Genomic DNA, 57,671 nt, shown 5'->3' with positions numbered 1-57,671 from the left:
TTTTCTGGTGGCCAATCATTAATACGCTGAAGGGACAGCCGAAGCTTCATGGCTTGAAAAAAATAGGTTATATTATTTTAAGTGCAATATTGATCACACCTGCATGTTCCCTTATCATTTTCGTAGATGTACCTGTTTATGAAACATATAAATCTGGCGAATCTTGGTTACGGGCAATGGCGCTTTGTGTGCCCGCAAGTACACTTTCAGGATTAGCGGGCTTAGGCATTTCAGGTCCTGAATTATTTACCAATATGCCTACATTAGTTGATCAGCAACTTGGTGGAATTATTATGAAAGTGTTCCAAGAAATCATTTATGTTGGTGTCCTAGGTAGTATTTTTATTAAATGGCATAGAGAAGAGCAGGACAATGCAGAAGAAATTACTGCCAACGCGTTATTGGAACGTCAAAAAATGACGTTATATAGATAATAGGCTATAAGTTGAAAATCTTAATACTTATATAAACAGCGAAGGCACCTTTTAAGGGGAGCCTTCTGTCGCCAACAGATTCAATGGGATTATTTAATTCAACATATACAGATATAGGGAAACTTTACAAATCGGGGGAATAATGAATGAATCTGCCCTTTCTACCTACAATAAGTACGTTTTTTATTGTTTTATCAGCAGTACTAGTTGCAATAGGATGGAACTTAATTCGTAAAAGGAAAATTGAAGCGCATAAGAAAACGATGCTGGCAGCCGCGGTATCAGCAATTCTTTTTTTAATCATTTACGTTTCGAGAACTATATTGGTTGGTAATACGTCGTTTGGCGGTCCGGAGAATTTGAAAATCTATTATACGATTTTCCTTATTTTCCACATAATACTTGCGACAACAGGAGCAGTATTTGGTGTGGTGACGATTAATGCAGGATTGAAGAATAATTTGGTCAGACATCGGAAGCTTGGTCCAATCACGAGTGTTATTTGGTTCTTCACAGCAATAACAGGTGTTGCTGTTTATTTACTTCTTTATGTTTTTTATAAGGGTGGGGAAGTAACGTCAATGTTTAAAGCAATTCTTGGTTTTTAACGAACAAAACGCTTTCACAAATATGTGAAAGCGTTTTTGTTTAAATCCTGAAATTGATTTTGAAGATTCCGGCTTCACGGGCTGTTGTAAAGAGAATGACAGCTAATGGTCCAATAAATAATCCGAGGAAGCCGAATAGCTTCAGTCCTAGAAACATAGCGATTAGTGTTGGGAGCGGTGATAAGCCGATTTGAGATCCCATCACTTTAGGTTCGATTGTACTTCGTATAATGAGTAAGATTGCTGCCAAAATCGCAAGTTTCGTTCCTGTTGCGATATCACCGCTGATGAACTGATAAAGTGACCAGGGCGCAAGGACAATAACTGATCCGAGGATGGGGATTAGATCGATAATCCAAATTGTGAGGGACATGATGAGTGCATATTTAGGTGTAATTAAAAACAGTCCGACAAAAGCAACTCCAAGAATAATAAAACTGACAATAAACTGTGCTTTCATAAAACCGAAAAAAGCAGAATTTAGTTTAGCGATTATGAACCGTGCTTTTTCTGCCGTAGAAGTAGTCAAGTGTCTAAATAACATTTTCTTTAATTCAGGTAATTCGAGCATAAATAAGAAAAGTACGATGATATAAACACTCAAGTTGACAAGGAAATTTGGAACTTCAGTCATTAGAGCCATAATCTTATCGTAACTGAGTAAACCCAGAATTGATTCTTGAATAGATTCGAATATGTTTTTGAATTCTTTCTGTATTGCAGTGACAACATCTTTTGGCATTCCAGATGTAAATTGGAATAATTTGCTTTGCGCATCAATCCAGACGCCGGATAGCGAATTGAAATAGTCAGGTGCTACCTTTGTGAAATGTATGATTTTACCCACTAACTGAGTGACTGCATAATAGAAGAACAAAGCTAAAATAACTAGGATAAAAATGAACACTGAAATGACCGACGTTTTTCGACTCCATTTAAACTTTTTTTCGGTAAGTCTAACGATTGGGTCAATCAGTAAAGCCGTAAGAAGTGCAAAAATGATTGGTATTGATATCGGAATGATAAAGATGAAAGTTATAGTAATAAAAATTATAATGAGTATGATACTAATGTTTCGTGTTGTAAGCCATTTTGCCAATGGTTATTCCCCCAAACTATTCACTCTTTCAATTATAGCCAAAATATGGGCAATTGATTAGTCGGGAAAAGTAAAAGGGTAAATAAACATAAAAAAACCAGAGAACATTGAGTTCTCCGGCGGTTATTACATAGTTATTTTTTAAGATTATAAGGCTGTAGTGCTTCGCTTACTGCTTTTAGTGTTGCAACACAGTCTTTGACAAGGCTTTCAGGGAAATGTTCCCCTTCGCCGTATTCAACGCCATGTGGATAGTAATGCTTGCCGACAACTGGTTTTTTAAGGATCATAGTCGCTTGGCGTGTATCAACATCGCCATCAGTTGTATAACTGAATACGCGCAAATAAAACGTGCCTTCTTTGATCATATATTTCTTATCAAATGTTGCGCGTTCGTAGTCCCATTGACCTGCGCGGACAAGGTCGTGTTTTAACATGATTTCATCAAGTATTGATAAGTCAGTAACAATATTTTCAATGCCTGTATCTTCAATATACATAGTTTATATCCTCCTTATATATCGTTGAGCCAATTCCCTATACCTATTTATAATAGAACAAATCACCAGCAGTTGCAATGACAACATTGTGTCAACAAACGTATGATTTAATAAATAAGATAATACTTAACATTTTTCACAGATAGACGAAGTATAATGAAAGAAGAAATCATTTAGTAGTATTATCCTTATAAGAACTGACTAAACTTTATACTCAAGAAAGTAGGTCGAAAAATGAAAGCACTTTGGAAAATAATAATTCTACTCATCATCGTCCTATTGATATTTTATATTATGGATGATCGAGTGAAAGAAAATAAACCGCTTGAGTCGCCTGTGAAACATGGGACGGCGATCCCAGTGCCTGGAAGTGGGGATGGTTTACCGCTACCGCAAGCTGCACGGCCTGAATCGGGCCTGTCCCTGTTTGTCGGTAAGAGTGTAGACAGTCTATTTGAGCAGTTGGGTAAGCCAGATCGAATTGAACCCTCAGACTATGGTTACGATTGGTGGATATACGATAAAGATCAACAGTTAATGGTAGGCGTTTGGGAAGGGAAAGTAAATCAAGTTTATACTGCGGATTTATCCTCCGATATTGAGCCTTTTGAAATTGGGCAGGATGTGAAAGACATCTATCGATTTACGATTGTTGAGTCAGAAGTGGCTGTACAAATTGGAGAAAGTATCTATACATTTACATTGAACGGGGATGATGTGAATAATAGGCTGCTTATTGAATATGAGAATGTCTATGCGCAGCTTTATATCGACGGTGTGGATGGGGAATTGGAAGCGATACGTTTTATTGATCCAATTACACTAATTTTGCACCAGCCCTATGACATGGCTTATATGGGGGAAATCGTTAGTGCGGATCGTCCATCGTCAACAATGCAGATGGAAGTAGATCGTGCAATGGAGCGTCAAATCTTCAGTTTAACTAATATTTATCGGAAAAACCATGGATTGAATGAACTTTTGAGTGATTACGATCTTGCTGTTGTAGCACGAAAACATAGTGAGGATATGGCGCTTGAAAATTACTTTTCCCATGAATCTCCTGTGACCGGTAATCTTGCGGATAGGTTAAAAGAGGCAGAAATTGAACATCGTAAAGCACGGGAAAATATTGCTTTCAACTATGTGGATGCAATTGAGGCAGTCCATGGTTGGCTTAATTCTCCCGCGCACCGTGATGTCTTGCTTGAAAAGGAAGTCACACATCTAGGGACAGGTGCATATGGAAAATATTATACACAGGTTATGATTCGTGAGCTTGCAGAAGAAAAAAGGCAGCAATGAAGTTCATTGCTGCTCAAGGAATAATCCAAGTTCCTGTCTCCGTACTGGCGACACCTCTTATATAAAGAGGTGTCGCCGTTTTTTTTGCATGTAATGCAGCCCGTTTTTGAATGATTGGCCTTTCACAATCTAGAAGTGGTATGAAATCGTCCAACTTCAGCAGGTCCAGTTTACGGGGGTTCTCCACTTTGCGCGGATCATGAGTCATAACGCCAGGTACATCTTTAAAAAACTCTACATGGGACGCTTGGAGTGCTCCTGCAAGCGCGATTGCAGACAAGTCGCTGCCACCTCTCCCAAGTGTCATGACATGCCCGTTGTTATCGATCCCTTGAAAGCCTGGAATAATAATACAACGGGTTTGTTTAAGGTTTTCAGCAATGGACGCAGGGTCGATGTGGTCAATCGTAGCATCTCCAAATTCTCCAACAGTCATTATACCAGCCTTAATGCCATGCAGGACAATGTTGGGGACACCTGCTCGTGTTAGTTCGGCTGATATAACTGCGGCAGCAATGAGTTCGCCACAGGACACTGCAAGGTCGCTTGCGGCTGCTGAAGATGAAAAAGCATCCGTAAGCTGAAGAAGGCTGTCCGTCGAATAAGGATCGCCGTAGCGACCAATAGCAGATACGACAACAACGACATCGCCAAACTCATTTAGTCCATCTTTTATATGGTTAATGCAATTCAATCTCATTTCTTCATTTTTCATTGCTACTCCACCGAATTTCTGGATGATCATAAGGCTCCCAACTTTCTTCGTGACGTTCATTGAGTTCTTTTCATACGATAAAGTATGTTCGCTCTCAATATATTCATTTTCACAGAAAAATGTTCGGGAAGGGGAGAGTGGTGCTGTTTTTAACGGAGCTTATAAAAGACTGGCCTTGTACAGTCAATGGCGGGGAACTCAGGACTGTTGTCACGGGAATAACCGAAGATTCTTCACGGGTAAAGAAAGGATGCGTGTTTGTAGCCAGGAAAGGTAATCAAAGCGATGGCGTGAAGTATATTAAAAAAGCAATTGAACAAGGTGCTGCAGCTATTGTTATTGATAGAACAAATTTGACAGAAATACCAGCTGATGTTGTTGTCATTACGGTTTCGGATTGCACAAAGTTCATGTCTCATGCAAGTGCGCAATTAGTTGGTAATCCTGCCAAAAGAATGAAAATGATTGCGGTGACTGGAACAAATGGAAAAACGACAGTTACACATTTCATCGGTCAGTTATTAAGCAAATTTGGAAATCGGGTGGCTGTTATCGGTACGACAGGCATTTTTATCGATGGCGTTAAGATTGATTATGAATGCCCCAAAATGACAACATTACCCGCGGAATACCTCCATCCTTTATTAAAGAAATGTGTTGATGAAAATGTTAGTCATATTGTTCTTGAAGCATCATCACTTGGATTGTCTTCGAATCGTTTAGATCATTGTGATATCGACATTGGAATACTATTGAATATTGGGACTGATCATTACGAAGAACATGGTGGAAAGTTTGCTTATATAAATGCGAAAAAGCGTTTAATTCAAATGGCGAAAACATTCATTGTTAACAATGATGATAAAGAATGTGTGGAAATGGTTCAAAATGCAACTGTTCCACTGGTTTATTTTGGGACGAATTCGTCAGCAGACGTCCAAGTCCCAGAACTAAAAATGAATCCTGATATACTGGGTCATTATAATCGGATGAATACATTAGCAGCAATTAGTGCACTTCTTGTCCTTGGCTATTACTTAGATGATATTTTGCTGCACTGCGAACTGTTACAGCTTCCAGAAGGTAGATTGCAGCAACTTGAGCGGGATGGTGTAAAAGTTTACGTAGATTATGCTCATACGCCAGATGCGCTTGAAGCGGTACTGCAAACGCTATCCAATTCGTGTTATGGGAGATTGATTACAGTCTTTGGGTGCGGCGGCCAACGAGATAAAGGAAAAAGGGCTGAGATGGGTGAACTCGCTGTCCTGTACTCTTCAATTGTCATTGTTACATCAGATAATCCAAGAAATGAAGATCCTAAAGCAATTATTTCGGATATTATGGAGGGTTTCGGAGGTGAATGTTCGGCGATTGAAGCCGAACTAGATCGGAAATATGCAATACGAAAAGCGATTTTTTGCGCGGCGCCGGGTGATATCGTCCTAATTGCTGGAAAAGGTCATGAAAAATCGCAGCACACGGCTGATGGTCTGATACCATTTTCTGATCTCGAAGAAGCAGCACGTGCTCTTTCTGAAAAAACGTTTTTGGATATTAAAGAAATAAATATGGAATAGATGCAAGTTTACCATCTCTTCTGTTATGATAAATGGATGATTGGAGGGGATCATTCTATGATGACAGACGAATGGATCACCATCATTGAAGACGCAGAAGACTTAACGGCAATGTTGCTCTCTTCTGAAGCGGTAGCTGAATACCGCAAAGCCCATGATGATGTCTATTCAGACAATGAACTTGTGAAGTCAATTCAAGAGTTCACGGCAATGAAGGAACGTTATGAAGAAGTTCAACGATTCGGAAGATACCATCCGGATCATAATATAGTAATGAAAAGCATCCGCGTACAAAAACGTGAGCTTGATATGAACGAACGGGTTGCGGCTCTTCGATTGGCTGAGAATGACGTTCAATTTATATTTGACGAAATTGGTTCAATCATCGCTAAATCGGTTTCGGATGAAGTAAAAGTTCCGGCTGGCAGTGCATTCTTTTCCGACTCATCTTGCGGAGGAAGTTGCGGCACCGGCGGAGGCTGTTCGTGTTCGGCTTAAAAACAAAAGAGTAAGCGCCTGTTCAGAGGCGACAGGCATAAGACGGGCTGGCGAAGCGGCGTTCTTTGCCGCACAGCTGGACCGACTTATGACCCGAGCCTCTAGGCGCTGGAGTCTAGACGTAAAACATCATCTTTCGCAGGTTATCCACAGTCCGAGAATTTATAAATTCCTAAGCAAAAACAAAAACGTAAGTGCCATCTAGCTTAGGGAGTCTAGACATAAAAAAAACAGGTTGCATCCATGTCGGAAAGTCGACATGGATGCAACCTGTTTTTTGTTTAATCGCCTACGTTTTCTTGGACAATTTTCATCGCGACGGTCGGTCTGTCTGTGATGAAACCAGCTGCTCCAACATGTAAAAGTTTAACGAACGACTCTTTATCATTCACACCTTCAAAATAAACTGGAATATTAATTTGGGTAAGAAACTTCATGAAACTTTCAGTGCCGAGAGAAAATACGCCCAGTTTTTCTGGAATTCTGAACAAGTCTGCACGGGGACTATAAAGATGACCGAACATGCTTGTAAAAGAGGCGTATGCTCTTTTTACTTCGTTATCACCCGCACCGGTTGCAACTTTGTTTTGTGCGTACAAGTTAAATCTGTCGGTCTGTTCATCATATGAGCTTGTTACTGCGACACAGTCTTCAGCACCCAGCTCTTCAAGAAGTCTCCAAAGTTTGGAAGGAATCAAGCTACCTTCGTATGTATCAGGAGAATCTTTTAGATTAATAACAATTAGCATATGCGGAAACTTCTGTATTAGTTCACGAAGGGTAATAATTTCTACGTTTTTTCCACGGTAAGAATGATTTCCATCCTCATCTTCAAATTGATAACCTGCATCAGCCATTTTCAATTCGCTAAGGGTATAGTCGGCAATTCTTCCAGAGAAATCTGTTGTTCGATCTGCAAATTCATCGTGAAAAACAATGATTTCCTCGTCTTTTGTTAACCGGATATCGACTGCAAAACCATGTACGCCAAGCTCGGCCGATTTTGAAAATGCGGCCAATGTATTCTCAGGAGCCTCTGCTAGTCCACCTCGGTGGGCAAGAATGACTGGATTATCGAAATCGAGTGCTTTTTTACCTTCACGTGGTACCGGTTTTGCGACAACTTTGGAAGCTGCCCACGCGGCAACGCCTGCCGCACCTACTGTGAGGACCACATTTGTTTTTCTACCCATTTAGTTTAGATGCCTCCTTAAGAATCAGCTCTATTTTTCCCATTATAGGGCAAAATATTGACGTTGTCAGCAATATTCAGTGTCCAGATTCAGGCGTCTTCCGCCTTCCTTCTTGAATATAAAAGCAAAGAGCGCCTTATATTCAAGTCCTCCAGCAGGGTGGGATTGAACTGCATCCCACCTACTTGTCGCATCTAGCGGGCGCCTTCCGCTTTTCTTATTGTCCAGCTTCAGGCGTCAGCCCCTCGAGTCGCTTCAGTCCCCAGGATAAAGGCAAAGAACGCCTTTTACCTGTGGGCCTCCAGCGCTTATCGGGGCTACACGACGCCTTCCGCTTTTCTTATTGTCCAGCTTCAGGCGTCAGCCCCTCGAGTCGCTTCAGTCCCCAGGAAAAAGGCTAAGAATGCCTTTTTCCTGTGGCCCTCCAGCGCTTGTCGGGGCTACACGACGCCTTCTGCATTTCTATTGTTGCAGGGCTTTTCAGTCCTATGGTATTGTATGGGTTAGGAAAAGAGGGGAAATCTATGATCGATCGTCAAGGTATTATTGTCTATCTTCATCATTTAAAACAAGCAAAGTCATTTCGAAAATACGGTCATGTCCATTATATATCACGCACAATGAAGTATGTTGTCCTTTATTGCAATATGGAAGATGTCGATACGGTCATGGGGAAAATAGAACGTCTTCCATCTGTAAAAAAGGTTTTGCCGTCCTACCGCCCATTTGTGAAAACGGAATACGAAAATGCCAAACCGGATAAAGCGAAAGAATATGATTATAAAACCGGGTTATAAGAACTATCTTAATGGAGGGAGCAGCTTGTTGATACGCAGAATACCAATTGTGTATTGATAAAACAACTCAGTTTCCGCAAATACTGAAGAGTTTTTCAACTCGATAACTGCTGGCGTGCTCCCAACTTTCTCTGCTGTTTCCTCAAAAAGTAGCCTTCTTTTTGATTTGATGGTATTCTGCTGGATAATTCCTTCCCGGCAAATGTAAATAGGCATGAACTTACCGTCATTTGCGGGTTCGAAGGCTGCCGCGAGTGACAGTGCATGACCTGAAGGTGTTTCTGAGGATAAGATGAACGTCCTATGCAGGCGGTCGCTATTCGACTTGATTAATTCGCATAGTTCATAAACATCTCCATATCCTTCGCCAAGCTCTATGAATCGTTGATTTAATATCATACATAACACTACCTTTCTAAATACGTAAATCTAGACTTATCATACCATTGTGAGCGCCAAGGTGCATTCATCAATTCGTCCTAGGGGGTGTAGGATTTGAAATTTATCGTAAGGACTATGTTTCTTTTACTGATTGTGAACGGTCTTCTAATTTATATGCATTATTATCAAGCGGTAGGCGCAGACAGTAAAGAGCCTAGCGTTGTAAAGTTCACCCAAGAGATTGAAGTGGTAAATCGTCCCGATGCTCTTCATATCCGCCAGCATTTCAGTGGCTTATTGGACATGCGGTATGAAATTGTTTGGCCAAAAGCCAGCACCAATCGTTCTTGTTATCTTGCGGACGCAACATCCTGCAATCGAATGGATGAGAATTCTATCGCTTTTCTTGAAGGGGAGAATGGACGACAATCCATTTCGTATGAAATACCCAAAAAAGGACCTCTAAAACAAACAGCTCTATTCAACGAACCGTTCGCTACACTACATGCTTCTTCTGCCTCGCACACATTATTCCATATGACTGATGAAACAGGGGTTGGTGGATTATGGGTAAATGGTTTGGAGCGAGTGGGTACTAAAAAAATGACGAACATCAATTATTCATTATTCCGTGGCAAGGGAGAAGTCAAGGAACTTTATTGGCAGCGGAATAATTTGCCTGTGCTCTATGCTGGGGATAGGCTCTCGGTATTTGGGGAAAGCGGCAATACTGAGCAACTTGGGGAAGTGGATAACGTACTTAAAGCAATTGATGCCAATCATTCAACGATTGTAATTGATGATACACGTCAGGCTGTTAATGCTACCCGGTTTATCGTTTCAAAAAATGCGGATGTGGATAAAGTATCGGTTCGATTGCTAAGGGAAAGTATGTATGCGCGTTTTACAATACCCGAAAACGAACGCATGACGGCCGAACTGGTAGCTTCGATTCTAGGAGAAACGCCAACAGGACTCGGGAAATCACGTAAAGCTTATCAAGTCCTTACTGAATCAATTACAGTAGAGGAACTTGGGAAATTCAAAAAAGTGTTGAATAATATGACAGGGCAAGAGCTTAATGCATCTGTTTTGGACGCGATAGCCGGAGAGATAACAGGCTTTAAGACATCTTACTTTACGAAAAATATTCATGATGATACAACTGCTCATCCGTTTCTTATCGAAGATCCACGGGAAATCAAATTTGATGGCACTAGCACTACAGATATTCGAATTCTATTGAAGGATGGAAAGACCCTGTATCCAGCGAAGAGAATTTTAAACCTTGCGGGCTATACCATCAAGACGAATGCGCGGTCCATTTACATTGAAAATGGCATCAGGAAATTTAGATTTCCTAGGAAAGAACTATTCTATGTCTATAATGAACAAAAATACGATGTTGTAACTATGCCATTCGAAGTACTGGAAGGTGATTTATATTTTGAAGAGAGTTGGTTTAAACGGTTGTTCCTATTAAGTGTCGAGAAAACGGCAGATACGATTGATATCATCAGAATGTCAACACTGGTAGAGGAGGGCGACAAGTGAGAGTTGTTGCAGGAACTAGAAAAGGTATTCCCTTGAAATCTTTACAGGGGACGGATACACGCCCGACATCGGATAAAGTGAAAGAGTCCGTATTCAATATAATCGGGCCTTACTTTGATGGTGGAATTGCAGTAGAATTGTTTGGGGGCAGCGGATCTCTTTCCCTTGAAGCTTTATCAAGAGGAATCGATGAGGCATTCCTATTTGAAAAAAATGTGAAAGCGTGTGCGATTATTAAAGCGAACGCGGAAAAATGCCGATTTACGGAAGAATTACATATCAAGCGTGCGGATGCTAGAAATGCGGTTAAAGTTTTGCAAGCGGAAGGGAAGAAAGCAAAACTTCTTTTTATCGATCCCCCGTATGCGGAAACAGCATTTTATAATTTGGCACTTGAATTTGTAGAAGCAGACCTTCTGACTGAAAACGCTGTCATCGTTTGTGAGCATGAAAAGCAATTGGAATTACCAGAAGCGTACGGCAGTTATTATAAGATAAAAAGTTCAGTGTATGGAAATAGCGCTGTATCTATTTATGAGAAATGAGGTTTCAATAATGTCGAAAATTGCAGTTGTGCCCGGAAGTTTTGACCCGTTAACGAATGGGCATCTAGATATTATCAAGAGAGCAGCGAGGGTTTTCGGTGACGTCAGAGTTGCTGTGATGAATAACTCCTCAAAAAACTCACTGTTTACTGTCGAAGAGCGTATGGCGCTTATTGAAGAGGTGACGTCTGTGTTTCCGAATGTGAAAGTGGAGTCGTCTTCTGGATTGCTCGTTGATTATGCCAAGAGTGTAGGGGCATCTGTAATTGTTCGCGGATTGCGTGCCGTTTCCGATTTTGAGTATGAAATGCAAATTACGTCTATGAACAGGTTTCTCGATGAGAGTATCGAGACATTTTTCATCATGACGAACAATCAGTATTCGTTCCTCAGTTCGAGTATTGTCAAAGAAGTGGCAAAGTACAGCGGTGAAATCTCCGGACTTGTGCCAATGCAAGTTGAAGAGGCGTTGAAAAAGAAATATCAAACTCGATGATTGTTAAATGGTTATGATGAAATTAAACTTTCATCATAACCATTTTATATTAATAAATAAGGTAGAAGATTACCGGAACGACAATGATGCTCCAAATTCGTCCGATTACGTAAGGGGTCATCGAGATTTTGCAGGTCTTTGCGATGACAAAAACTTGCATATGGATACTCAATCCGTTCATGGAAATGATTGCAGCGATAAGAAAAGGGAAAAACGGCAAGCCGTAAAAGTGATCTGTTGCTGATTGAACACCTGATGTCATTTCGAAAATGGCTAAGGCAATTGTTTTCGAAATCCCCATCTCCACAGTGAATGCCGAAGTGAAAACTGTTGACAGCACGGTTCCGAGAGAGGAAAAGAAAATGACCGTGGTTGCGACAAGAATAATGATTGTCGAACTTTCCTTGATAGCGTCTAGAAGTGGCACCCCTTTTACTTTCTTTTGAGGTTGTGAAAGAGGTGTTTCTATTTCGCTTTCGCGGTGCAGAAAAGCTACTGCAAGTAAAAAGAATAAAATATTCGCGATGTGGATGGCCGCAAGTAACTTCCACCCTGAACTTACATTTCCGAATAGTTCTGTTCCAACGAAGCCGATGATAAACATCGGCCCGGGTGCATGGCATGCAGCTAGAAGTAGGCCGCTTTGCTTCTGAGATAATTCACCGTTTTTCATCATTTCGGTCACTGTTACTGCACCGACCGGGAATCCGCCAAATGATCCGAGTACATATGCTTTCAAAAAACGCCTCCACTTCGGTACTTTCTGTGTACGATTGGGCATTTTTAAAAGCCATTGTGTCAATATGATATAGGGCAGTAAATAAGGAAGCAGTGCATGGATAAATAACTGTGCGCCAGCTTCGGCTCCGGCATGTGCAACGCTTGGCTGTAAAATGAACAGGATGATAAGTCCCCAAACGACTGAAAGATTTATCATATGATAAAGGCGTGCATGTATTCCGTTGACCACGCACTCGGCTCCTTTCGATTTCCAAGCATGACGAAAAAATTAGGTATAAATCTTTTGTCAGTCTTTTTTTGGTGCTACACTTATATATATGTAAAGAAAGTACAGGCTATTAACGGAGGTGGTCCTAAAATGAGAAAGAAACGATTCAGTATGATAGGTGTTTTGCTTGTTATCATAGCCATTTTGTTCATTTACCCGCTCGATTCTTATATATCGCAGCCAGGAGGAGCTTATGACTTGGATCCACTCGTTGAAGTGGTAGGCGGAGATAACAACGATATTGGGACATTCAGTCTTATGACGATTTCCGTTTCAAAAGCGACACCAGCTTCTTATGTTTTATCGAAATTCACCGATAAGAAGAAGCTTCTTCCTGCTGAAAATGTAAGAAGAGATGGAGAAAATGACAAGGAATATAATATTCGACAGAAGAAACTCATGACTGGTTCACAGTTCAATGCAATTACAGTTGCATTTGAAAAAGCGGGTATTCCTGTTGATATCCAGTACGATGGTGTATTTGTCATGATGGTCCTCGAAGGAGGCGCGGCCGACGGTATCTTGGAACTTGGAGACAAGATTCGTGTGATTGACGGTGTGGAGTTGAAAGAATCAGGACAATTCTTTACGCTTATTGGAGATAAGAAATTGGGTGATGAAGTAAAGATTTCGTTGGATAGGGATGACAAGAAGCTCGATGTAACACTTGTCTTGAAAGAGATACCTGATAGTGATGGACGGGCAGGACTTGGCGTACGTTTTGAAGAGGATCGAACACTCACGACTGATCCAGAAGTCGATTTCAAAACATCGAATATAGGTGGACCATCTGCGGGTCTGATGTTCACGCTTGAAATTATGAACCAGTTGCTTGATGAAGACCTCACAAAAGGATATAACATTGCTGGAACTGGAGAAATGTTGGAGGATGGAACCGTCGGAAGAATTGGGGGCGCGGACTTTAAAGTGATTGCTGCTTCCCGCCAAGACGTGGAAATATTCTTCGCACCAGCAGATGATTTACCTGATGAAGTAAGGGCGGCAAATCCTGGAATACTGACTAATTACGAAGAAGCTGTAAAGATGGCAGAGAAAATCGGCACAAAAATGAAAATCGTGCCGGTGGAAACTGTAGATGATGCACTTGATTATTTAGCGACGTTGGAAAAGAAGTAAGTTGTTTGGTGTGGTCTTTTCTATGCAGTGTGTGGTGCCAGTAACTGCCATGTAAATTTAGCGAAGGCGCCTTACAGGGGTAGCCGAAGCCATCCCCGAGCACCGAAGCGGAGTTGAACGGAATCTTTATCTCAAACTAACATCTTCACTGAATGATAATTGGGTGTGTATTGTAATCAACACCGATTCGGGAACTAGAAGTGCCGTTTCCGATACCGAGTGCGTACATATCCGCTGCGTGGATATCGAAATCAAGTGAAGGATTTGAAAAGGCGGCTGCTTTGCTAATTAGAGGAAGCTTCAGCCTTTTTTTATGTTCATTCAAATATAATCTTCCGGCAGATGTCATTCCAAGTAATCGTAGATAGGAAGGAGTTTTCATACTGCTCCGTATATCGTACGTAAACCCGGTAAATATATGAGTAAACATGCGCTGAAGTCGGGTCCAAGTGTACCTTTTGGATTTCACGTCCTTCATGAAGCCTTCAAATGTGCCGTTATCGGCTGCCGCGCGGTACAACAGATTCTCAATTCCTTCCGTTACGTCTGCAATCATCGCAAGTCGTTTTGGTCCTTCCCGTAAAATTGTGAAACGGAGCTGGGGATAGAAAGTCGGCCAGTTTCCAAAAGATTGATTTTCCGCTTGCCAATCGTGTAGAAGTTCGAGTGCTGTATCTGGCATGAAGTCTGTAATCGTTCCGAGCGTCTCTGATTCAAAAAAGGATTTTCTGATGCCGGTTGCACTTGCAATTGGGTTACCTGCTACAGCGTCGTCATGGTACTGGGCGACAATGCGCGGGATTGTGACGGCTTTCATTTCGGAGTCAATATTCCTAGCAGCTTCCATATAATGAAAACCTAAAATGTTGTTCGGTTTCGAGAGATCAGCAAGTGGTCCTTCGATTGTTGAGGAATTGGCGGCCATGGTGTAAGCCTCATTCAACGCTTTTGGATAACTGAGTCCCCGGCTGACAGCATCTTTCACAGTTTGTTCATAATTGTCGCCGGCTTGTTGGAGAAGAAGAAGACTTCTTTCGAAAGAGTTAACTTCACCATCTTCGCTACCGAAGCAGAAAGCACTGCACTGAGCAGCGTCCAGTAGCTGAATAGCACCTCTGGCGAAGGATGGGGCATTAGATGTCGCGAATGCATAAGGAAGCTCCAAAACGATGTCCACACCGTTTTTCAAGGCCATGTTCGCCCGGGACCATTTATCAACAAATGCAGGTTCCCCCCGTTGTAGGAAATTACCGCTCATGACGGCAATTACAACATCCGCGCCAGTTGTTATTTTTGCTTGTATCGCGTGATAAAGATGCCCGTTGTGAAACGGGTTATATTCGACGATAATTCCTGAAGCTTTCAAATTCGACACTCCTTTGCTACAATGAATATTAATTATACCTATGCGGCTGACGAAGTGACAAGAAAATATCTTGACATCCCTTTTCGCCCATTATATAATCAACATTGTTGTCTTGAGGTGATAGACATGAAATGGTCAATCCATCAATTGCAGAGATACAGACAAGGTGCGATGCCGCTTGACGAAGCTGTCGACCTTGAATCCGTGAAAAAACGGAATCCGGAAATCCGGAATATTACGCCTGTCCGAGTGACCGGAAGTTGTACAATCAGCTCCAAGAAATTGATATGCCGATTCCGGCTCGAAGGTACGTTGACATTACCCTGTTCACGAACATGGGAAGACGTCGAATTACCATTCGTAATCGAAGCTGACGAACAGTTCAGCTGGGATGAAGAAGTTCTCGCATCAGATGATGAAATTCATCCTGTTGTGGGTGAGGTAGTCGATCCGACCCCTGTATTTGAGGAGCTCGTCCTCCTTGAAGTGCCGCTTCAAATTTTCAGCGAAAATGCTGATGATATGCAAGAGGCTGAAGGAAAAGGCTGGTCATACGCGACTGACGAGGTGTACAATGCCAGGCTCCGTAAGGAACTGGAAACGAAAGTGGATCCTAGACTTGCCGATTTGGCAAAGTTCTTTGAATCCAAGGACGAATAGGCGAACGTAAGGAGGTGCCCCAGATGGCTGTACCAAAAAGAAGAACATCCAAAACAGTTAAAAACAAGCGCCGTACGCATTATAAATTGCAAGTACCGGGAATGACTACTTGTACTAACTGTGGCGAAATCAAATTGGCTCACCGCATTTGTAAATCATGCGGTCATTACAAAGGAAAAGAAGTTGTAGGCGAATAAGTAAGATTTGCCTATGAAGGCTACCGTGAGACCATGGCTCACGGTGGCCTTTTTTCTATACCCAAGAAAAGCGGAAGCGGCCGGCTTATGACCCGAGCATCTGGCCGCTGTAGCTGGACAACAAGAAAAGCGGAAGGCGTCGTTTAGCCCCGACAAGCGCTGGAAGTCCACAGGAAAAAGGCGCTCTTTGCCTTTTCCTGTGGACTGAAGCGACTCGAGGGGCTGACGCCTGAAGCTAGACAGTAAGAAAAGCGGAAGGCACCCCGGAGTGCCGAAGCGTATTTGAAGGAAATCTTTATTCAAATTATACACACAATGGGGGGAATGGACATGTCTTACACAATTGCTATCGAAAATGGAATTGCTACTTTTACAATTGACCGTCCTGAAATGCGCAACGCCATTAACTATACGGTTATGGATGGCCTCGAACAATTTCTAAATCGTATTGAAAATAATGAAGAAGTCGCATATGCCGTCATTACGGGTGCGGGAGATCGGGCATTCTGTTCGGGTGGAGATTTATCTGAATTTCATACCTTGCGTACGGCCGATGAGGCGTATCCGATGCTAAGCAGAATGTCGGGGCTATTATACCGGGTTGCCACGCTGCCGATGCCTGTCATTGCGCTCGTCAATGGTGCTGCCGTAGGTGGTGGTTGTGAAATTGCTACTGCTTGTGATTACAGGGTCATGTCATCCACAGCAAAGGCTGGTTTCATTCAAGGGACACTTGCTATTACTACGGGTTGGGGCGGTGCTACGCTGCTGTTTGAAAAAGATGGCAAGCATGACCGTGTGTTGCGCTTACTGTCTGAAGCTGGGGTGCATACGGCTGATCAAATGCTTGAAGCGGGTTGGGCGACTGAAATTTATGAGGGCACTGCTGAAAAAGGGCTTCAACGGTTTCTTGCCAAAATGTCCGCTCATCATCCAGCTGTCCATCGAGCGTATAAAACGATTGCTATTCGGAAATGGACAGCTGATTTTATTCGTGACCGAATGATTGAAGAGTCGCGTCAATGTTCAATTCTTTGGGGAAGTGATGCACACCATGAAGAAGTGGCGCAGTTTTTATCGAAAAAATAAATTGTTTCAAAGACCGCTGTACATGTCCTATGCATGTGCAACGGTTTTTTTAATTGAATTAAATAAGTTAAGTATTGTCCCTTAGTTATAAGGCGTTTTTTGCTTTGATTGGGACCGTCCATCTTGTTATGACCGGCATGGGGCCAGTTATGCTCGCCTTGGGTACGATTATGACCGGCATGAGCCCTATTATGCTTGGCATCAGCCGTATTATGACCGCCACGACTTTTTAATCGCACAAAACCATTTTGAAGTTAAAACTTCCGGAAATTGACTAGTTGAAATGGCATGAAAAGATGTTTTTTTCAGACAAAGGTTGAAATCGCTTTCATTCATCGTATAAACTAGAGAGGGATGGAGAAATACACATCAAATTGTTTGGGGGATTAATATGGATAAAATACTGATTGCGAATCGTGGGGAAATCGCTCTTAGAATCATAAAGACTTGTAAACGTCTAGGTATTGCCACTGTCGCTGTCTATTCTGAAGCAGACGCGGACATGCCGTTCGTGAAAGAAGCGGACGAGGCGTTCTTGCTAGGACCTGCACAAGTTCAACAATCCTATTTAAAAGCGGATGATATAATCGAAATTGCGGTTCGTGCGGGAGTAGATGGCATTCATCCGGGGTACGGGCTTCTTTCTGAAAATGCAGAATTTGTACGTAAAGTACAAGCTGCGGGAATCCAATTCATCGGGCCTGATGCAGATACAATTGATAAGATGGGTGACAAAATCGGTTCACGTGTAACGATGAAAGCGGCAGGGGTGCCGGTCGTACCTGGAACTGATGAAGGAATTACTTCTTTGGAAGATGCCGTGCGTGCAGCAGTTGAGATCGGTTATCCGATCATGCTGAAAGCGAGTGCTGGCGGTGGTGGGATCGGTATGATTCGTTGTGAAGATGAGCAAGCGCTCAGTCAACAATTCCAATCCGTAAAGAATCGAGCGAAAGCATATTTTGGGGATGATGTTGTTTTCCTTGAAAAATTCATAACGAATGCCCGTCATATCGAGGTGCAGATTTTCGGAGACAACTTCGGAAATGTTGTCCATTTGTTTGAACGTAATTGTTCGGTACAACGACGTAACCAAAAAGTGATTGAGGAATCACCTTCACCACACTTGCCGGAAGAAGCGCGCCTTCGTCTTTATAAAGCGGCAGTCGATGCAGCAAAAGCGGTTTCTTATAAAAATGCAGGAACGGTCGAATTTATTGTCGATGAAAATAATGAACACTACTTTTTGGAAATGAATACTAGACTTCAAGTTGAACATCCGGTGACTGAAGAAGTGACTGGGTTTGACCTTGTCGAATGGCAACTTGAAATTGCGAACGGCAATAAGCTTCCTGTGATAGACCAAACGAGCATCAAGTCGACAGGCCATGCAATTGAATTCCGTATTTACGCGGAAGATCCGGTTAAATTCTTGCCATCACCGGGGACAATTAATAAACTTGATTGGGGAGATACTACGGGAATCCGTATTGACTCAGGATATGTTGAGGGTGGGAAAGTGACGCCTTTCTATGATCCACTCATCTCAAAAGTAATTGTCCACGCAACAACTCGGGAAGAAGCGATTCGAAAATCGGCAGCTTTCCTTTCAAAAGTAGAAATTGAAGGTTTGAAAACGAATATACCGCTATTCAATAATTTTCTGAAATCTGAGGAATTCCTTACAGGTGACTATTCGACAGCGGTTTTAACCACATGGAGCGCAAAACAAAAGGAGGAAACAATAAAATGACAGCATTAAAAGCAACGATGGCAGGTACAGTGTTTACAGTGAACGCAGCGGTAGGGGAAGAAGTAACAGCGGGACAAGTTATCATCGTACTCGAATCGATGAAAATGGAAATTCCGGTTGAAGCGGAATCGGCTGGAAAAGTAGCAACGATTAATGTACAAGTCGGCGATTTCGTTAACGAAGAAGACGTTCTAGCTACAATCGAAATCTAGAAAAGCGTAAGCGCCTTGGTAGACCCGAAAAGCGCTGGAAGGCCTAAAGATAAAGGCGCTTTTTGCCTTTAACTTAAGGACTGAAGCGACTCGAGGGGCTAGGCGCTGGAGCTAGACATAAGGGAATGCGGGAAAATGGTTGATGAAAGGGGTTTTATAAATGACTAAAATAACACAACAGACGGCTTACAATGAAAAACTTGAAGCGAAATTGCAAGGGATTTTTGCAGGGGGCCATCCAAAATATCACGAAAAGTTGAAAGAGCAGAACAAACTTTTCGTCCGAGATCGATTGGAACTTCTTTTCGATGACGGGGAATATACAGAAGACGGTAGGTTTGCCAATTGTGAAGCAGGGGATTTACCGGCGGATGGTGTCGTTACGGCGATGGGGAAAGTGAACGGCCAGACGGTTTGTGTGATGGCGAATGATTCAACGGTGAAGGCAGGGTCATGGGGAGCCCGTACGGTTGAGAAGATTATTCGTATTCAGGAAATTGCAGAGAAGAACCGTGTACCAATGCTATATCTTGTCGATTCAGCGGGAGCTCGTATTACAGATCAGCTTGACATGTTCCCAAACCGTCGCGGTGCAGGGAAGATATTCCACAACCAAGTGAGGTTATCGGGTTTCATCCCGCAAATTTGTGTTCTATTCGGTCCTTCCGCTGCAGGTGGTGCGTACATACCCGCATTTTGCGATATCGTTATTATGGTAGAGGGCAATGCGTCGATGTATTTAGGTTCACCGCGTATGGCCGAAAAAGTAATCGGTGAAAAAGTAACACTGGAAGAAATGGGCGGTGCCCGCATGCATTGTTCAGTGAGTGGTTGCGGCGATGTCCTTGCGGCGAATGAAGAAGAAGCGATTGCGGAAGCGCGTCGTTATCTAGCATATTTCCCTGCGAACTTTACAGAAAAACCCGCTTTAAAAGAAACGGTGGAGGCGAAAGTAGGCCGAACGCTTGAAGCAATCATTCCGGAAAACCAAAACGCGCCATTTGATATGTATGAAGCGATTGACGCATTAATTGATGAGGGCAGTTACTTTGACGTTAAGAAATTATTTGCCGGTGAAATTATTACAGGTTTGGCTAGAATCGAAGGACAACCGGTTGGTATCATTGCCAATCAACCGAAAGTAAAAGGTGGAGTTTTGTTTGTGGATTCTGCAGACAAAGCAACGAAATTCATTAATCTTTGTGATGCATTCTCTATTCCTCTGCTATTCCTTGCCGACGTTCCGGGCTTTATGATTGGAACGAAAGTTGAGCGTGCAGGAATTATTCGCCACGGCGCGAAATTAATTATGGCGATGAGTTCAGCGACTGTTCCGAAAATATCAGTTATTGTCCGGAAAGCTTATGGAGCTGGACTGTATGCGATGGCAGGTCCAGCGTTTGAGCCGGATGTCTGTATCGCGTTACCGACTGCTCAAATTGCGGTTATGGGACCTGAAGCAGCAGTAAATGCAGTCTATTCGAATAAAATCGAAGCGATTGAAGATCCAAAAGAGCGGATTGCGTTTGTTCAGGAAAAACATAAGGAATACAAAGAAGAAATTGATATTTATAAGATGGCATCTGAACTGATTATTGATGAAATTGTAGCACCATCAAGCTTAAGAGGTGTGCTTGCGGATAGATATCGTTTCTACAGTACAAAAGATGTTCCACAACCACCAAGAAAACATCCAGTTTATCCTGTATAATCGAGTATAGAACAAAAAAGGTCCACTGAAGTTCAGGTGGGCCTTTTCAATTAAAGAAAAATAAGTGTACGATTTTTGATACGGAACAGTGTCTAGCTCCAGGCGCCACCCCCTTGGGTCATAAATCGTTTTGCTGTGGTGGCTGAAGTGCGCCTCCTCGCAAACCATCTTATGCCTGTCGGGGCTGAACGGCGCTTTGCGCTTTTCATTTGAAAGGAGGGATAACGTATGGAGGTAATCATTGCTGGTGCAGGCTCAATTGGACTACTGCTTGGGTCATTTTTGTCCGAGGCTGGAATAGACGTGACGTTCTACGTGAGAAGAGAAGAGCAAGCTGAACTAATTCGAGCAAAAGGAATTCAACGCATTAATCAAGACAATACTACAGACGTATTGCGTGTGCATGCGACGACGGATATCCGAAATCTATCGGCTACCGCGCTTTGGGTTGTGGCGGTCAAATATGCAGGTCTCCGTGATCTCCTTTCAGAAATGCAGGAAACACATATAATCAATCCTGTCCTGTTCGTCCAGAATGGCATCGGGCATTTGGAATTGGTGAAGAGTTGTGAATTTCCGCATGTTGCATTTGCGACTGTCGAGCATGGAGCGCGCCGGATAGATGACCGTACTGTCTCACATAATGGGGTTGGGATGGTAACAATTGCAACTGCCCACGGTGACGACAGCCTATTCGATTTAATTGGACAGGTACATTCGGACATATTTCCAATAAGGCGTCATTCAGATGCGGAACAGATCCTTCTGCGAAAAGTACTGATTAATTGCATGATCAATCCATTGACAGCCATTCTCAAGGTTGAGAATGGTGAGTTGCTTACAAACGATTATTGCCTCACACTTTTCAATGCCTTGTATGAAGAACTGCTAGATGCGTTTCCAGAAATGCAGTCGATTCTCTCGTACGAAGACGTAGCGGATGTCTGTAGAAAAACTGCACGCAATCGCTCGTCGATGCTAGTGGATCGTTTGGCTGGCCGACCGATGGAAATCGAGACGATTGTTACTGCTGTAATTCGAAAAGCAAATGGACGTAACAAGTCGTTACCGTTTCTTACGACATATGAACAGATGTTGTTTGCCGTTGAGTGGAAAGGGGCGAAGCTATGAATGAAGTGGTTGCTGCTTTTCTAGGGATGATCATTTTGTTTCCGTTCATTGTGACGATTGCCTTCATGGTTGTTATGCGGAAGATGGGTAAAGCTCCAGCGTCCATCCTTGGGCTTGCCGCGGACGTCACGACTCCGTTGCTATTTATAGCGGTCTATGTCGTATCACAAGCGATATTTGGACAAGGAATATGGGTTTACATAATAGGGATTGCAATCATCATTGCGATTGTCTATGCCTTCATTGAGCGCAGCAAAGTGAAGGAATTCCAAATTGCTCGGCTCTTGCGAAAAACATGGCGATTTTACTTTCTCGTTTTATTGGCCGCCTATGTCATTCTTTTCATTACCGGTATGGTAATGAAGATCGTCGAATATGTAAGATAGGTATCGGTGTTTATTGTGTAAGCGTATATTTTTCAATCCTGTAGCTTGAAATGTTATACTCTGTTCATACCGATAGTTACAAAGGGGCATGAATAATGGAATTAGAATCATTAGCATTACAAGAAAAAAATAAAGTGATGCAATCGTACAATAACGATAAAGAATTTCTACATACTTTTTTTGATTATGAAAATGAAGAAAGCTCTTATCCCGCTAGGCTAAAGGAACTCGCAGGTCGTACGTTTGAAAGGCGTCAGCTTGCAGAAACAATCCGTTCATTCATGGAACCCTTTGGAATATCAGCGAATGCTAATACGCATATTGAAGAACTTGCGGAAAATGCAGTTGCCGTAGTTGGAGGACAGCAAGCGGGTATTTTAACGGGACCCTTATACTCTGTTCACAAAGCAATATCAGTTATCTTACTTGCGAAAAGGCAAAGGGAGAAACTTGGTGTGCCTGTTGTTCCAGTGTTTTGGGTCGCAGGTGAGGATCATGACTTGAATGAAATTAATCACGTCTATACGGAAATGGAAGGCCGCGCAACGAAACATCAATACCGTGGGAACTTCATACTGAAGCTGATGGCATCCGATGCGCAGTATGACAAACAGGTGATGAAATCGTTAGTGAAAGACATTTTTGGCAAGTTTGGTGAAACGGCATATACAAAAGACTTGTTGGATGAAGTCCTTGGTGCGGTGGAGCATGAAAAGTCGTTTACACAGTTTTTTGTTAGGCTCATGAACGGTCTTTTCAAAGAAGAAGGTCTATTGTTCATAGATTCAGCATCCAAACAGTTACGGGAGCTAGAAAAATCCTATTTTGTTCATCTAATTGAAGAATCTGAGCAGCTTGCTGAAGTCATTTCGAAAAAAGAAGAATTGTTTGCAGAAAAAGGTTTTGGTTCTCCGATGGGTGCTGAATTGGATGCGGCGAATCTCTTCTACATTCATGACACGGGTCGAGTTCTACTTTCAAGAAAAGATGGTTTTTTCGTCAATGAAAGCTCAGGCCTCCGGTTTTCGAAAGCCGAGATGCTTAGAATCGCTCAAGAAGAACCTTGGCTATTGAGTAATAATGTCGCGACAAGACCGCTGATGCAAGACATGGTCTTCCCGGTACTTGCATTCGTTGGAGGGCCTGGAGAAATTGCTTATTGGGCAGTCTTGAAAGAGGCGTTCCATCATCTAGATATGAAAATGCCGATTATTGTACCGAGAATGTCCATGACATTGGTAACACCACAAGTGAAGCATGCATTAGACGAAAAAAACTTCACGTTTGATGATGTCATGTCGGGAGCGGTATTTACTGCGCGGGAGCAATTCGCTAGTGGGTTACAGGATGAACGTTTCGATTCGGTTGTGGATGAAACGGAGAAGATATTGGGTCAGCAGTATGAAAAAATTGCTGAATTTACTGAGCAACAAGGACCTATGATGCAAGAATTGCTCGAAAAAAATCTTCGTTTCCATACAAAGCAGTTGGATTATCTTAAAGGAAAAGCGGAAGAAGCAGTATTGTTGAAGCATGACGCTGAACTTCGCACATTTGGCATACTGGAAGGGGAATTGTTTCCAGAAGGTGTGTTGCAAGAACGACTTTACACTCCGTACACTTATTTGAATAGTTATGGACCAACCCTTATCCGGGATATTTTAGGATTACCATTTGTAATGGACGGGACCCACAAAATCATCTATTTATAAGTGGTGAACTAGAAAGACACTCTTGCAAGCACAGTTCGTGCTGCGAGGGTGTCTTTCTTTATATTCAGAAAAATCTCACTGAAACAAGTACTATTGACACATTTTCACGTTAAAAGAGCATAAATGTTAGGAAACAGGTGGAGGAATGTGGGGGGATGTGGTACATTAACTTCATATAGTGGGGTGAAGAGTATGTTCATGGGCGAATATCAGCATACTGTCGATATGAAAGGTCGCTTGATTGTTCCTTCGAAATTTCGGGAACATTTAGGTGAGGGCTTTGTATTGACTCGCGGCCTGGACAATTGTCTCTTCGGTTACCCGATGGATGAATGGAAGCGTCTCGAGGAAAAGCTTAAGGCTTTACCCGTGACGAAAAAAGATGCTCGTGCATTTGCAAGATTTTTCTTTTCTGGGGCAACGGAGGTTGAACTGGACAAGCAAGGTCGCATCAATATTCCGGCATCATTACTCCAATATGCAAAGGTTGAAAAAGATTGTGTCGTAATTGGAGTTTCAGGCCGTATTGAAATCTGGTCTAAAGCATTGTGGGATGCCTATTATGATGAATCTGAACAATCGTTCAATGAAATTGCAGAAAACATTATTGACTTTGATTTTTAAACAAAATGAATTTTTGAAAGTGGGCGGTTCCGATTTTTAACCATACAACAGTTTTACTTTATGAAGCCGTCGAAGGCCTAAATATAAAAAATGATGGCATCTATGTCGATTGCACTTTAGGTGGAGCCGGTCACAGTATAGAAATAGCTAAGAAATTATCGCCAGAGGGCAGACTTATCTGCTTTGATCAAGATATAACGGCGATTGAAGTTGCAAAAGAGAGATTGAAGGATTATCTCCCTCAAGTAACGTTTGTCCATTCGAATTTCAGAAACTTGAAATCTGAATTGGAGAAAATAGGGATTTCTGCAGTAGATGGTATTCTTTATGACTTAGGTGTTTCATCACCACAGCTTGATACAGCTGAACGAGGATTTAGCTATAATTTGGATGCGCCACTTGACATGCGCATGGATACGGATGCGCTATTAACCGCACATGATGTTGTGAATGACTGGCCGTATGAAGATTTGGTACGTATCTTTTTCCGTTATGGCGAAGAAAAGTTCTCGAAAAGAGTTGCGCGTAAAGTTGAAGAAGTAAGACAGCAATCTCCAATCGAAACCACTGCTGAACTTGCTGAACTGATCAAGCTAAGCATCCCAGCGGCAACAAGACGGACGGGCGGGCATCCCGCGAAAAGAGTATTCCAAGCAATTCGAATCGCTGTGAACGATGAACTTGGTGCAGCTGAGGACTCTTTAACGGATGCGATTACATTGCTTAATCCTGGAGGACGTATTAGCGTCATTACATTCCATTCATTAGAGGACAGGCTATGTAAAACGATATTTAAAGAAGCATCCTCTTTACCGGATCTTCCACCGAACTTGCCAGTAATACCGGAAGGCATGGAGCCTATATTGAAGCTAGTGACTCGAAAACCAATTGTTCCCGGTGAAAAAGAGATAGAAGAGAATAAGCGGGCAAGATCCGCTAAACTCAGAATCGTTGAAAAGAAGTGAAAGGGGAAATGTGTGAATGGCATTAGAACAAAGAAAATTCCAGACGTCAGCTATACGTGAACTTGAAACACCAGTAGTTCCAAGAAAACAGCCTCAAATACGACCTTCTCGAAAAGTCTTTTCTGCCGGGGAGAAATTCCTGTTCGTGCTGTTTGCAACAATCCTTGTCCTATTCTCAACAATGATTTTACATACACAAGCACAGATTAATGATACAAACAGGGAAGTGCAGTTGCTTGGAAAGGATGTTTCAGAAACAACAAAACAAAATATGGAATTGTCCATCCAAGTGAAAGAAAAGTCTACATATGATCGGATATGGAAGAAAGCGAAGGAACTTGGCCTGAATCCAAACGAGAACAACGTAAAGGTTGTGCCTGGACAATGAAAAAAAAGTTTCGATTCCAATGGGGAGCCTTTCTGATGTTTTTGGTATACGGAGGGCTCTTTTTCCTTTTGTTTGGAAGAATATTATTCATTCAAGCAACAGGACAAGCGGAAGGAAAAGTGATGGCGACGCTTGCAGAGTCGAAATACGCAAGAGAATCGGTATTGAAAGCGGATCGGGGGACGATTGTCGATCGTAACGGAGAGCTAATCGCCTCCGATACGTTGAGTTACCGGCTCATTGCCGTATTGAGTAAAGATGCAAGCAAAGGCTCGAAAAAACCGTTGCATATCACTGATATTGAAAAAACTGCAGAAGTACTTGCCGAATATTTACCACTTGAAAAAGATGCAATTGTATCTCGCCTGACAAATGTGAAAGCAGAAACATATCAAGTGGAATTCGGGAAGGCTGGCCGTGATATTAATCACGAAACGGTTATGGCGATTAAAAAGCAGAAACTACCTGGACTCCTTTTCATTGAAGACCAAACAAGATATTATCCGAATGGCGTTTTTGCATCGTATTTAATTGGCTTTGCGATGAAAGAAGAAGATAGTGAAAGAAATGTAACTACTGTTGGGAAAATGGGTTTGGAGAAAACCTATAATAAAGAGTTAAATGGCACTGACGGCAAAGTAGATTTCAAATCAGATGGCTTCGGTTTCATGTTACCGAAAGCAGAAGAAGCAATTGTCGCTGCCAAAGACGGTTATGAAATTCAGTTGACTCTCGACAAGACTATTCAAAACTTCATGGAAGATGCAATGAATCGTGTTGAAAGCGAATATTCACCCAAAAAAATACTCGCTGTAGTAGCGGATCCAAAAACGGGCAAAATATTAGCAATGAGTCAGCGTCCTGCATTTCACCCATCTACCCGTGAAGGGCTTACGGAGAACTGGTTGAATCAGGCTGTAGAAACGACAATCGAACCGGGCTCTACGACTAAAATGTTTACAGTTGCTGCGGCGATTGAAGAAAAAAAGTGGGTTCCAACCGACTTCTTTAAATCGGGACAGTATACACTTTATGATCGAACAATACGCGACCATAATATTACAGGCTGGGGCTACATTTCATTCCTTGAAGGTTTCCAAAGGTCTTCGAACGTCTCGATGGCTTATTTACTGGAACGGATGGGTGATAAAACATATATTGAGTATTTACGGAAGTTTGGATTTGGAGAAAAGACTGGAATTGATTTACCGAATGAAGCACCAGGAAGAATTTTAGATACGTATCCAATCGAACGATTGACAACTGCTTTTGGCCAAGGATCAACGGTCACGCTAATGCAGATGATGCAAGCAGCAACAGCAATCGCTAATGATGGTGTCATGATGAAACCTTATGTGATCGATAAAATTACCGATCCGAATACGGGGAAAATCATAAAAGATCAGAAGCCGGAGGAACAAGGAAGACCAGTTTCAGCCAAAACAGCAAAAGAAGTAAGGGAATTACTTGCTTCGACAGTTACCTCTAAGTATGGAACCGGTAAAAAATTTGCTCTTAATGGCTATACAGTAGGCGGTAAAACAGGTACTGCCGAAATTCCGAATCCATCGGGTAATGGCTATTTAGCTGGACACGGAAATTATTTGTACTCATTTCTCGGTATGGCACCTGCAGAAGATCCACAGTTACTAACATATGTGATTGTCCAGCAGCCGAAGCTGAAAGCAGGAGAAATCGGTTCTGATCCGGTTTCGAAACTGTTCACCTCTATTATGGATAACAGTTTGCGCTATATGAATATTGTACCGAGTGGAGAAGACATAGTTGAGCCGACTGTCATTCGTGACTACACAGGGAAAGATTCGGCCGATGCAATTGTAAAATTGCAAGAAGACGGCTTTGTCCCTGAAATCATTGGTGAGGGTGGGGAAATCGATATACAATATCCATATGCCGGTACGAAACTCGTAGAAGGCTCGGTCGTCCTATTGCATACAAAAGGTGTAACCGCATTGCCTGACTTTACTGGATGGTCGAAAAAAATGGTACTTTCGTATAAAATGTTATCTGGGCTTGATTTACGGCTTAACGGAGATGGGTATGTAACTGAGCAAAGCCTGTCAAAAGGGTCTGTAATCGGGCTAGAGGAGCCAGTTGTCATTAAGTTGCAGTCGCCATCAGAAATCTATAAACCCGTAGAGGAAGACACCGAGGAAGAGGACGTTGTAGGTGGCTAACGAATAGCCGTCCATGTCACATCATACGTTGATAGAAAAACGAGAGGTGTGTAACCGCTGCGGACGTTTATACAATTGCAATCTAAAAAAAGGTTACGAGCAGTATTTGTCATATTTCTAATCTGTCTAGGGATGGTCGTTGCAAAGTTATTCCATGTACAAATCATTGACCATGAATTGCTGAAAGGTCGCGCGGAAGCGAACTGGGATCGTGAAATCCCATTCGGTGGAGTACGCGGGGATATTGTTGATCGAAATGGTGATTTGATTGTCGGCAATAGATTGGCGCCGACACTTTATTTCATGCCATCTCAAAATCGAGAAGTGAAAAGTGCAGCGACTGCGCTTGCAAGTATTCTAAATGTAGATGCAGCCAAGCTAGAAGAGAAAATGGCAAAAAGAGAAGTTATGGTTAAAATAGCGCCTGAAGGAAAAAATATTACCAAAGAGCAGGCGGATGAAATAGCCCTCCTGCAAATAGATGGATTATATACAGGCGTTGATTTCGCAAGGCATTATCCGAACGGAGAGCTACTATCAAGATTGGTAGGTTTTACGGGTTATGATGGTAATGGATTGGCAGGCATTGAATACGCATACGATGAAATTCTAAAAGGAACGGGCGATAGGATTCGTTTATATACGGATGCTAAAGGAATTCCGCTTCCGCATGTGGACGACGGTTTTAAAACCGGGGACAAAGGTGCGTCTGTTGAGTTGACAATCGATTTACGTATGCAGGAGATTGTTGAGCGTGAAATGTTGCAGGCGATGGAAAAGTATGATGCCACTCAAGCACTGGCGATTGTCATGAACCCTAAAACAGGCGAATTGCTGTCGATTGCCTCCGCACCGACTTTTCACCCTGCGGAATATCAAAACGTAGACCCAAGCATTTACAATCGTAACTTACCTGTTTGGATGACTTTCGAGCCGGGTTCGACATTCAAAATTCTAACGCTTGCCGCGGGACTTGAAGAAAAGGTCATTGATCTTCATAAAGAGCATTTTTATGATCCAGGTTATGTAATGATTGGAAAAGCTAGATTACGTTGTTGGAAAAGAGAAGGACATAAGGATCAGACTTTTCTCGAAGTCGTTGAAAATTCATGCAACCCGGGATTTGTTGAAATCGGGCAGCGGTTAGGGCCGAAAAAGTTAAGCAAATATATCAAGGACTTCGGTTTTGGAGAATCAACAGGATCAGGAATTGCAGGCGAATCAAAAGGGATTCTTTTTTCTGAAAAAAACTTTGGACCTGTCGAACAAGCGACAACCGCATTTGGTCAAGGGATTTCAGTGACACCGATTCAGCAAGTTCAAGCAGTTGCAGCAGCGATAAATGGCGGTTATCTTTATCGTCCGTATATCGTGAAGGAAATTACAGATGATAAGGGAAAGACACTTCAATCATTTGGTCCGGAAATGCAGCGACAGGTAATCAGTGAGGAAACATCTAAGCAAGTAAGGGAAGCGCTAGAATCGGTTGTTGCAAATGGTTCGGGCCGTAATGCGTTTACAGATGGACTGCGTGTTGGCGGAAAGACTGGTACCGCACAAAAGGTTGTCGATGGTGTTTATAAAGACGGTGATTATATCGTTTCGTTTATCGGGTTTGCACCAGCAGATGATCCCGAGTTACTCGTCTATATTGCAATTGATAGTCCGAAAAACTCCATTCAGTTCGGAGGCGTCATAGCAGCGCCTATAGTAGGTCGAATCATTGAAGAAATTGCCCCGCTAGCTGGCATTACGAGTAGGGAAGGGCAAATTGAAAAAGAATATAGATGGGGCGATTCATTAACACATCGGGTCCCGGATCTGACAGGAATGACAAAAGGGAAAATCACTAGCCAATTGTATACGTATCGTATCGAATGGCACGGTTCCGGGGAACAAGTGAAATACCAGTTACCTGTAGCTGAAACATTAATCACGGTTGATGATGTTATTCACGTTTACACTGAATAACCATTTAAATGCAAAGTCTGGTACAGCGCAAATAAGTTGCTGCATCAGAAGTTAGAAGGAGAAAAATATTATGACACTTGTCACTACATTGACGGCCATTGTGGTCGCGTTTATCATTTCAACATTATTGGGATTTGTTATTATTCCAGCCCTTAGGAGATTGAAGTTTGGGCAGAGTATCCGTGAGGAAGGTCCCAAAGCCCATCAGAAAAAGGCAGGTACACCTACGATGGGCGGGCTTATTTTCATCGGTTCAATTATCATTTCGACGCTTGCCCTTTCGTACATATATGACGTGCTGACGACACAGACGATTGTCTTGTTACTCGTTCTTGTAGGTTTTGGCATCATCGGTTTTCTAGATGATTTTATAATCGTCGTCTTGAAAAGGAATCTTGGGCTGACATCTATTCAAAAGCTGATTGGCCAAATTATCGTTGCGGTTGCTGCATTCTTCCTTTTGAAGTTAGGACCGTTCGATACTGCGGTACAAATTCCTTTCACAGAATTTGAAATTGAGCTTGGTGTATTCTATGTTGCATTCCTCGTTTTTTGGCTTGTCGGATTTTCCAATGCAGTAAATCTATCTGATGGATTGGATGGACTTGTTGCGGGGACATCATCTATCGCTTTTGCCGCATTTGGAGTTCATGCTCTTATATACGGACAACATGATATTGCGGTCTTTGCCTTTGTAGTTACAGGAGCAATGCTTGGTTTTTTAGTTTTCAATGTCAAGCCTGCAAAAGTTTTCATGGGGGATACAGGATCCTTAGCACTAGGTGGGGCACTCGCGATGATTTCGGTTTTGATTAAACAAGAATTCCTACTTGTCATCATTGGAATTGTTTATGTCATTGAAACGCTTTCTGTTATTATCCAAGTCATTAGTTTCAAAACGACGGGTAAACGGGTATTTAAAATGAGTCCGATTCACCATCATTTTGAATTATCGGGTTGGTCCGAGTGGAAAATTGTTATTGTTTTTTGGGGAGTCGCGTTTTTGGCGGCAATAGTCCCTGTCTTGTTGGAGGTGTTGTAAGTGAAAAATGCCAATCAGTTTAACGGAATGGAAATACTTGTTCTGGGTCTGGCGAAGAGTGGCTGTGCTGCATCATCGCTATTACATGCATCTGGTGCTCATGTAACGGTTAATGATGCATCACCTGAAGCAGGTAATGAAGAAGCGGCAGAGCTTCGCTCGAAAGGTATCCGTGTTATATGTGGTGGTCATCCTGCTGATATTCTTGACGCTGGATATGACATCGTTGTGAAAAATCCAGGCATCCCCTACAGTAATTCAGTTATTGTGGAAGCAATCGGCAAAGGAATTCCGGTGTGGACAGAAATTGAACTTGCTTCTAGGATAAGTGAAGCACCAATTGTAGGGATTACAGGATCGAACGGTAAAACAACAACAACAACGTTGCTGTACCATATGCTTAATATTGGCAATAAGCACCCACTAATCGCGGGAAATATTGGGACGGTCTCTTGTACTGTTGCCGAAAAAGCTACGCAAGACAACATCATCGTCCTTGAGGCCTCGTCCTTTCAACTAATGGGGATCGATACGTTCCAACCTAAAATAGCCATTTGGACGAATTTGTATGATGCACATCTCGATTATCATGGAACTTCTGAAGCGTACGCGGTGGCAAAATATGGCATCACAAAAAATCAAACAGCAGAAGATTACTTTATATATAACGATGATCAGCCGAAACTTCGAAAGTATGCTGCTCGTTCATCTGCTGTGAAAGTTCCTTTTTCTTTGACTGGAATGAAAGAAAACGGTATATCGGCTGATGATGAGCAAATATACTGGAATGGGAAACCTTATGTATTGCGATCCGTCATAAAGTTGCCGGGACAACATAATCTTGAAAACATTCTTGCTGCAACTGCGGCAGCAATTCTTTTAGGTTGTGACAAAAAAGCAATTGAGAGCGTGTTAAGTTCCTTTACTGGTGTTCGGCACCGGATGCAATTCGTTAAGGAATTACAAGGCCGGAAGTTTTACAATGACTCAAAAGCAACGAATACGCTAGCTACGAAAAGTGCATTAGCTGCGTTTGATGTACCGACTATTCTAATTGCTGGTGGATTGGATCGAGGCCAGTCATTTGAAGAGTTGCGCCCCTACATGAGTGATGTAAAAGCAGTCGTCGCTGTGGGAGAAACAGCCGGGAAGTTTGCGGAATTTGCAGCGTCATGCGGTATCGAAATCATTATGATGGCAGAAGATGTACAGGACGCTGTGCGAAAAGCTTATCCGATTACTGTAGCGGGAGATATTATCCTGCTTTCACCCGCCTGTGCCAGTTGGGATCAGTACCCAAGTTTCGAAGCCAGGGGCGATCAGTTTATAGAAGCGGTTATGGAACTATAAGTCTCACCGGTGTTCGTTAAATACGGTATATAAACTAGCGTAGGCGCCTTACAGGGGGAGTCGAAGCAATAAGACTGCCAGTGATTTTCGGTCCGGCTTATTGTGGGAGGCATCCCCTAGCGCCAAGCGTTGTTGGTAGGATTCTTTATTTCAACATATCTATATAGTCATTTAGTTGATTCAGCAAATTTGCGGAAGGATGCGTTCACTGGAAGCTAAGTTGAAAACGTCATTTATCGTTTCTGCCGTAGCGCTATCATTCATCGGGTTGGCTTTTGTCCATTCCGCCGGTTCGTATTGGGGGGCTGTCCATTATGCCGACTCCTCTCCGTTCATCGTGAAACAAGCAATTTATATGGCGGTATCAATCGGAATTGCACTTGTAATTATGAAAAGCCCTCTGACATCGAGTCCGAAAACATGGACATTTGTATATTGGATGACAATCTTGTTACTCGTTGCTGTCCTTATTCCGGGGGTTGGCGCAATGCGGAACGGATCACAAAGCTGGATTGCACTTGGCCCGTTCAGTATTCAACCAGCCGAGTTCGTCAAAGTTGCACTTATTGGGAAACTGGCGTGCAGCTTGGACAAAATTCAAGGAAAAGGTATTTTTCAGTTTAGCCACTTTGGACTGATTCTGCTACCTGCTGCTCTTATCATGTTGCAACCCGATCTTGGTTCCGCTGTTATTATGATTGTCTCTGCGTTCGTTATTCTATTCATTGCAGGATACCCACTAAAATTTTTCGCATTTCTTGGTTTTGCTGGAATAGGTGCTTTTGTTGCACTAATTGCCGCGGCGCCTTACAGATTGGATCGCATCAAATCGTATATCGACCCATGGAGTGATCCTCTTGGTAAGGGCTTCCAAGGAATTCAGTCGTTGTTTGCGATTGCGCCCGGAGGATTGGTGGGTCATGGTTACGGCAATAGCCGTCAGAAGTATCTCTATTTGCCCGAACCACAAAATGACTTTATTTTTTCGATTATCGCGGAAGAATCAGGATTCATTGGGGCGACGTTGGTATTGTTGCTGTTTACCGTTTTATTGGCATCAACTTTCGGAATTGCAATCAGAACGAAAGGACGATATGCATTTCTGATGGTTGCAGGCATGGGTTCAATGATCATTTTTCAAACATTTTTGAATGTCGGCGTGGTATCAGGGCTTTTGCCTGTAACGGGCGTCACATTGCCTTTTATAAGCTATGGCGGCTCATCTTTGATGACGACGTGGATAGCGGCAGGGACCATCATGCATTTTACAGTGGGCAAAAAAACGAGTTGATAGAGGAGGGGCAAAATGGACAAAGTCATTGACATCGAAGAGCGAATTCCATCCTTGCGGGAAAAGCGTCGCAGAAAAACAAATAAAAAATTCCTGTTCATGTTGACTGTGTTTGTTGTTGCACTCCTAGCTATCCTTTATTTTCAATCACCCCTTAGTAAGCTAGAGACGATTAAGGTTAGCGGTGCCGTTCTACATGAGCAGGCATTTTATGAAGAAAAAAGTGGTTTAACAATAGACAACTCTCTTTGGAGCTTCAGTACCGGTGACATCGAAGAATCTATGGAGAAAATTGAAGGCGTACAAAAGGTATCGGTGTCACGGGAATGGTTTAGGAATATTGAAATCGTAATTACCGAATGGAAGACGATTGCCTATCTTGAAGACGGGGGACAATATAGTTTACTGTTAGAAAGTGGGGAAACGTTCCCAACCGGGATGTTGTTGCCTGAGGCTGAATCGCCTGTCTTAAATAATTTCAAAAATCCTGATACACTGAAGCGGATAACAGCACAGTTGCTGAAACTGGACGACACTGTCTATCACCTGATTTCAGAAATTATTGTTACAGGGGATGAAAAGGATTCGGATAGTATTACGGTCTATATGGACGATGGATTCGAGGTCCGCGCATTCATCTCAACGTTTGCTGAAAAAATGGCCTATTATCCAGATGTAACAGCCCAATTGAACAGTTATGAAAAAGGTGTAATAGATATGGAAGTTGGGACGTTTTTCACTCCTTTTAGTAAGGTATACGGGTTAGTAGAGGAGGAGGAAGAGCCGATTGATGAAGAAGGTGAATGATGCATACAAAAAGAGGGGAAGAAGTATTCTTTTTTCAGTTGTCTTTCTTGTGCTGGGTTTCATCCTCGCGTTTTCATATCGAACCCTCGGCATAAACCAGGAGAACGATAGTACTCAATCGCCTGCATTTAACAAGGAAGAGGATTACCGAGAAGGACTAATCAGTCAGCAGGAACGAAATAAGGAACTGACCGATGAAATCGCCGCCAAGCAGGAAGAGATACGTGAGTATGAACGTTCTTTCTCCATGGGGGAGAAGGATCATGCCAGTCTCGTTGATGAGGCGAAAAATCTTCGCTTGCTGCTTGGTGCAATCCCTGCTATCGGACAAGGTCTCAAAGTTACTTTGAAAGATGCCGATTATGATCCTGTTGAACAGAACCCGAACGATTATATTGTTCATGAAAGTCATATACTTCGGGTCGTCAATGAATTAAGGATTTCAGGAGCGCAAGGATTAGCGATAAATGGACAACGAATTACATCAAACTCTTATATAAAATGCACAGGACCAGTCATTACGGTTGATGGAAGAACTTATCCGGCGCCATTTGTTATAGAGGCGATTGGTGATATGGACGTTCTTTCTTCAGCCTTACATTTAAAAGGTGGTGTGATTGACAGCCTAATCAGGGATAATATCGTGGTCACTACAGAACAATCAAAGGATATTAGGCTGTCGGCTTTGCGCAATGAGAGTTGAGTAATGGTGTAGGGGGTTGGACGGGTGAGAAAAACAATACATTGGAGATTCACGCTGATCTTGCTCCTTGTCGGGTTTATGACTGCCATCCAATTCAATTCGATGAAAAACCCAGAAGAACGAGATACGAGGGACATTTGGGCAATCCGTCAAGACTTGGCAAGTGAAAAGCAGTTCCACTCTGAATTGCTTTCTGAAATTCGGGAGTTGGACAAGACAATACTCACATACAAATCGTTAAATATAGAAAACACTGGGAGGGCGCTAACCCAAACAGTGGACAAGCTCTATCGGCAAGCGGGTGTTACTGACGTTGAAGGACCGGGCATTATTATCAAAGTTCGGCCAGCTGCTGAAAGTGTGGCCTTCGGTGTACCAATCACCGGAATATCTCCAGATCTACTCACTCGTTTTGTCAATGAGTTGAATCGTTTTAAAGGCCTCATTTTTGAAATTGATGGCAAACGATATACGATACTGAGCTCCATCAGAGATATTAATGGAATGACCACTGTGAATGGGTTGAATGTTTCAACACCGCCCTTTTCCATGAAAATCATTTCTCCGACCTTTGCAGACAGTGAAAAAGTATACAATTATTTAGTAGCCTCGGCGATTCACGATGACTTTTATCTGGATGATTTAATCCTTGAAGTTGGAAAACCAGAAATGGCGGTGGAAATCCGCGGTTATCCAGAAAGGCTGGAAAATCAGTTTTTAGAGGAATTGCCGAAAGGGGAATGACTTATGTGGTTACCATTACTTGGTCTTGTACTCGGAATTTCGATGGGTCTATTATCAGACATTCAAATTCCACAGGTATATGAAAATTACTTATCAATTGCTGTACTGGCTGCCCTTGATACGCTATTCGGGGGCATCAGGGCTCATTTACAGCAAGTATACGATGATAAGGTGTTTGTATCTGGATTCTTCTTTAACATAGTACTGGCGGCCGCACTGGCATTTTTAGGAGTGCATCTAGGAGTCGATTTATATCTTGCGGCAATTTTTGCATTCGGTGTAAGGTTATTCCAAAATATCGCCGTTATTAGAAGGATTTTGCTTGTTAAATGGGCAGAGCGAGGGAAAGTTACCAACACAAATGCACATTAATGAAGGGGTTTGAATAAGAGATGTCGAAAATATTTAGACAATGCACTCCCAATGCAATAGAATGGGAGTTAAGAGTTGATTTGGGAGGTGCCAGTAATTGAGCCAATCAGAATTATATGTATCACTTGATATAGGTTCTTCGTCAGTTAAGGTGTTAGTAGGTGAAGTGGATGGCGGATCCTTGCACGTTATCGGAGTTGGCAATGTTCAATCTGCGGGAATTCGGAAAGGGACAATCATCGATATTGATGCAACTGTCCAATCTATCCGAAAAGCGGTTGACCAGGCCGAAAGAATGATAGGGATGCAAATCCGTGAAGTCATTCTGGGCATTCCTGCAAATGGCGTTTCGTTACAGGACGTCAAAGGAGTTGTTGCAGTTAACTCGGAAAATCGTGAAATTACTGATGACGACCTCGATCGGGTTATGAAATCAGCGCAGGTCATGTCAGTTCCACCTGATCGGGAAATCGTTAACATCATTCCGAAACAATTTATTGTTGACGATTATGATGAAATAACGGATCCAAGGGGAATGATCGGTGTCCGGCTTGAAATGGACGGAACGCTTATTACTACATCAAAAACACTTATTCATAATATACTACGCTGCGTGGAACGAGCAGGTCTTGTAATCCAAGAAATCTACTTGCAACCGCTTGCTGCCGGTACGTTTGCTCTGACGAATGATGAAAAGAATCACGGCAGTGCATTTATTGATATCGGTGGTGGTTCTACCACAGTCTCCATTTTTGGCGAAAACCGATTCATGGCGACAGCAGTCATACCAGTTGGCGGGGATCATATTACAAAAGATCTTTCAATTATTTTGAAAACGCCAACTGAACAGGCAAGAAAAATTAAGCATCAGTATGGACATGCTTTCTCAGATGATGCATCGGATGATGAATTGTTTGAAGTACCTGTCATTGGTGCTGATTCAAAAGATCAGTACAGCCAAAGATACATATCGGAAATTATCGGTGTTCGGCTTGAAGAACTTTTTGATCTCGTTCTGGAAGAGCTGTACCGCATGGGCGTACATGATTTACCAGGTGGAGTCGTATTGACCGGTGGTATAACGAAGATGGATGGTATCCTACAATTAGCAAGACATGTGTTGAAAACAAGGGTCCGTATTCATACACCAGAGTATATCGGGGTAAGAGAACCGATGTATGCAACTGCGGTAGGACTTATTCGCTATGCACATATGCAAGATTCTTATTTTGGTCATGTCCCTGAGTCAGCGACAGTTTCGGCTTCTGATAATCATACGCCGGCTCCGGTCAACAAGAAAAAGTCAGTAGACCGGAACAAAGAAAAGAAACCTGGTATTTTAGATAAAGCAAAGAAAGTCTTTGACAATTTCTTCGAATGATTTAATGAAAAACTGTATGAAATGGACTAGGAGGAGAGACGATGCTAGAATTCGATACGAATGTTGACGCGTTAGCAGTCATCAAAGTAATTGGTGTAGGCGGTGGCGGTAATAATGCTGTAAATAGAATGATTGAACATGGTGTGCAAGGCGTGGAATTTATCGCAGTTAATACAGATGCACAGGCATTAAACCTTTCGACTGCTGAAGTGAAATTACAAATTGGTGGCAAATTGACACGCGGACTTGGGGCAGGTGCGAATCCGGAAGTTGGTAAAAAAGCTGCCGAAGAAAGCAGAGAACAAATCGAAGAAGCATTGCGCGGATCTGATATGGTGTTCGTTACTGCAGGTATGGGCGGTGGAACAGGTACTGGGGCTGCTCCAGTCATCGCACAAATTGCGAAAGATTTGGGTGCTCTGACTGTTGGTGTTGTTACTAGGCCGTTCACTTTTGAAGGACGAAAACGCCAGACACAGGCAATCGGCGGTATAACATCTATGAAAGAATCTGTGGATACACTAATCGTCATACCAAATGATAAATTGCTTGAAATTGTAGATAAAAATACGCCAATGCTCGAAGCTTTCCGTGAAGCCGATAATGTACTACGTCAAGGGGTTCAAGGTATTTCCGACTTGATCGCTGTACCTGGACTTATCAACTTAGACTTTGCAGACGTTAAGACAATCATGTCCAATAAAGGCTCTGCTCTTATGGGAATCGGGATGTCTACGGGAGAAAATCGTGCGGCTGAAGCGGCGAAAAAAGCCATTTCAAGCCCACTACTCGAAACGTCAATCGACGGTGCAAAAGGTGTACTTATGAATATCACAGGCGGTTCAAACTTGAGCCTATTCGAAGTACAGGAAGCTGCAGATATCGTTGCTTCAGCTTCAGATGAAGATGTGAATATGATTTTCGGTTCTGTCATCAATGACAACTTGAAGGATGAAATTATCGTAACAGTCATTGCAACAGGCTTCAGCGAAGAGCAGCTTACCGTATCTCGTCCTGCAAGAAGCCCGGGCTTCGGTGCAAGTCGTACACAACCGCCAACGCGTGAGCAGCAACCGCCAACTCAACAGCCACCAACACGTGAGCGTAGCAGAGAGGAAGCGCCACAGTTCCAACAACCGGAACCAACACGCCAACCTCAAGGTAATCAACAAGATGACACGCTCGATATTCCGACGTTTTTACGCAATCGTCGTCGTTAATAATGATGTAAGACCAAAAGCTTTCCAAAAAGTGCAACCGCGCTTTCTGGAAAGCTTTTTTTACGTTTGGTTAGCTATGAAGTGAATTAGGTGATGTTTGATTATTGTTGGCATGCTGCCCGATTATATAACGGGCTAAGTGATCAAAAAGCATGACTGACCGATCATATAACGGGCCAAACAATCAAAAAGCGTGGCCGACCGATCATATAACAGGTCAAGCAATCAAAAAGTATGGCCGACCGATCATATAACAGGCCAAGCGATCAAAAAGCATGTCTGCTCGATCATATAACGTGCCAACCAATCAAAAAGCATGTTGACCGATCATATAACAGGCCAAGCAATCAAAAAAAATGCTAACCAATCATATAACGAGCCAAGCAATCATAAAGCATGCTGCCCGATCATATTACGAGCCAAGCAATCATAAAGCATGCTGCCCGATCATATTACGAGCGAACCGATCAAAAAGCATGTCTAGCCGATCATATAACGTGCCAACCAATCAAAAAGCATGTCTAACCAATCATATAACAGGCCAACCAATCATATACCCCGATTAACCGATCATATCTCTTCATTCAACTAACTAAAACGCTCGATATCTAAAATCGAATCCTGTCGATTTCTTTTTTTTGTCTGCCCCTAGTTCCGACAAACATTTTACGCCATAGGTGCTATCGTTGTTGTCAGGGAGGGCGGCTTATGTATGGGGAACTCATTGTAGGAGTGAATATGCTATTCAATTATGCAATTCTTTCATTCGCCAACAAAGTAGGAAACGTACAAGCCGCCCGCGGACGATTATTGTTCGCCTCTTTTGCGGGTGCGATGCCTGTCGTTATTTTTCCATCATCGGTGAGTGTTTTGGTTTTATCTTTTATTTGCATGACTGTTTGCGCTTTTGGAAAGGCTTTTGAGCTGTGGAAAAAATCTGCGACAATGGTTTTGATAGGGGCGGTATTTGCTGGTGGTTTACTAACCGCTTTTCAATATCGCATCCATATGTCCAGTTCAGCGTTTACAGTTCTTGCCTATGCAGTTGTCGCATACATTTCTCTTTATTTCATGAGGAAAAAATGGCTTGATGTCAGAACTGCACGCCATGTTTCCGAGCTTCGTGCTTCTTCAGTTCTCTCTATTTGGGATGCTGAAGTAGAGGTTGATGTATTCGTCGATTCGGGTAACGGTTGCACGGAGCCATTGTCTGGTTCTCCAGTCCATTTTGTTTCGTTAAAGGTGCTGGAAAAGCATATACCGGAAGATTTGATGAAGCCTTTGCTTGCTTGGAATCCTCAAGGAACACCTTCAATGTCGGAGTTTCCTGAGGGCTATCACAAACAAATAAGGCTGATTCGGTTAGTAACGGTGCAAGGACAGTCTTGGGCAGTTGGTTTTCGATTCAAGCAATGGGTTTTAGGAGAAGGGAACGTGCTGCAACCTGGTTATATTGTAGTGACAAAGAATGATCGTCGTTATCCGGACGGTGCGGGAGCAATCTTGCATGTATCCGCAATGGAGTCATTAAACGGGGAGAGGGGAACTGCTTATGCTGTATAAATTTAGAAAATGGATGTCGATAATCACTAGCTTTTTTAAAAGGAAAAGCGGCACATACTATATCGGAGGTCATGAGTCCCTTCCAAAGCCGTTGACCCGGGAAGAAGAAGCAATAACAATCCAAGCATTTATGGAAGGCGATATGAACGCGCGTGACAGACTAATTGAAAAAAACCTTCGTCTTGTTGTTTACATTGCACGTCGTTTTGATAACACAAATACACATATTGAAGATCTTATCAGTATAGGTGCAATCGGACTTATAAAGGCAATCGAAACTTTTAAGACCGACAAAAACATCAAGTTAGCCACATATGCATCCCGCTGTATTGAAAATGAGATTCTGATGCATCTTCGAAAAACAAACAAAACACGATCTGAGATTTCTTTTGATGAACCGTTAAATTCAGATGCGGACGGTAATGAATTACTATTATCGGATATTCTTGGCACAGATGAGCATATTATCATTGATGATGTCGAAAGAAAAATCGAGCGCCAGCATATGATTGAAGCAATTACGAGTCTCGATGAACGAGAGCGTTATATTATGGAATGCCGTTTCGGTTTGACGGGACAAGAGGAAATGACACAGAAAGAAGTAGCAGAACTGCTTGGGATTTCTCAATCCTATATTTCACGGCTCGAAAAAAAAATCATCTCGGAACTGCGTGAAAGCTTGAATCATCCGATTGCATAATGGGTGAAATTGGCGATGCGAATTTCCGCATATTCTGGACGACTGCGGACAGACTATCTTGTACAGTCATCTACAGAATGCGGAGGAAAAGCTAATGGTGCGTACAAGAGTTGAAATTTGTGGAATCGATACGTCCGAATTGCCGTTACTCACAAACGACGTGATGAAAGCAACGTTTATCAGGTTACAGAGCGGAGATCATGCAGCAAGGGAAGAGCTCGTCATTGGCAATTTGCGTCTCGTCCTAAGTCTGGTCCAAAGATTCGCATACAGGGGGGAACAAGCGGATGATTTATTTCAAGTCGGATGTATCGGCTTGCTTAAATCAATTGACAACTTCGATTTGAAACATAATGTCAGATTTTCAACATACGCAGTCCCGATGATTATTGGAGAAATTAAAAGACATCTACGTGATCATCATTCAATACGAGTATCAAGATCACTTCGAGATACCGCTTATAAGGCAATAAGAGCGAAAGAGCAGTTCATTAATGATAATCAAAGAGAACCGCGAATATCGGATTTGTCTGAAGCAACAGGTATACCCGCCGATGATATTCTCTTTGCCCTTGATGCAATTCAAGATCCAATGTCCCTTCATGAGCCTATGAACGGTGACGGCGGTGATCCAGTGTTTATGATGGATCAAATACAGGACAAAACGGTTTCAGAAGAACGGTGGCTGACGTATGTATCTGTTAAAGAAACTGTATCTAGTATGGATGTAAGACAACAATCAATTCTTTCAAAACGTTTTTATTTGGGACAAACGCAGACCGAAATCGCTAAGGAACTAGGCATTTCACAAGCCCAGATTTCTCGATTGGAGAAGAGTGCAGTTCAAACCATTCGGGAAGGGATGGAACAATAATGATAAATGTAACGCAATGCGCTAACTGCATTGCGTTTTTTCTCGTGCCTATGTGCATATATTCATTGTAAGGAGGGATTTTATGAGGTTTTCAGAAATACAAAAAAAAGAAGTTATCGACGCTACTAAGGGAACGTTCCTTGGATTCGTCCAGGATGCAACAATTGACACTGTAACTGGAAAAGTTGAATCCTTGCACGTAGGTGGTGGAGAACGGAACAGTTTTTTTGATACAAAAGACAAGGATACGAAAAAGGTCAATCTTAAAGAGATTACAACAATCGGTAAAGATATTGTGCTGGTGGGCAAAAAGAATGCAGAAAAATGATTCATTATTGATATGTTCAGCCTAGGTTGGTACAATGAAGTGAAAGATTGAGGAAAAGTAGTGATTATAATGGGAAATCTACAGCAACGAATACAAAAAATCGAACAAGATATACAAGCAACTTGTGACCGCGTAGGTCGAAACAGATCTGAAATTACGGTCGTTGCTGTTACGAAGGAAGTTTCGACAGCAAGAACATCTGCGGTGCTGGAAGAAAACATCCGACATCTTGGCGAAAATCGACCTGAAGGCCTACTAGGGAAACAGGAAACGATACAAAGTGGGGCCATCTGGCATTTCATCGGTAATGTTCAAAGCAGAAAAGTGAAAGAAATCATCAATCGAATTGACTATTTACATTCTGTTGATCGAATGAGTTTGGTTAAGGAAATTCATAAGCGTTCCAATCAAGTTGTTGATTGTTTCATTCAAGTGAATGTTTCTGGTGAATCAAGTAAATCAGGTGTAACACCAGCTGAACTTGATAGCTTTATTGAAGATGTGGCGGCTTATGATAAAATTCGAATTATAGGTTTAATGACAATGGCTCCTTTCACAAAGGATATGGATGAGATTCGTTCCGTATTCCGCTCGTTAAGGGAGCTTCGAGACGGCATCTCGGCAAAAAAATTGCCACATGCACCTTGTACTCAATTGTCCATGGGAATGTCAAATGATTTCATTATCGCTATTGAAGAAGGTGCAACTCATGTAAGAATCGGGACTGCACTTGTCGGAGCAGAAAGCGAGGGAGACGTATGAGCATTAAAAACAAGTTTGAGAAATGGTTTTACCTAGACGACGAAGAAAAAGAAGTACAAGAACAGCCACGCCGGGAAGAACAGCGTCCTGCGCAGGAGCAGCCACGCAGCAGAGCTCCAATGAGGAAGCAAGTAGCAGGCGAACCACAACAGTCAGCAACGGTTGTCAGCTTGCAAAGTGTCCAAAAGTCTTCCAAGGTTATTCTTATTGAGCCCCGTGTCTATGCGGAGGCGCAAGACATTTCTGAACACTTGAAAAATAAGCGTGCAGTTGTTGTGAATTTACAGCGAATTGAGCGTGATCAAGGAATTCGAATTGTCGATTTCCTAAGTGGTACTGTTTATGCGCTTGGAGGAGACATCCAGCGAATTGGAACTGATATTTTCCTTTGCGTGCCGGAGAATGTGGAAGTTGCTGGTGCAATCTCCGATTATTTTGAACGATAGAAATTGAATGAGGTGTACCAACAGAATGGAAAATATTTTAGGGTTAATTTATCAAGGAATAACAGGAGCAATATCGATTTACTCAATACTTCTTATTATCTATATACTAATGTCATGGATACCTGCTTCTCGTGAGACTAAGTTTGGTATAATACTTGGGAAGATTACCGAGCCTTATTTAGGGTTTTTCAGAAAATTCATTCCACCTCTTGGAATGATTGATATTTCACCAATCGTTGGTATATTTGCGTTGAGGTTTATCTCTGATGGCGTTGAAGCAATATTTATGATGTTGTTATAAAATGATTACGTCGTCCTCACTTATGTGAGGATTTTTCTATAAGGAGCCGGAGAAATGGAAACTATACTACAGCATTTCAGAAAAGATGAACAGCCTTTCATCGAAATGGCGATTGGCTGGATACGTGAAGTGGAAGATACCTATTCACCAAAACTAACAGGATTCTTGGATCCTAGGCAGCAGCGCATTGTAGAATCTCTTGCGGGCAGTTCGATGCTATTGGTCGGATTGTACGGAGCTTTTCCGGAAGCGGAAAGACGAAGAGTTCTTATCTATCCAGATTATTATGTACCAGAACCAGTCGATTATCGAATAGCTATTTTTGATGTGAAGTATGCTTCTAAGTTTTTGCAACTTGATCACAAGGACATCCTGGGCTCGATGATGTCATTAGGCATCGACCGTTCGAAATTCGGGGACATCCGAGTGGTTGATGATCAAGTCCAGTTTGCAGTCGCAGATGAGTTAAAGGATTATATGACGGCTAATTTTTTATCGATTGGGAAAGCGAAAGTGACGGTTGAAGAAAGTAATCGTCCGGAAGACTGGATAGTCACGACAGATACATGGACAGAAGAAACGCATATCGTTAGTTCATTACGACTCGACGTAGTAACAGCGGCATTAGTAACTATTCCACGCCAAAAAGCGGCGACGCTTGTGCATGGGGAAAAAGTGAAAGTGAATTGGGCTGTTAGAGATCAGCCTGCATTTGAACTTCAAGAGTCAGATATGATATCAATTAGAGGTTCTGGCCGTTTTAAAGTGATCGCAATTGAAGGAAGAACGCGTAAAGATAAGATTCGTCTCATTGTTGGGAAATTAGAATGACTTGTCAGATAATAGTTTGAAAAAGAACTGTTATCTGATGCCTTAACATGTATAATAGAGAATGAATAAGTTAAAGGGGAGATGCTTTAAATGGCTTTATCACCACTTGATATACATAATAAAGAATTTGCCAATAAGTTTCGTGGATATGATGAAGATGAAGTAAATGAGTTTTTGGAACAAATCATGAAAGATTTTGAAAATATACTTGAAGAAAACAAAACATTGAAAAGCAATTTGAAACAATCAGAAGAACAGGTCTCCCATTTTAACTCAATCGAGCAAACGCTACAAAAATCGATTCTTATCGCTCAGGAAGCTGCGGAAGACGTTCGTCGCAACTCTATGAAAGAATCGAAATTGATTGTCAAGGAAGCAGAAAAAAATGCGGATCGAATTGTCAATGAGGCACTTTCCCGCGCGCGTAGAATTTCTGTGGAAATTGAAGATCTTAAGAAACAGTCGAAGGTTTTCCGTACACGTTTCAAAATGCTCATTGAAGCGCAACTTGATCTGATTCAGTCAGATGATTGGGACGTTTTACTTGAGTATGAAATCGATGCGGAGCGTTTAGAAATGGCAGCCGACCTGGATTCATAAGGAAACTTGACTTTAGTCTTAATTCACACATATACTTATAGGCATATATTTAGAACAGGCGTTGAAAGAGAAAGTACCTTCCAAATCTGAGAATAGCGAGCCGGGGGCGGTGGAAGCCCGGTCAACGGATTGGAAATGAAAATCACTCTCGAGCTGGATTTCGGAATAATTTACGTGATCCCGGAAACACCCCGTTATGGTGTCTGAGTGGTAGCAAATTCGTTTGCTACAAGTAGGGTGGTAACGCGAGAATAATTCTTCGTCCCTTTTTAGGGGTGGGGATTTTTTTATTTTTGTCTGTGCCTTGTGTCTACAGGATGTAGGTATGGGGTCTTTGCCACAGGACGTGGCTAAGGCTGCGATCCTTTTGCGCTTTTCTATTTTAAAGGAGGAAAAAACATGGAGTACAAAGATACATTACTTATGCCGAAAACAGAATTCCCGATGAGAGGTAACTTACCTAACAAAGAGCCATTACTGCAAGGAAAATGGGCAGAGATGGACATTTATAAAAAAGTACAGGAACGAACTGCGGGTCGCCCGTTCTTCGTATTACACGATGGTCCTCCATATGCGAATGGTGATCTTCATATGGGTCACGCCATGAACAAAGTATTGAAAGATATGATTGTCCGCCACAAATCAATGACAGGTTTCCACGCGCCATACGTTCCAGGCTGGGATACACATGGACTGCCGATTGAACAGGCATTAGTGAACAAAGGCGTAAAAAGAAAAGAAATGTCAGTAGCAGAATTCCGAAAAATGTGTGAGGAATATGCGCTTGGTCAGATTGACAATCAGCGTAGCCAGTTCAAACGGATTGGTGTACGTGGCGATTGGGATAATCCATATATCACGCTAAAACCAGCTTTTGAGGCGCGTCAAATTCAAGTGTTTGGTGAAATGGCTAAAAAAGGATATATCTATAAAGGATTGAAACCAGTTTATTGGTCACCATCAAGTGAATCTGCACTTGCTGAGGCGGAAATCGAGTACCAGGATAAGAAATCACCATCTATCTATGTTAGTTTCCCTGTGAAAGATGGACTTGGCGTAATTGATGAAGATGTTAACTTCTTAATCTGGACGACAACTCCATGGACGATTCCTGCAAACCTTGGGATTTCTGTCCATCCGGAATTTGAATACGTTATTGTTAAAGCGGGAGAAGAGAAATTCCTTATCGCTAAAGATTTACTTACGTTTGTCGCAGAAGAACTTGGCTGGGAAGACCATGTTGTTGAGCGTGAACTGAAAGGTTCTGAACTCGACCGTGTTGTTGCGAAGCACCCATTGTATGACCGCGATTCGCTTGTTATGCTCGGTGATCATGTTACAGCCGAAGCGGGTACTGGATGTGTCCATACAGCTCCAGGCCACGGGGAAGACGACTTCTACGTGTCTAAATCATATGGTATTGATGCCCTTTCTCCTATCGATGATCGCGGTGTTATGACTGATGAAGCGCCAGGCTTCGAAGGTCTGTTTTATGAAGATGCAAATAAAGCAGTTACAGAGGCACTCGACAAAGTGGGCGCGCTTAAGAAATTATCATTCATCACCCACTCGTATCCACACGATTGGCGCACGAAAAAACCGGTTATTTACCGCGCGACTGCACAATGGTTCGCTTCAATTGAATCGTTCCGTACCGAATTACTTGATGCTATCAAAAATACGAAATTCACACCTTCATGGGGCGAAACAAGATTGTATAACATGGTTCGAGACCGTGGTGACTGGTGTATTTCACGTCAGCGTGTATGGGGTGTTCCAATTCCAGTGTTTTACGCTGAAAACGGTGAACCAATCATTACAGATGAAACAATTGCCAACGTTTCGGAATTGTTCCGTGAAAACGGATCGAATGTCTGGTTCGAACGAGAAGCAAAAGATTTACTGCCAGAAGGTTTCACCCACGAAGGCAGTCCGAACGGAGAGTTTACAAAAGAGACGGACATCATGGACGTTTGGTTCGATTCAGGCTCAACACACCAAGGTGTGCTAGTAGAACGGGATGATCTCGTTTACCCGGCGGACCTGTATCTTGAAGGATCTGACCAATACCGTGGATGGTTTAACTCATCACTCACGATAAGTGTTGCCATCAATGGCCATGCACCATATAAAGGCTTGCTAAGCCATGGTTTCACTCTTGACGGAGAAGGACGTAAAATGAGTAAATCAATCGGGAACGTAATCATTCCCGCAAAAGTAATGAACCAGCTTGGTGCAGACATTCTTCGCCTGTGGGTATCATCTGTTGATTACACAGCGGATGTACGGGTTTCTGATTCTAACTTCAAGCAAGTTTCTGAAGTATATAGAAAAATTCGTAACACACTGCGTTTCCTACACGGCAATACATCAGATTTCAATCCGGCTACAGATGCTGTGGCATTTGAAAATCTGCGTACAGTAGACAAATTTGTCTATGTGAGACTACAGGATTTGATCAAAGAAGTGCGTGAAGCTTATGAAAACTACGAATTCGCTGGTGTTTATCATGCGGTGAATAACTTCTGTACAGGTGAATTGAGCTCGTTCTACCTAGATATCGCCAAAGACGTTGTCTACATCGAAGGTGCAGATCATCCACATCGTCGTGCGATGCAAACAGTGATGTATGAAACGCTGATTGCGCTGTTGAAATTGTTAACACCTATTGTGCCGCATACGACAGATGAAATGTGGGCATTTATCGAGCACAAGACCGAAGAAAGTATTCAGCTGACAGATATGCCAGAAGCACAAGATCTTGGACAAGAAGCACAGGCATTGCGTGAGCGTTTCGCAACATTGATGCTTGTTCGTGACGATGTTTTGAAGGCACTGGAAGAAGCGCGTAATAGTAAAATTATCGGGAAATCGCTTGAAGCGAAAGTAACGGTTGCTGTCCCTGAAAAACTGGCAGATGTATTCGCAGCGGATGATATTGACTTCGCACAATTCTTTATCGTATCGAAGTTTGCTGAAGGAGATATCGCTAACATGCCGGAAGGTACTTTGAAACTGGATGCTGTAAGTGTTCTTGTTGAAAATGCAGATGGCGAAAAATGTGAGCGTTGCTGGACGATTTCTGAAACAATCGGCTCAGACGAAACACACCCTACTCTATGTACACGTTGTGCAGAAGTTGTAAAAGTGCATTATTCGTAAAATCATCAAACTGTAAGCCGCTGCTGCTGTCTTTATATAAGACTGGTTGCAGCGGTTTTTTAAAAGGTAAGAAAGCATAAGTTTTTTTACATGGATCGGTGTCTAGACTCCAGACGCCAGCCCCTGGGCCCCCACGAAGGGGGTCATGCAGTCTTTGCGACAGGAAGTCGCGACTTTAGACTGCCTTCCTTTCGCTTCATTCTTGCTGAAAAGGCATAGTACGCCTTTATCATCAAGACTTCCAGCGCTTGTCGGGGCTAAACGGCGCCTTGCGCTTTTCTTATATTACTCATTTAGCGTTGAAACGCGCTCATATAGGTGTCGATGTGGTAAAATGGAACGTAATCTGTCGGACGGGGGTATTTGGATTGTTCATTTATTACGGATTAGCGGCATTCGTCATTATTTTGGATCAGTTTACGAAATGGCTAGTCGTTAAAAACATGGAGCTCGGCGAAAAAATTAGCATTGCAGATCCTTATTTAGGGCTTCTTTCTCATCGCAACAAGGGAGCCGCTTGGGGTATGCTTGAAGGACAAATGTGGTTATTTTATATTGTCACAGTTGCCGTTGCAATTGGTATTATTTATTTCTTCCATAAAGAAGCGAAAGGGCAACCGCTCTTTGGATTCAGTTTAATGTTTCTTCTTGGTGGTGCGATTGGTAATTTTATCGATCGTCTGTGGCGCAAGGAAGTTGTCGATTTTGTCGATGTCACAATCCCGGTTATCAACTACGATTTTCCAATCTTTAATGTTGCAGATGCAGCGTTAACGGTCGGTGTGATTATGATCATCATTCATATTATTATGGATGAAAAAAAGAACAAGAAAAAGGTGTCGTAATGGAAAAAATAGAAATTGAAATAACTGAAGAACACAAAGGAAGCCGAATAGACAAAGCTTTGTCTGCAGTCAATCCTGAATGGTCACGTACGCAAATTCAATCATGGCTGAAAGAAAGCCTTGTTCTAGTAAGCGGAATTCAAGTGAAACCTAATTATAAAGTAAGACTGGGAGATATAGTGACGGTGGAAGAACCTGAACTGGAAGTGCTTGACATGGTTGCTGAGGAATTAAATCTCGATATCGTCTATGAAGATAAGGACGTACTCGTTGTCAATAAAGCGCGTGGCATGGTTGTTCATCCTGCGCCAGGTCATCCATCAGGAACGGTCGTAAATGGTCTTATGCACCACTGCACGGACCTTTCAGGTATTAACGGAGTGGTGCGCCCAGGGATTGTCCATCGTATTGATAAAGATACGTCAGGGCTTTTGATGGTCGCGAAAAATGATAAGGCACATGTATCGTTAGTAGACCAGCTTGTGAACAGGTCAGTAACGCGTGTTTATACTGCACTTGTCCATGGCCATATACCACATGATAATGGAACAATTGACGCGCCAATCGGCCGTGATCAACGGGAACGACAAAATATGGCTATCGTTGATAAAGGAAGGCATGCGGTAACGCACTTCAAAGTAATCGAACGGTTCGGGGATTATACGCTTGTCGAATGCAGATTAGAAACAGGCAGAACGCATCAAATTCGGGTGCATATGAAATATATTGGTTATCCACTTGTTGGAGATCCGAAATATGGACCGAAAAAAACACTTCAATTTAATGGACAAGTATTGCATGCAGGTACGCTCGGTTTTGATCATCCCGTAACAGGTGAGTACTTGGAATTCAACAGTCCTCTACCTGAAGACTTTAAAGACTTGGTTGATGAAGTTAGGAAAAGCGTTGACAAAACAGAAGAGTAAATTGTATACTGAACGAAGCAATTGAATAGCGATACCTTTAACATCAGTCCAGAGAGGCTGGGAAGGTTGCACGGAAGTACAGTCAAACTGCTGCGCGCAGTTTCTATGTACATTTATTTCTGCACGTATACCCTCCCGCCATCCTAGGCCGGGAGGGTTTTTTATGTCTAGCAACAGGCGCCAGACTCTCGGGTCATAAGTCAGACCAGCTACACGGCAAAGAACGCCGCTTCGCCGATCCGTCTTATACCTGTCGCGGGCCTACAGGATGTAGGTCACGCAGACGTTGCCACACGATGTGGCGAACTTAGGCTGTGTTCACTTGACGGCGCCTTACGCTTTTCATATAGGAGAATATCCAAGCCAATCGGCTTCTGGAAGGCATTTGACCGAAAGACAGAAGTAAACAAGGAAATGGAGGATGTTGAAATGACCGAAAAAGCAAATATTCTAGATGAACAGGCAATTGGCAGGGCGGTTACCCGAATTGCACACGAAATAATTGAACGCAACAAAGGAATTGACGCTTGTATTCTTGTCGGCATCAAAACACGCGGTGCTTTCTTAGCGAAAAGACTTGCTGAAAAGATTGAACTTATCGAAGGAAAACCGATTAAAGCCGGTGAACTTGATATCACACTATATAGGGATGACCTCACGTTGAAACATAGTAACAATGAACCGCTTGTTCAGCAGGTAGACATCAAGCATGACGTGACAGATATGAAAGTAATTTTGGTAGACGACGTTCTCTATACAGGTAGAACAGTTCGGGCAGCGATGGATGCAGTTATGGACCTTGGAAGACCAGCATCAATCCAACTAGCAGTACTTGTTGACCGTGGTCACCGTGAATTGCCAATACGACCAGACTTCGTCGGTAAAAACATCCCAACTTCAAGTGATGAGCGAGTCGTCGTGAGTGTAGAAGAAACAGATGGCAAAGATAGCGTGTCGATTCATTCTAAATAGTAGCGAAGGTGCCTTATAAGGGGATTCTTTATCTCAACATAATATGAATACAAAATAAAGTAATCCGCACGGGGGTATTGGCAATGGATGAAAAAGTGTTAGATGTGCATGAAAAACCGGCACCAGCTAGGTGGATTATCCTTAGTTTACAACATATGTTTGCCATGTTTGGAGCAACAATATTAGTACCTCAGCTCGTCGGATTAAGTCCGGCAATCGCCCTTCTGACAAGTGGTATTGCAACAATCGTCTTTATCCTTGTTACACGATTCCAAGTGCCGGCGTACTTAGGCTCATCTTTCGCCTTCATTATCCCGATACAAGTCGCAACTCAAACGGGTGGAATTGGCAGTGCGATGATAGGAAGCATGTTTGTGGCACTTGTCTACGGAATTATTTCATTGCTCATTTGGAAAACGGGCTACAATTGGATCATGAAAGTTTTGCCACCGATTGTTGTAGCGCCTGTCATCATCGTAATTGGACTGGCACTTTCACCAACTGCAATCAGCATGGCAAGTACCATCCAAGTTGGAGATGAAAAGGTATATAACCTGCTTCATTTCTCGGCTGCACTTGTTACGCTAGCAGCTGCTATCATCTGCCTCATGTTTTTCAAGGGAATCATTAGCTTAATGCCAATCCTAATCGGCATCATCGTCGGTTACATTTACTCGGCTTTCATCGGGATCTTAGATTTTACAAAAGTTATGGAAGCAAAGTGGTTTGAATTTCCGGAAATGTTAATTCCAGGTGTGGATTATGATTTCGTCATTACACCTACACTGCTCTTTCTTATGGTGCCAATAGCAATTGTCACAATATCGGAGCATATCGGCCATCAACTTGTCCTTGGACGAATCGTTGGAAGAGATTACATAAAAAATCCAGGATTGAACCGCTCATTACTAGGTGATGGACTTGGAACACTCATAAGTGGTCTTGTAGGAGGTCCACCTAAAACGACATACGGTGAAAATATCGGTGTTCTTGCGCTTACTCGAGTTTACAGTGTCTATGTCATTTTAGGAGCTGCTGTTTTCGCCATAGCCTTCTCCTTCTTAGGAAAAGTGATGGCATTGATTGCGACGATTCCGACGGCAGTGCTCGGCGGGGTTTCAATTCTCTTGTTCGGAATTATTGCTTCATCTGGCTTGCGCATGCTCGTGGATCACAAAATTGATTTTGGCAGCCAGCGTAATCTTGTCATCGCCTCAGTCATTCTAGTCATTGGAATCGGGGGGGCGAGCATCGAATTTAGTGATACTTTCCAAATTGAAGGAATGGCCCTAGCGGCAATTATCGGTGTGATACTCAACTTGGTCCTGCCGGGGAGAACAAATGAAAGTCTAGTTGACGAAAAAGAATAGAAAACCTTTTAACACTGTTCCGAGAGTCAGGGAAAGGTTCGTTTGACACCCATTCTGCACAATAAGTGTAGGGTTTGGATTGTCATACCTAACGAGCCTTTCCGTTTATCGGGAAGGCTCGTTTTTCAATATGTCTAGGCTTCAGCACCCAGGCCATTAAGCTTTTCAATAAAAGGAGGACAAACCAGATGCAGCATCTTGTTTCGATGAAACACCTGACTGAAGAAGAAATTATGGCAATCCTTGATCGTGCTGATACATTCAAAAAACGTGGAGTCCGAGAATTGCCCGGGAAATATAGTGTCAGTAACTTATTTTTTGAACCGAGTACACGAACGAAAATGAGTTTTGAAATGGCACAACGGAAACTCGGACTTGATGTATTACCATTCGAATCCAGCTTCTCTAGTACATTAAAAGGAGAAACGCTTTATGACACAGTCAAAACGCTCGAAGCAATAGGTGTCGATGCACTTGTTATCCGTCATCCCGAAGATGGTTACTATGAGCAGTTGATTGGTAGAACGTCAGTTTCTATCATTAATGGAGGAGACGGTTCAGGTCAGCATCCGACTCAATCACTGCTGGATTTATTCACAATTAAAGAAGAGTTTGGTTCATTTCAAGGATTGAACGTACTGATTACAGGGGATATCACACATAGCCGAGTTGCACGGTCCAATGCCGATGCTCTGACGAAGCTTGGCGCAAACGTGACATTCCTTTGCCCGGCTGAATGGGCAGGCGAATTCAACAGTGTGGATTCGTGGGATGAAGTGATTAAAAACAGTGATGTGGTTATGCTGCTACGGGTTCAACATGAAAGACACGAGGCAGAAATAAACTTTGCTGGTGAAAGATATCATGAAAGATACGGCCTGACAGAAGCCCGCGAGCAGCTAATGAAAGAAAATGCAATCATCATGCATCCCGGACCATTTAACCGAGGTGTGGAAATAGCAGATACCTTAATCGAATGTCCGAAATCACGGATTTTCAAACAAATGGAAAATGGTGTATACATACGGATGGCCGTATTAGAAGCAGTATTGAAAGGGAGGAATTGACATGCAGAAACTTATTCAAGGGGTTCAGATGCTAAACGGTGACGGGGAACTTGTCACAGCAGATGTAAAAGTAACGGGTGATAAAATTACGGAAATCGGTAAGCAGTTACCAGTAGAACACGCTGAAGTAATCGACGGCAAAGGACTTTTACTAGCACCCGGCTTCATAGATGTCCACGTGCATCTTCGTGAACCGGGCGGAGAGCATAAAGAGACAATCGAAAGCGGAACATTGGCAGCAGCAAAAGGCGGTTACACAACTATCTGTGCAATGCCAAATACACGGCCTGTACCGGATACAAAAGAAAATCTGACATTTGTCAATGACTTAATCGCACAGAAGTCCTTAATCCGTGTCCTTCCATACGCATCTATTACAATTCGGGAAGCCGGTAAAGAACGGACGAATCTCGCAGAACTAAAAGAACACGGAGCTTTCGCATTTACGGATGATGGTGTTGGTATACAACAGGCCGGAATGATGTACGAAGCGATGCAGGAAGCAGCTAAAATCGGTATGCCGATTGTTGCACACTGTGAAGATAATACGCTTATCTACGGTGGTGCTATGCATGAAGGCAAACGTAATAAGGAACTGGAACTTCCAGGAATTCCTTCTATAGCAGAATCGGTCCATATCGCTCGGGATATTTTATTAGCTGAAGCGGCAGGCGCTCATTATCATGTTTGCCACGTCAGCACGAAAGAGTCGGTTCGAGTAATCCGTGACGCGAAGAAAGCGGGGGTCCATGTGACTGCTGAAGTAAGTCCGCATCATCTTCTACTGTCGGAAGATGATATTCCAGGCGATGATGCCGATTGGAAAATGAATCCGCCACTTCGCGGAACAGAAGATCTCGCAGCACTACGCGAAGGATTGCTCGACGGCACACTGGATTTCATAGCAACAGATCACGCACCGCATACTGCGGAAGAGAAGGCAGTCGGTTTTGCAAAAGCACCATTCGGCATTACTGGTTTTGAAACAGCGTTCCCACTCCTTTATACGAACTTTGTTAAAAAAGGAACATGGACATTGCAGCAGCTCATCGATTGGATGACGAAAAAACCAGCGGATATATTCGGCTTACCATACGGTAAAATTGAAGTTGGAGGCACTGCGGATTTAGTATTACTTGATTTGAACAAAGAAGCAAAAATAGATCGCACAACATTTGTATCTAAAGGTAAGAACACACCATTTGACGGTTTGACATGCACAGGATGGCCAGTTAAAACGATTTTCGGTGGAAAAGTAGTTTGGGAGGATGGACAATGATGAAAAAAAGAATGCTTATTTTAGAAGACGGCACAATTTTTGAAGGAATCGCTTTTGGTTCCGACGAGGGTTCAATCGGTGAAACAGTATTCACAACTGGGATGACGGGCTATCAGGAAACCATTTCCAATCCTTCGGGAGCTGGACAAATCATTGTGATGACCTACCCGCTTATCGGTAACTATGGCATTAACCGAGACGATTACGAATCAATTGAACCAGCAGCAAGCGGCTTAGTCGTTCGTGAACTAGCGGACGAGCCATCGAACTTCCGAAGCGGCATGACGCTTTGCGAACTGTTGACGATGAAGGGCATTCCTGGAATTCAAGGAATCGATACACGTAAACTAACACGGTTGCTACGCGACAAAGGGGCACTAAAAGGGATTTTGACTGCTGCAGGAGAAGAAGTAAACGTGCAAGAAACGGTTGCGCATGTCGCTTCTTACGTCTTACCGACAGATCTTGTTGCACGCGTTTCGACACAAAAACCTTATCCAAGTCCAGGTCGCGGAGAGCGAATCATCCTTATCGACTATGGTATGAAACATGGTATTTTACGTGAATTAAATGAGAGAGATTGTGATGTTATCGTCGTTCCATATAATACAACAACGAAAGAAATTCTTTCTTTATCACCAGATGGCATTGTGTTGTCAAATGGACCGGGCAATCCGATGGATGTTGAAGGTACAGTTGAAGTGATTAAAGAGTTGCTAGGAAAAGCCCCAATGTTCGGGATAGGGCTTGGCCATCAGCTGTTTGCCCTTGCTTGTGGAGCACGCACAGTGAAATTGAAAAATAGTCATATGGGTGGCAATCATCCCGTAAAAGATTTGGCTACAGGTAGGACGGAATTAACTTCACAATGCCATGGCTACTCAGTAGATGAAGAATCACTTGCAGGTACAAATCTTGAAGTGACACACAAAGCACTTAATGACGGCTCAGTTGAAGGTGTGAAAAGCACGAAATACGAAGCTTTTTCTGTACAGTTTCATCCGGAAGCATCACCAGGACCAGAAGATTCGAAACATCTGTTTGACCGATTCATGGATATAATGAAAACAAGCAGCCGAGAGGGGAATTTCAATGCCTAAACGTACAGATATTGAAACTATATTAGTTATCGGGTCAGGCCCGATTGTCATTGGCCAGGCGGCAGAGTTCGACTATGCCGGAACACAAGCGTGTCTTTCGTTGAGAGAAGAAGGCTATCGCGTCATTCTCATTAACTCCAACCCAGCAACCATTATGACGGATACGGAAATTGCAGACAAAGTATACATTGAACCACTTACACTCGAGTTTATTAGCCGCATTATACGAAAAGAGCGCCCGGATGCACTCCTTCCTACACTGGGTGGTCAAACGGGTCTGAACATGGCGATTGAACTGCACGAATCAGGTATTTTGGATGAACTTGGCGTCGAAATTCTTGGAACAAAGCTCAATGCAATTCACCAAGCGGAAGACCGTGACCTATTTCGCACGCTGATGAATGAACTAGGTGAACCTGTTCCAGATAGCGATATTATCCACAACCTTGAAGAGGCCTATACACTTGTCGAAAGAATTGGTTACCCAGTTATCGTTCGTCCTGCATTTACAATGGGTGGAACTGGCGGAGGAATTTGCTATAACGATAAAGACCTTGATGAAATCGTCACAGGTGGCTTGAAATACAGCCCCGTCACGCAATGTCTGTTAGAAAAGTCGATTGCTGGCTACAAGGAAATTGAATATGAAGTGATACGAGATTCGGCGGACAACGCAATTATAGTTTGTAATATGGAAAACGTTGATGCTGTTGGAATCCATACGGGTGATTCAATAGTCGCTGCCCCATGTCAAACGATGACAGACCGAGAAAATCAGATGCTGAGGAATGTGTCATTGAAAATTGTTCGTGCACTGAAAATCGAAGGCGGATGTAATGTCCAACTTGCGCTCGATCCATACAGCTTTAACTATTACATCATTGAAGTGAATCCACGTGTGAGCCGGTCGTCTGCACTTGCATCGAAAGCGACGGGATATCCAATTGCAAAAATCGCTGCAAAAATAGCGGTCGGACTCACGCTCGATGAAATGATGAACCCGGTCACTGGTACAACATATGCTTGTTTCGAACCGACACTCGATTACATCGTGACGAAAATCCCGCGCTGGCCATTTGATAAATTCGAATCTGCTAAACGGAACTTGGGTACACAAATGAAAGCGACAGGCGAAGTAATGGCAATCGGTCGTACATTTGAAGAGTCCATTTTGAAAGCAGTTCGCTCACTTGAAACAGGACAATTTGGCTTATCGTTGAAAAATGGTTCGACAATGACAGACGAATGGATTGAAAAACGTATCCGTCGTGCAGGCGATGAGCGTTTGTTCTTCATAGGCGAAGCATTCCGTAGAGGCGCGACAGTTGAGACGATTCATGAATGGAGTCAAATCGATGCCTTTTTCTTACGCAAGTTCCAGAAAATCGTTCAGTTTGAACTAGTCTTAAAAGCGAATCCGT

At 42.7% G+C, this 57,671-nt stretch carries 58 protein-coding genes and 1 other annotated feature (2 of these 59 only partly in view); of the genes, 51 read left to right on the top strand and 7 right to left on the bottom strand.

All coding sequences use genetic code 11. The annotated features are described in order from the left end of the window. A protein-coding gene (gene ctaG, locus MKX62_RS01120) for a cytochrome c oxidase assembly factor CtaG (protein ID WP_067211548.1) crosses the window boundary here: on the top strand, positions 1-434 show its 3' end. The gene continues 490 nt to the left of window position 1, outside the view; 434 of the gene's 924 nt are visible here — the last part of the coding sequence; its start codon lies beyond the left edge, outside the window; the stop codon is at positions 432-434. 146 nt (positions 435-580) lie between these two features. Beyond that, on the top strand, positions 581-1,042 hold the full coding sequence (locus MKX62_RS01115) for a DUF420 domain-containing protein (protein ID WP_067211545.1): 462 nt from the start codon (positions 581-583) through the stop codon (positions 1,040-1,042). Positions 1,043-1,082: 40 nt separating this feature from the next. Here MKX62_RS01115 and ytvI read toward each other — a convergent pair whose 3' ends face one another. After that, entirely contained in the window at positions 1,083-2,141 is a 1,059-nt protein-coding gene (gene ytvI, locus MKX62_RS01110) for a sporulation integral membrane protein YtvI (protein ID WP_067211542.1), read from the bottom strand. 134 nt (positions 2,142-2,275) lie between these two features. Continuing rightward, complete coding sequence (locus MKX62_RS01105; RefSeq protein ID WP_067211539.1) at positions 2,276-2,641, bottom strand: YugN family protein; 366 nt, start codon at positions 2,639-2,641, stop codon at positions 2,276-2,278. A gap of 234 nt (positions 2,642-2,875) precedes the next feature. On the opposite strand from MKX62_RS01105, the gene MKX62_RS01100 reads away from it, so the two are divergent. Next, positions 2,876-3,946, top strand: coding sequence for a CAP domain-containing protein (locus MKX62_RS01100; protein WP_067211536.1), 1,071 nt, complete (start codon positions 2,876-2,878; stop codon positions 3,944-3,946). A gap of 13 nt (positions 3,947-3,959) precedes the next feature. On the opposite strand, the gene MKX62_RS01095 is transcribed toward MKX62_RS01100, so the two are convergent. Beyond that, the gene (locus MKX62_RS01095; protein ID WP_067214025.1) at positions 3,960-4,691 is read right to left on the bottom strand and encodes an amino acid kinase family protein; all 732 of its coding nucleotides are present in this window, start codon (positions 4,689-4,691) and stop codon (positions 3,960-3,962) included. A 110-nt stretch (positions 4,692-4,801) separates the two neighbouring features. On the opposite strand from MKX62_RS01095, the gene MKX62_RS01090 reads away from it, so the two are divergent. Further along, positions 4,802-6,241, top strand: coding sequence for a UDP-N-acetylmuramoyl-L-alanyl-D-glutamate--2,6-diaminopimelate ligase (locus tag MKX62_RS01090; protein ID WP_340740450.1), 1,440 nt, complete (start codon positions 4,802-4,804; stop codon positions 6,239-6,241). Positions 6,242-6,298: 57 nt separating this feature from the next. Further along, entirely contained in the window at positions 6,299-6,739 is a 441-nt protein-coding gene (locus MKX62_RS01085; RefSeq protein ID WP_067211531.1) for a YlbF family regulator, read from the top strand. A gap of 281 nt (positions 6,740-7,020) precedes the next feature. On the opposite strand, the gene MKX62_RS01080 is transcribed toward MKX62_RS01085, so the two are convergent. Then, on the bottom strand, positions 7,021-7,932 hold the full coding sequence (locus MKX62_RS01080; protein ID WP_340740449.1) for a glycerophosphodiester phosphodiesterase family protein: 912 nt from the start codon (positions 7,930-7,932) through the stop codon (positions 7,021-7,023). Positions 7,933-8,456: 524 nt separating this feature from the next. Between MKX62_RS01080 and MKX62_RS01075 the strand changes: the two genes are divergently transcribed. Beyond that, complete coding sequence (locus tag MKX62_RS01075; RefSeq protein ID WP_067211526.1) at positions 8,457-8,729, top strand: YlbG family protein; 273 nt, start codon at positions 8,457-8,459, stop codon at positions 8,727-8,729. Between the two features lie 3 nt (positions 8,730-8,732). Here MKX62_RS01075 and MKX62_RS01070 read toward each other — a convergent pair whose 3' ends face one another. Then, a complete protein-coding gene (locus tag MKX62_RS01070; RefSeq protein ID WP_067211524.1) occupies positions 8,733-9,128 on the bottom strand; it encodes a DUF7147 family protein in 396 nt (131 codons plus the stop codon). A gap of 96 nt (positions 9,129-9,224) precedes the next feature. Here MKX62_RS01070 and MKX62_RS01065 point away from each other — a divergent pair, with 96 nt between their 5' ends. From MKX62_RS01065 to coaD, 3 genes are read left to right on the top strand one after another with little or no spacing between them, the layout of a single operon-like run. Beyond that, positions 9,225-10,664: a hypothetical protein gene (locus MKX62_RS01065; protein ID WP_340740448.1), complete on the top strand. Its 1,440-nt coding sequence runs from the start codon at positions 9,225-9,227 to the stop codon at positions 10,662-10,664. Beyond that, positions 10,661-11,209 carry a 16S rRNA (guanine(966)-N(2))-methyltransferase RsmD gene (gene rsmD / locus MKX62_RS01060; protein WP_187045454.1) on the top strand — a complete coding sequence of 183 codons (549 nt, stop codon included), beginning with the start codon at positions 10,661-10,663 and terminating at the stop codon, positions 11,207-11,209. The genes MKX62_RS01065 and rsmD overlap by 4 nt, the downstream gene beginning before the upstream one ends. Positions 11,210-11,219: 10 nt before the next feature. Continuing rightward, on the top strand, positions 11,220-11,705 hold the full coding sequence (coaD, locus tag MKX62_RS01055) for a pantetheine-phosphate adenylyltransferase (RefSeq protein ID WP_067211517.1): 486 nt from the start codon (positions 11,220-11,222) through the stop codon (positions 11,703-11,705). Between the two features lie 49 nt (positions 11,706-11,754). Here the strand turns inward: coaD and MKX62_RS01050 are convergent, their stop codons facing one another. Then, positions 11,755-12,675: a hypothetical protein gene (locus MKX62_RS01050; RefSeq protein ID WP_067211514.1), complete on the bottom strand. Its 921-nt coding sequence runs from the start codon at positions 12,673-12,675 to the stop codon at positions 11,755-11,757. A 129-nt stretch (positions 12,676-12,804) separates the two neighbouring features. Here MKX62_RS01050 and MKX62_RS01045 point away from each other — a divergent pair, with 129 nt between their 5' ends. After that, positions 12,805-13,851 (top strand): SepM family pheromone-processing serine protease, encoded by a 1,047-nt coding sequence (locus MKX62_RS01045; RefSeq protein WP_187045453.1) that lies wholly within the window; start codon positions 12,805-12,807, stop codon positions 13,849-13,851. A gap of 145 nt (positions 13,852-13,996) precedes the next feature. Here MKX62_RS01045 and MKX62_RS01040 read toward each other — a convergent pair whose 3' ends face one another. After that, positions 13,997-15,226 carry a nucleotidyltransferase gene (locus MKX62_RS01040; protein ID WP_340740447.1) on the bottom strand — a complete coding sequence of 410 codons (1,230 nt, stop codon included), beginning with the start codon at positions 15,224-15,226 and terminating at the stop codon, positions 13,997-13,999. A gap of 117 nt (positions 15,227-15,343) precedes the next feature. Between MKX62_RS01040 and MKX62_RS01035 the strand changes: the two genes are divergently transcribed. The 41 genes from MKX62_RS01035 to carB form a co-directional block, all read left to right on the top strand. After that, on the top strand, positions 15,344-15,877 hold the full coding sequence (locus tag MKX62_RS01035; protein WP_067211507.1) for a YceD family protein: 534 nt from the start codon (positions 15,344-15,346) through the stop codon (positions 15,875-15,877). A 23-nt stretch (positions 15,878-15,900) separates the two neighbouring features. Continuing rightward, the gene (rpmF, locus tag MKX62_RS01030) at positions 15,901-16,074 is read left to right on the top strand and encodes a 50S ribosomal protein L32 (protein ID WP_067211505.1); all 174 of its coding nucleotides are present in this window, start codon (positions 15,901-15,903) and stop codon (positions 16,072-16,074) included. 330 nt (positions 16,075-16,404) lie between these two features. Continuing rightward, a complete protein-coding gene (locus MKX62_RS01025; protein WP_340740446.1) occupies positions 16,405-17,163 on the top strand; it encodes an enoyl-CoA hydratase/isomerase family protein in 759 nt (252 codons plus the stop codon). 391 nt (positions 17,164-17,554) lie between these two features. Then, positions 17,555-18,916, top strand: a complete 1,362-nt coding sequence (locus MKX62_RS01020) for an acetyl-CoA carboxylase biotin carboxylase subunit (RefSeq protein ID WP_340740445.1) — start codon at positions 17,555-17,557, stop codon at positions 18,914-18,916. Continuing rightward, entirely contained in the window at positions 18,913-19,128 is a 216-nt protein-coding gene (locus MKX62_RS01015; RefSeq protein WP_067211496.1) for a biotin/lipoyl-binding carrier protein, read from the top strand. Before MKX62_RS01020 ends, MKX62_RS01015 begins: the two co-directional genes overlap by 4 nt. Positions 19,129-19,288: 160 nt before the next feature. After that, positions 19,289-20,839 carry an acyl-CoA carboxylase subunit beta gene (locus MKX62_RS01010; RefSeq protein WP_338655785.1) on the top strand — a complete coding sequence of 517 codons (1,551 nt, stop codon included), beginning with the start codon at positions 19,289-19,291 and terminating at the stop codon, positions 20,837-20,839. Positions 20,840-21,067: 228 nt separating this feature from the next. Next, on the top strand, positions 21,068-21,970 hold the full coding sequence (locus MKX62_RS01005) for a ketopantoate reductase family protein (RefSeq protein ID WP_187045448.1): 903 nt from the start codon (positions 21,068-21,070) through the stop codon (positions 21,968-21,970). Then, positions 21,967-22,356, top strand: coding sequence for a DUF3397 domain-containing protein (locus MKX62_RS01000; protein ID WP_187045447.1), 390 nt, complete (start codon positions 21,967-21,969; stop codon positions 22,354-22,356). Before MKX62_RS01005 ends, MKX62_RS01000 begins: the two co-directional genes overlap by 4 nt. A gap of 95 nt (positions 22,357-22,451) precedes the next feature. Then, positions 22,452-24,068 carry a bacillithiol biosynthesis cysteine-adding enzyme BshC gene (bshC, locus tag MKX62_RS00995; RefSeq protein WP_187045446.1) on the top strand — a complete coding sequence of 539 codons (1,617 nt, stop codon included), beginning with the start codon at positions 22,452-22,454 and terminating at the stop codon, positions 24,066-24,068. A 192-nt stretch (positions 24,069-24,260) separates the two neighbouring features. Next, positions 24,261-24,692, top strand: a complete 432-nt coding sequence (gene mraZ / locus MKX62_RS00990) for a division/cell wall cluster transcriptional repressor MraZ (protein WP_067211481.1) — start codon at positions 24,261-24,263, stop codon at positions 24,690-24,692. 32 nt (positions 24,693-24,724) lie between these two features. Beyond that, on the top strand, positions 24,725-25,657 hold the full coding sequence (rsmH, locus tag MKX62_RS00985) for a 16S rRNA (cytosine(1402)-N(4))-methyltransferase RsmH (RefSeq protein ID WP_187047944.1): 933 nt from the start codon (positions 24,725-24,727) through the stop codon (positions 25,655-25,657). Between the two features lie 16 nt (positions 25,658-25,673). Continuing rightward, positions 25,674-26,045, top strand: coding sequence for a cell division protein FtsL (gene ftsL, locus MKX62_RS00980; RefSeq protein ID WP_067211479.1), 372 nt, complete (start codon positions 25,674-25,676; stop codon positions 26,043-26,045). After that, complete coding sequence (locus tag MKX62_RS00975) at positions 26,042-28,243, top strand: penicillin-binding protein (RefSeq protein WP_340740444.1); 2,202 nt, start codon at positions 26,042-26,044, stop codon at positions 28,241-28,243. Before ftsL ends, MKX62_RS00975 begins: the two co-directional genes overlap by 4 nt. A gap of 132 nt (positions 28,244-28,375) precedes the next feature. Next, complete coding sequence (locus MKX62_RS00970) at positions 28,376-30,214, top strand: penicillin-binding transpeptidase domain-containing protein (RefSeq protein ID WP_082786648.1); 1,839 nt, start codon at positions 28,376-28,378, stop codon at positions 30,212-30,214. Positions 30,215-30,284: 70 nt separating this feature from the next. Further along, on the top strand, positions 30,285-31,256 hold the full coding sequence (gene mraY, locus MKX62_RS00965) for a phospho-N-acetylmuramoyl-pentapeptide-transferase (protein ID WP_067211472.1): 972 nt from the start codon (positions 30,285-30,287) through the stop codon (positions 31,254-31,256). Further along, positions 31,257-32,606, top strand: a complete 1,350-nt coding sequence (gene murD / locus MKX62_RS00960; protein WP_445683515.1) for a UDP-N-acetylmuramoyl-L-alanine--D-glutamate ligase — start codon at positions 31,257-31,259, stop codon at positions 32,604-32,606. 199 nt (positions 32,607-32,805) lie between these two features. Then, positions 32,806-33,897 carry a putative lipid II flippase FtsW gene (gene ftsW, locus MKX62_RS00955; protein ID WP_067211470.1) on the top strand — a complete coding sequence of 364 codons (1,092 nt, stop codon included), beginning with the start codon at positions 32,806-32,808 and terminating at the stop codon, positions 33,895-33,897. A 15-nt stretch (positions 33,898-33,912) separates the two neighbouring features. Then, positions 33,913-34,704, top strand: a complete 792-nt coding sequence (locus MKX62_RS00950) for a cell division protein FtsQ/DivIB (RefSeq protein ID WP_067211468.1) — start codon at positions 33,913-33,915, stop codon at positions 34,702-34,704. Then, on the top strand, positions 34,688-35,407 hold the full coding sequence (locus MKX62_RS00945) for a DUF881 domain-containing protein (protein ID WP_067214023.1): 720 nt from the start codon (positions 34,688-34,690) through the stop codon (positions 35,405-35,407). Before MKX62_RS00950 ends, MKX62_RS00945 begins: the two co-directional genes overlap by 17 nt. 24 nt (positions 35,408-35,431) lie before the next feature. Beyond that, on the top strand, positions 35,432-36,151 hold the full coding sequence (locus MKX62_RS00940; RefSeq protein WP_067211465.1) for a DUF881 domain-containing protein: 720 nt from the start codon (positions 35,432-35,434) through the stop codon (positions 36,149-36,151). 3 nt (positions 36,152-36,154) lie between these two features. Next, positions 36,155-36,523, top strand: a complete 369-nt coding sequence (locus MKX62_RS00935; RefSeq protein ID WP_067211463.1) for a small basic family protein — start codon at positions 36,155-36,157, stop codon at positions 36,521-36,523. Positions 36,524-36,620: 97 nt separating this feature from the next. Continuing rightward, a complete protein-coding gene (ftsA, locus tag MKX62_RS00930) occupies positions 36,621-37,904 on the top strand; it encodes a cell division protein FtsA (RefSeq protein ID WP_067211461.1) in 1,284 nt (427 codons plus the stop codon). A gap of 41 nt (positions 37,905-37,945) precedes the next feature. Then, on the top strand, positions 37,946-39,124 hold the full coding sequence (ftsZ, locus tag MKX62_RS00925) for a cell division protein FtsZ (RefSeq protein ID WP_067211458.1): 1,179 nt from the start codon (positions 37,946-37,948) through the stop codon (positions 39,122-39,124). Between the two features lie 708 nt (positions 39,125-39,832). Further along, the gene (locus MKX62_RS00920; protein WP_067211455.1) at positions 39,833-40,687 is read left to right on the top strand and encodes a sigma-E processing peptidase SpoIIGA; all 855 of its coding nucleotides are present in this window, start codon (positions 39,833-39,835) and stop codon (positions 40,685-40,687) included. Beyond that, positions 40,677-41,387: an RNA polymerase sporulation sigma factor SigE gene (gene sigE / locus MKX62_RS00915; RefSeq protein ID WP_082786644.1), complete on the top strand. Its 711-nt coding sequence runs from the start codon at positions 40,677-40,679 to the stop codon at positions 41,385-41,387. Before MKX62_RS00920 ends, sigE begins: the two co-directional genes overlap by 11 nt. A 94-nt stretch (positions 41,388-41,481) precedes the next feature. Next, positions 41,482-42,261 (top strand): RNA polymerase sporulation sigma factor SigG, encoded by a 780-nt coding sequence (sigG, locus tag MKX62_RS00910; protein ID WP_340740443.1) that lies wholly within the window; start codon positions 41,482-41,484, stop codon positions 42,259-42,261. Between the two features lie 82 nt (positions 42,262-42,343). Next, positions 42,344-42,589 (top strand): PRC-barrel domain-containing protein, encoded by a 246-nt coding sequence (locus MKX62_RS00905; protein ID WP_067211451.1) that lies wholly within the window; start codon positions 42,344-42,346, stop codon positions 42,587-42,589. Positions 42,590-42,658: 69 nt separating this feature from the next. After that, on the top strand, positions 42,659-43,351 hold the full coding sequence (locus MKX62_RS00900) for a YggS family pyridoxal phosphate-dependent enzyme (RefSeq protein WP_338655798.1): 693 nt from the start codon (positions 42,659-42,661) through the stop codon (positions 43,349-43,351). Beyond that, complete coding sequence (locus MKX62_RS00895) at positions 43,348-43,797, top strand: cell division protein SepF (RefSeq protein ID WP_067211448.1); 450 nt, start codon at positions 43,348-43,350, stop codon at positions 43,795-43,797. Before MKX62_RS00900 ends, MKX62_RS00895 begins: the two co-directional genes overlap by 4 nt. Before the next feature lie 25 nt (positions 43,798-43,822). Next, a complete protein-coding gene (locus MKX62_RS00890; protein ID WP_340740442.1) occupies positions 43,823-44,098 on the top strand; it encodes a YggT family protein in 276 nt (91 codons plus the stop codon). 54 nt (positions 44,099-44,152) lie between these two features. Beyond that, positions 44,153-44,929 (top strand): YlmH family RNA-binding protein, encoded by a 777-nt coding sequence (locus MKX62_RS00885; protein WP_340740441.1) that lies wholly within the window; start codon positions 44,153-44,155, stop codon positions 44,927-44,929. Positions 44,930-45,019: 90 nt separating this feature from the next. Next, positions 45,020-45,529 (top strand): DivIVA domain-containing protein, encoded by a 510-nt coding sequence (locus tag MKX62_RS00880; protein WP_067211441.1) that lies wholly within the window; start codon positions 45,020-45,022, stop codon positions 45,527-45,529. Between the two features lie 52 nt (positions 45,530-45,581). After that, positions 45,582-45,799, top strand: a binding site (T-box leader). A 129-nt stretch (positions 45,800-45,928) separates the two neighbouring features. Beyond that, positions 45,929-48,691 carry an isoleucine--tRNA ligase gene (gene ileS, locus MKX62_RS00875; RefSeq protein ID WP_340740440.1) on the top strand — a complete coding sequence of 921 codons (2,763 nt, stop codon included), beginning with the start codon at positions 45,929-45,931 and terminating at the stop codon, positions 48,689-48,691. A gap of 368 nt (positions 48,692-49,059) precedes the next feature. Beyond that, complete coding sequence (gene lspA, locus MKX62_RS00870; protein WP_067211436.1) at positions 49,060-49,536, top strand: signal peptidase II; 477 nt, start codon at positions 49,060-49,062, stop codon at positions 49,534-49,536. Further along, complete coding sequence (locus MKX62_RS00865; protein ID WP_340740439.1) at positions 49,536-50,462, top strand: RluA family pseudouridine synthase; 927 nt, start codon at positions 49,536-49,538, stop codon at positions 50,460-50,462. The genes lspA and MKX62_RS00865 overlap by 1 nt, the downstream gene beginning before the upstream one ends. A 429-nt stretch (positions 50,463-50,891) precedes the next feature. Next, entirely contained in the window at positions 50,892-51,434 is a 543-nt protein-coding gene (gene pyrR / locus MKX62_RS00860) for a bifunctional pyr operon transcriptional regulator/uracil phosphoribosyltransferase PyrR (protein ID WP_067211431.1), read from the top strand. Between the two features lie 83 nt (positions 51,435-51,517). Continuing rightward, the gene (locus MKX62_RS00855; protein WP_067211428.1) at positions 51,518-52,804 is read left to right on the top strand and encodes a uracil-xanthine permease family protein; all 1,287 of its coding nucleotides are present in this window, start codon (positions 51,518-51,520) and stop codon (positions 52,802-52,804) included. Positions 52,805-52,992: 188 nt separating this feature from the next. Continuing rightward, on the top strand, positions 52,993-53,871 hold the full coding sequence (locus MKX62_RS00850; protein ID WP_340740438.1) for an aspartate carbamoyltransferase catalytic subunit: 879 nt from the start codon (positions 52,993-52,995) through the stop codon (positions 53,869-53,871). 1 nt (position 53,872) lies between these two features. Further along, positions 53,873-55,150: a dihydroorotase gene (locus MKX62_RS00845; protein WP_340740437.1), complete on the top strand. Its 1,278-nt coding sequence runs from the start codon at positions 53,873-53,875 to the stop codon at positions 55,148-55,150. Beyond that, a complete protein-coding gene (locus MKX62_RS00840; RefSeq protein ID WP_340742523.1) occupies positions 55,150-56,250 on the top strand; it encodes a carbamoyl phosphate synthase small subunit in 1,101 nt (366 codons plus the stop codon). Before MKX62_RS00845 ends, MKX62_RS00840 begins: the two co-directional genes overlap by 1 nt. After that, on the top strand, positions 56,243-57,671 hold the start of the coding sequence (gene carB, locus MKX62_RS00835) for a carbamoyl-phosphate synthase large subunit (RefSeq protein ID WP_340740436.1). Its footprint extends 1,769 nt past the window's final position; only the first 1,429 of its 3,198 coding nucleotides appear in the window; the start codon lies at positions 56,243-56,245; its stop codon lies off the right edge, out of view. Before MKX62_RS00840 ends, carB begins: the two co-directional genes overlap by 8 nt.

The sequence above is a fragment of the Sporosarcina sp. FSL K6-5500 genome (assembly GCF_038005665.1).
GTDB lineage: Bacteria > Bacillota > Bacilli > Bacillales_A > Planococcaceae > Sporosarcina > Sporosarcina psychrophila.
Note: the sequence above shows the minus strand (reverse complement) of the source record. Positions and strands in the feature narration are given on the sequence as shown.

What these genes read in the sequence shown, in the direction of transcription:
- MKX62_RS01010 (WP_338655785.1), top strand. Translation starts at nt 19,289, where the DNA reads ATGACTAAAATAACACAACAGACGGCTTACAATGAAAAACTTGAAGCG.
- mraZ (WP_067211481.1), top strand. Translation starts at nt 24,261, where the DNA reads ATGTTCATGGGCGAATATCAGCATACTGTCGATATGAAAGGTCGCTTG.
- MKX62_RS01000 (WP_187045447.1), top strand. Translation starts at nt 21,967, where the DNA reads ATGAATGAAGTGGTTGCTGCTTTTCTAGGGATGATCATTTTGTTTCCG.
- MKX62_RS00880 (WP_067211441.1), top strand. Translation starts at nt 45,020, where the DNA reads ATGGCTTTATCACCACTTGATATACATAATAAAGAATTTGCCAATAAG.
- MKX62_RS00970 (WP_082786648.1), top strand. Translation starts at nt 28,376, where the DNA reads ATGGTCGTTGCAAAGTTATTCCATGTACAAATCATTGACCATGAATTG.
- MKX62_RS00895 (WP_067211448.1), top strand. Translation starts at nt 43,348, where the DNA reads ATGAGCATTAAAAACAAGTTTGAGAAATGGTTTTACCTAGACGACGAA.
- mraY (WP_067211472.1), top strand. Translation starts at nt 30,285, where the DNA reads ATGACACTTGTCACTACATTGACGGCCATTGTGGTCGCGTTTATCATT.
- ftsW (WP_067211470.1), top strand. Translation starts at nt 32,806, where the DNA reads ATGCGTTCACTGGAAGCTAAGTTGAAAACGTCATTTATCGTTTCTGCC.
- MKX62_RS01045 (WP_187045453.1), top strand. Translation starts at nt 12,805, where the DNA reads ATGAGAAAGAAACGATTCAGTATGATAGGTGTTTTGCTTGTTATCATA.
- rpmF (WP_067211505.1), top strand. Translation starts at nt 15,901, where the DNA reads ATGGCTGTACCAAAAAGAAGAACATCCAAAACAGTTAAAAACAAGCGC.
- MKX62_RS00920 (WP_067211455.1), top strand. Translation starts at nt 39,833, where the DNA reads ATGTATGGGGAACTCATTGTAGGAGTGAATATGCTATTCAATTATGCA.
- MKX62_RS01075 (WP_067211526.1), top strand. Translation starts at nt 8,457, where the DNA reads ATGATCGATCGTCAAGGTATTATTGTCTATCTTCATCATTTAAAACAA.
- bshC (WP_187045446.1), top strand. Translation starts at nt 22,452, where the DNA reads ATGGAATTAGAATCATTAGCATTACAAGAAAAAAATAAAGTGATGCAA.
- MKX62_RS01085 (WP_067211531.1), top strand. Translation starts at nt 6,299, where the DNA reads ATGATGACAGACGAATGGATCACCATCATTGAAGACGCAGAAGACTTA.
- ftsL (WP_067211479.1), top strand. Translation starts at nt 25,674, where the DNA reads ATGGCATTAGAACAAAGAAAATTCCAGACGTCAGCTATACGTGAACTT.
- sigG (WP_340740443.1), top strand. Translation starts at nt 41,482, where the DNA reads ATGGTGCGTACAAGAGTTGAAATTTGTGGAATCGATACGTCCGAATTG.
- MKX62_RS00905 (WP_067211451.1), top strand. Translation starts at nt 42,344, where the DNA reads ATGAGGTTTTCAGAAATACAAAAAAAAGAAGTTATCGACGCTACTAAG.
- MKX62_RS01070 (WP_067211524.1), bottom strand. Translation starts at nt 9,128, where the DNA reads ATGATATTAAATCAACGATTCATAGAGCTTGGCGAAGGATATGGAGAT.
- MKX62_RS00855 (WP_067211428.1), top strand. Translation starts at nt 51,518, where the DNA reads ATGGATGAAAAAGTGTTAGATGTGCATGAAAAACCGGCACCAGCTAGG.
- MKX62_RS00950 (WP_067211468.1), top strand. Translation starts at nt 33,913, where the DNA reads ATGGACAAAGTCATTGACATCGAAGAGCGAATTCCATCCTTGCGGGAA.
- MKX62_RS01025 (WP_340740446.1), top strand. Translation starts at nt 16,405, where the DNA reads ATGTCTTACACAATTGCTATCGAAAATGGAATTGCTACTTTTACAATT.
- sigE (WP_082786644.1), top strand. Translation starts at nt 40,677, where the DNA reads ATGCTGTATAAATTTAGAAAATGGATGTCGATAATCACTAGCTTTTTT.
- ileS (WP_340740440.1), top strand. Translation starts at nt 45,929, where the DNA reads ATGGAGTACAAAGATACATTACTTATGCCGAAAACAGAATTCCCGATG.
- MKX62_RS00890 (WP_340740442.1), top strand. Translation starts at nt 43,823, where the DNA reads ATGGAAAATATTTTAGGGTTAATTTATCAAGGAATAACAGGAGCAATA.
- MKX62_RS00885 (WP_340740441.1), top strand. Translation starts at nt 44,153, where the DNA reads ATGGAAACTATACTACAGCATTTCAGAAAAGATGAACAGCCTTTCATC.
- MKX62_RS01095 (WP_067214025.1), bottom strand. Translation starts at nt 4,691, where the DNA reads ATGATCATCCAGAAATTCGGTGGAGTAGCAATGAAAAATGAAGAAATG.
- MKX62_RS01005 (WP_187045448.1), top strand. Translation starts at nt 21,068, where the DNA reads ATGGAGGTAATCATTGCTGGTGCAGGCTCAATTGGACTACTGCTTGGG.
- MKX62_RS00900 (WP_338655798.1), top strand. Translation starts at nt 42,659, where the DNA reads ATGGGAAATCTACAGCAACGAATACAAAAAATCGAACAAGATATACAA.
- MKX62_RS01020 (WP_340740445.1), top strand. Translation starts at nt 17,555, where the DNA reads ATGGATAAAATACTGATTGCGAATCGTGGGGAAATCGCTCTTAGAATC.
- MKX62_RS01105 (WP_067211539.1), bottom strand. Translation starts at nt 2,641, where the DNA reads ATGTATATTGAAGATACAGGCATTGAAAATATTGTTACTGACTTATCA.
- MKX62_RS00975 (WP_340740444.1), top strand. Translation starts at nt 26,042, where the DNA reads ATGAAAAAAAAGTTTCGATTCCAATGGGGAGCCTTTCTGATGTTTTTG.
- MKX62_RS00850 (WP_340740438.1), top strand. Translation starts at nt 52,993, where the DNA reads ATGCAGCATCTTGTTTCGATGAAACACCTGACTGAAGAAGAAATTATG.
- ftsZ (WP_067211458.1), top strand. Translation starts at nt 37,946, where the DNA reads ATGCTAGAATTCGATACGAATGTTGACGCGTTAGCAGTCATCAAAGTA.
- MKX62_RS01015 (WP_067211496.1), top strand. Translation starts at nt 18,913, where the DNA reads ATGACAGCATTAAAAGCAACGATGGCAGGTACAGTGTTTACAGTGAAC.
- coaD (WP_067211517.1), top strand. Translation starts at nt 11,220, where the DNA reads ATGTCGAAAATTGCAGTTGTGCCCGGAAGTTTTGACCCGTTAACGAAT.
- MKX62_RS00845 (WP_340740437.1), top strand. Translation starts at nt 53,873, where the DNA reads ATGCAGAAACTTATTCAAGGGGTTCAGATGCTAAACGGTGACGGGGAA.
- MKX62_RS01035 (WP_067211507.1), top strand. Translation starts at nt 15,344, where the DNA reads ATGAAATGGTCAATCCATCAATTGCAGAGATACAGACAAGGTGCGATG.
- MKX62_RS01100 (WP_067211536.1), top strand. Translation starts at nt 2,876, where the DNA reads ATGAAAGCACTTTGGAAAATAATAATTCTACTCATCATCGTCCTATTG.
- pyrR (WP_067211431.1), top strand. Translation starts at nt 50,892, where the DNA reads ATGACCGAAAAAGCAAATATTCTAGATGAACAGGCAATTGGCAGGGCG.
- MKX62_RS01115 (WP_067211545.1), top strand. Translation starts at nt 581, where the DNA reads ATGAATCTGCCCTTTCTACCTACAATAAGTACGTTTTTTATTGTTTTA.
- MKX62_RS00840 (WP_340742523.1), top strand. Translation starts at nt 55,150, where the DNA reads ATGAAAAAAAGAATGCTTATTTTAGAAGACGGCACAATTTTTGAAGGA.
- MKX62_RS00935 (WP_067211463.1), top strand. Translation starts at nt 36,155, where the DNA reads ATGTGGTTACCATTACTTGGTCTTGTACTCGGAATTTCGATGGGTCTA.
- MKX62_RS01080 (WP_340740449.1), bottom strand. Translation starts at nt 7,932, where the DNA reads ATGGGTAGAAAAACAAATGTGGTCCTCACAGTAGGTGCGGCAGGCGTT.
- MKX62_RS00865 (WP_340740439.1), top strand. Translation starts at nt 49,536, where the DNA reads ATGGAAAAAATAGAAATTGAAATAACTGAAGAACACAAAGGAAGCCGA.
- MKX62_RS00945 (WP_067214023.1), top strand. Translation starts at nt 34,688, where the DNA reads ATGAAGAAGGTGAATGATGCATACAAAAAGAGGGGAAGAAGTATTCTT.